Here is a 57,671-nt window from a genome sequence, read left to right as displayed (position 1 = left end):
GGCAGCTACTAACAGACCATAATTCAATAGCAGAAACAATAGCATTACAGATATATATACCGCTATGAACTTCCACTTCCAGCGCAAATTGTTGGAATATAGGCGGTTCATCCATGAACTGATGCGAAGAGTACAATAACCCAATATATTGAAAGTGGCAACGACAAAGAAGAATGCACCCGGTGTGTGGATTGTATTCGTAACTTGCGGAGTAAGATTTGTATAATTAGCCAGAAGCAGGAATGAGAAAACTCCCAATCCTGAAAAGAGTAGGCTGTATAAAAGAGTGTTCCACTTCATAAGTACAAAGTTACGAATTTCCACTTATCATTTATATTGGTTCAATGCTTTTATTAATGCCGAATACTGTCCTTGTGCAGAAGCTTTGGCCTGTACATGGTTTATTTCAGCGTTTTGCCGGTAAGTCTGCGCTTCAATAACCTCTACAATGGATATTTCGCCTTCATTGTAGCGTTCCATGGCTTGGCGTTCGTTTTCGTGAGCTTTCTCCAGCGATTGCTGGCTTAGCTGTACCTGACTTAATGCCTGTGACAGAGAGAGACGGGCAGTTTGTATTTCCAGATCGACTTTATCCTGAATCTGATTCAGATTGTCTCTTGCCATACCTATCTTTTGGCTGGAAGCCCGTTTCTCATTCCGTCGCTTTCCCCATTCAAACAAAGGTACGCTGACTTTGGCATACACTGCATAGTTAGGGTCCAGATCGGCACGCAAGTCATAACCCGGAGAAGAATAACTGCCATCTACTCCTACATATAGTTGTGGTTTATATTTTGAATCGTTCAGCTTTCGTGAACTCTCCGCCATTTTAATCTGATCATGTGCTATCTTGATTTCGGGACGTGGAATAGCAAGTGCCAACCGCGAATTGTCCGAAGTATCCACTTGTGGAATAATTGTATCTATAGGAGTAGGTTCCTCCAGAGGTAACCCGATCAGGGAATTGAAAGCCATTAATCCGGTATCAAATTCTTTTTGTGCTTGAAGCAATTGAAACTCAGCATCGTTTAGTTTCACCTCAGCCATTAGCAGGTCCTGGGGATTAACCAGTGAGACTTCCACCCGTTCACGGATTGTTTGAGTCAGTGAGGCAATAGAGTTCCGATAGTCTGTAACAATGCCTACGATCTCCTGGCGGGCTACGGTATTCCAGTATTGAATATCCGTTTGAAAACAGACTTCCGATAAGAGCTGTTCCTTCTGGTGTGAGGCCAGAGAGTATTGATGCTGTGCCATGCGGATGCTCTCAAGTAAGCGCCCGCCTGTATATATAGGTTGCAGTAGGGTGAGGGAAGCACCATATTTGGTATCGCGCCCTTGTATATGGAGTGGGTTATCCATACCCGGCAGGTTCAGGTTGAGCTCCAACGGATTTCCGGTATATTGAAAATTGGCATCGCCTGATAGTTTCGGTTTCAGGTCTGCACGGGCAGATTTCTCCAGTTCAATGCTGGCTGCCAGATTTTTCTCCGCCGCTTTCAGGTCGTGGCTGTATTCAAGAGCCATCGACCTGTACTTCTCCAGCATCGCACTTTGCTGGCCAAAAGCGAACGGACCACACAACGATAGAATAAAAAGGATATATAATTTCTTCATAATCTATTTCTTCTTTACTTTATAAAACAATGAATAGAGCGCCGGAGTGACGAACAGAGTCAGCAACGTTGCAAACGTCAATCCGAAGATAATAGTAGCCGCCATACCACCGAAAGCCACGTCGAACAATAAGGGAACCATACCCAGGATCGTAGTAGTGGCCGCCATCAGTACAGGTCGGGTACGCGATACGGTAGATTCGATAATGGCAGTATAGACAGGTATTTCCGCGCGTCGTTGTACCTGTATCTCATCCAATAGCACAATCACATTTTTGATAATCATTCCCAGCAATCCCAGCCACCCGGCAATGGGGAAGAAGCCAAATTCAAACCCTGTCATCAGCATACCTACAGCAACACCGATCAGGGATAATGGTAGCACACACAGAATGATTAGCGGATCGCGGAAGTTACCGAACAAAGCAACAAGAATGACTACCAGTGCAAGGAATGCCAGCGGGAAGAATTTGGCTATGGCTTGCATGGCTTCGCGCTGGTCCTTGTATTGGGCGTCCCAGAAGAAAGTGTAGCCTTCGGGAAGCTGGATCGATTCTATTTCCTGACGAATTTCACCGTGTACTTCTGCCATGGTATGTCCGGCTTTTACCCCACACATAGCTGACATGGAGAGTTGCCGGTTATAGGTACGCATCTGCGGCCATTCCCAATCAGTTTCAATCTTTCCGGTGACTTGCGACAAAGGAGCAGAGTTTTGCCCGTTCCATACAGAAAAGTCTCCTAATCCCTGCGCATCGGTAATATCAGTACCTGCCGACTTAAGTTGTACGGGAACTTTCTTCTCATTGTCGCGGTAGATTCCTACAGTCAGCCCGTCATTGATAGATTTAACAGACTCCATCATGGCCGACTTTGTGATACCCAGTGCACCGGCTTTTACCGGATCATAGACAGGGCGGATAATAGGTGTCATATTGCCCCACTCATTACGGGCATCCGCTACTTTGGGGTTTCTGCGCATAATCTCGATAGCCATACCTGCCAGTGAATCGAGTATAGCAGGATCAGGTCCCAGGAAACGAGCTTCGATGACAGCTTCCGTCAGTGGACTCAGTTCGAATTTGTTCACCTTGATAAGTGGTCCCGGGAAAAGCGTACGAATGGAATCCTGCAATTTGTTACGCAATTCTTTTGTCTCTTTAGAGGAATGTGCCTTTACCAGCAATTGCGCATAGTTGGGTTGCGGACCAAAAGATACATTGGATAGATAGTATCTTGGTGGAGTGCGTCCCACGTAGGTTGAAACCATCTCTGTTTGTTCTTGATTGCGGATGTATTCAGCCATTTCCGAGGCCAAGCGATCGGTTTCCGTAATATCTGTTCCTTCGGGCAGCCATACGTCCAATGTGAAATAGGGTTTCTCCAGCGCAGGTACAAAGACTTTTGGGACGAACTTGAAACTCCAAGCGGAAACAACGAGCAATACAATCATCAGTCCCAGTGTGGCATAGCGGTGACGAATAACGAAATGCAGTGCTTTTCGGAAAGAATCGTATGCCCGACCTGAGAATAATTCGCTTTTTAATTCCGATGGTCGCGGACGACGTACAAATTCCTGAATAAAGAATGGCGTTTGTGTCAGTGCAAATACCCAACTGAACATGAGTGATACACCGATGACAATTACCAAAGAGGATAACAATTCACCTGTGATATGCGGTGAATAGTAAATAGGCAGGAATGTCAGGATAGCTATGACTGTAGCTGCCAACAAGGGTAGAGCGGTAGCAGAACATGCTTTCATGATGGAGGTTCGTTTTCGCATCCCCCGTTGCATATTCACCAGTGCAGAGTCGGAGACTACAATGGCATTATCTACCAGCATTCCCATAGCAATGATAATGGCTGCCAATGACATACGTTGCAGAGCAATCCCGCCCGCCAGCATCACTATTAATGTAGCAAAAATGGAGAATACCAATCCGCTGCCTACTAATAAACCATTCTTGAAACCGATGAAGAAGAGCAGGATGGCTACTACAGTAATTACAGATACTATCAGATTGATAATAAATCCTTGGTTGGCTACGGCGGACTCATGTCCCTGGTCATAGATAGCGGTGAGTCCGAAGCCTTCCGGCATATCTATTTTCAGTTCCTCGATACGTGCTTCGATGGCTTTTGCCATATCTACCACATTACCGGTAGGTACAGTAGAGATGGCAATGCCTACGGCCGGTTTCCCATCTATGCGCATCAGGTTGCTGGCAGGAGTTTGGTAACTTTCGTTGATGTCGGCAATATCTCCCAGACGGAAATGCTCTCCACTACGTGAAACAATGGTGAGCTGACGTATCTCGTCCAGCGAATAGAAATTACCTGTGGACTCAATACGGATACGCCCTGTTCCTGCCGTAATTCCGCCGGCATCCACCACCTTGTTCTGGGCATTGAATGCATTGACTATGTCCGCCGTAGTGATGCCGCTGCGAGACATCACTGCCGGACTGACTACTACATCTATCGTAGGTGTTTGCGTTCCGTAGATTTCGATACGGGCAACGTCCTTTACTTTTAGTAACTCATTCTTGATAAGCTTTGCCTGATCTTCCAGTTCACGATAGCTACGGCCTTCGCTTGTCAGTCCATAGAAAACGCCCAATACATCGCCGAAGTCATCATTCACAACTGATGGACCGGCACCGGCGGGGAGCTTGCTTTGTGCATCGCCTACTTTACGTCGCAGTTTATCCCAAAGCTGTTGCATCTCATCGGCACGTGTCTCTTTCTTTACATATACGGTGATTTTAGAAAGCCCCGCGCGGTTTTCCGTTTTCAGGTAATACAGTTCCCCTAAAGACTGGATGGCTTCTTCCAATACATCCGTCACCTGGCTTTGTACCTCTGAGGGAGAGGCGCCGGCATAAGGAGTCAGTACCAATGCCTGTTTGATGGTGAAAGGAGCATCCTCCAGTTTCCCCATCTTGATGTATGAAAAGAGTCCACCGGCAAGTACCAGTACCAACAGGAGAATGGTAACCGAGCGGCGTTGTAGGAAATATTTAATTAGTTTCATGATGCTTACTGTTTCATTGGATTTTTACTTTCATACCATCCGACAGGAAACGCAGGCTGCTTGTGGCTACTATTTCACCGGGTTGCAGTCCGGCGGTGATACCTGCATTGCCGTGTGGCAGTAAACTGCCGACGGTTACTTTGCGTTGGCTGACTATGCCGCTTTCTGGATGGACTGCCCACACATAACTGCCCGCTGTGGGACGGTTGCATAAGGCTGCTTGTGGAATACAAACCAACTGGGTGGCAGTACTATCTGATAATTCCGGAGAAGCTTTTTCAAAGCGTACCTTGCCTGACATACCGGCCAGTAACCGGGCTTCCTTATTGGGCAACAGTGCCGTCACCAGATAAGAAAGATTGTTCTGTGTCGTTCCTTTGGAAACTTCTGCAATCTGCGCTTCTAACTTCATGTCCGGTTGTACGTCCAGTGTCAGTTGTATGTTTTGCCTGGGTTGAACGCGGTAGGCAATATCTTGCGTCACGTAAGCTTCTATTTTAAGTTGGTCTATATCGATAAATGTTAATATGGGTTGACTGGCTTTAACCTCCTGGAATTTCTCTACATAGACTTCACCTACATATCCGTTGAAGGGGGCTATCAGTCGGGTATCTTCCAGTTCGTTGACCGCTGTATCAAAAGCTGCCTTGGCAGAAGTGTATTCCGCCCGTGCTTTCTCGTAAGCACTGGCAGAAAGATTATTTTTCTGGTAAAGCGCACTGATACGTTCGTACTCTGCCTTTGCCTGGCGGTAGACGGCTTCGGCGCGTTCACACCGGATGCGGTAATCCCGCGGGTCGATTTCTGCAATAATGTCTCCACGTCGGTAATAGTTTCCGGCATAGACATCCAGCCGGTCGATGGGCCCACTGACACGGAAAGAAAGTTCTGTGGTACGGAACGGTTGGGTGATGATGGGGAACTCTTTGACTGTTTCGTTACTGTAGGTGCTGGCAGTAGCAGTTTTCACAATTAAAGTCTCTTCCTGTGAAGAAGAGTTGTTGCTACAAGCACCCAACATGAGTCCGAGGCTAAGAATACTGATAAATGTTACGTTTCGGTTCATACTTTTTTCGTTTAATCCGAGAACGAAAGTAAACTGTTTCTGACAGATGTATCGGGACTTTTTTACCGAAGCCGGAAAACTAAAAGATGAAACCGGAAAAACGTTTCATTAAACAACCTGCCCCCTTTATCTGTTATTATTCTTATAAGCAACTAAAATAGGAGGAATATATGACGACATTAGGAGGGTGGATGAATAAAACCCTTGTAGGTTGGGGAGTAGATCCCAAATTTGCGAATACATTTGATGAAACTATCATCGCCATATTGATTATTGCTGTAGCTGTAGGATTAGACTATCTATTCCAAGCAATATTGGTGGGCGGTATGAAGCATTATACGAATCGTTCGCCCCACCGTTGGAATACCTTATTAATGAAGCGGAAGGTAGTTCCTCACCTGATACATACCTTGCCGGGCATTCTGATTTATTTCCTGTTGCCCCATACTTTTGTGCATGGAGTAGAGCTGTTGGGCTTGGCCCAGAAGGTGTGTGCCGTGTACATTGTAGCTGCATTAGCCTTTGCTCTGAACGGACTATTGCTGGTTTTTCTGGATTTTCATAATCAAAAAGACAATAGTAAGAATCACCCGATGAAAGGTTTTGTCCAGGTATTGCAGGTACTGCTGTTCTTTGTAGCAGCTATCATTGCCATATCTATTCTTATTGATAAATCTCCCGCAACCCTTTTTGCCGGATTGGGTGCTTCGGCAGCAGTATTGATGTTGGTATTTAAAGATAGTATTCTGGGATTTGTGGCCGGAGTGCAACTCTCTGCCAATGAAATGCTGCGTATTGGCGACTGGATTGCTTTACCCAACGGTTCTGCCAATGGTATTGTGAAAGAAATTACCCTCAACACCGTGAAGATACAGAACTGGGATAACACAATTTCTACCATTCCGCCTTATACCTTAGTGAACGGTTCCTTTCAGAATTGGCGCGGCATGCAGGAGAGTGGTGGCCGTCGTGTGGATAAGAATATTTATCTGGACATGACCACATTGAAGTTCTGTACTCCTGAGATGTTGGATACCATCCGCAAGGAAGTTCCTTTGATGGCGGACTATCAGCCGGCGGAAGGAGAGGTGCCTACCAATGCACAACTCTACCGCATTTACATCGAACGCTATCTTTGTAGCCTACCTGTTGTAAATCAGGATCTGGACTTGATTATCAGTCAGAAGGAAATGACAACTTACGGAGTTCCTATTCAGGTCTATTTCTTTTCCCGGAACAAGGTATGGAAAGAATATGAGCGCATTCAGTCCGATATATTCGATCATTTGCTGGTAATGGTACAGAAGTTTGATTTGAAATTGTATCAGTATTCGGATTAATAAATGAGCCGGAAATCTGCCCATGCAGGCAGGTGATCGCTGTAACCGTTCTGGTACTTCATCCCGTAGTAAGTGCGGAATGGCTGCACACCGCCATACTTTTTATCATCCGTCAACAGGAAAGAAGGACGAAAGATATCGGCTTTGCTTTCACTGGTGCAAAAGTCTGCATCCGGCTGGAGAAGCGTGCCGGAGACAATGATATGATCCAGTAATCCCCATTCACCCTGATATTTATAACTGCCGAAATCTTTTTGTGTAGCAGCCTTACGGGCAAGCAAGTGATAGAATCTTTGTGGTTGCAAACTACTTTTGTCTTGAGGAGGCGCTTTTGCTGAAACTATTTTGCTGACCGATGCATTATCGGGATAATCGTTAAAGTCTCCCATGATAAGAATTTGCGGATGATACCGATGAAGGTAGACGCTGTCTGCCGCAGCTTTCAACTGTCGGGCGGCATGTAGGCGGTAAGGCTCGCTTTCTTTGGCACCTCCTGAGCGGGACGGAAGATGAACTACAAAAACATCCAGTGTATCGTGGTTTAATAACATCCCGCAAACGTGTAGTATGTCCCGTGTAGGGCGAAATTTCGTTTTACCGGATATATGAGGTATGGAGATTCCCTGATAGGAAATCAGTTTGAAACGGTCCCGTTGGTAAAGCAATGCCACATCAATTCCCCGCTGGTCGGGTGAGTTGGTCATCACATAGCGGTATCCGGCTTCCCGAAGAACCGAGCGCCGGGTCAGGTCGCGTAATACACTGTCGTTTTCCACTTCACAGAGGGCAACAAGTGCAGGTGGAATCCAACCGCCTACGGCTGTGATGGTGCGGGCTATGTTATCCAGCTTCTTTTTATATTTCGTATAATTCCAGTGGCGTACTGCATCGGGTAGGAATTCATAGTCGTTTTTTAGCGTATCGTGGCGGCAGTCGAATAAGTTTTCAACGTTATAACTGACAACACGAAGAGAGAGGGTGTCCTTTTTCGTTTGTCCGCAAAGGAAGAAAAAAGGAGCGAACAGAAATGAAAAAGTAATATATAGTTTAATGTTCATTGAGAACCATTTTTAGTATGATGGCAAGATCATAGATTCATAACATCCTGCATCCGGTGCGGCATCCTGTAGGCGGGAATGTCCATTTCTGTCAATTGGGTAGGTGTTTGCATCTTCTTTTCTTCCCCAATTAATGGCTTTGGATTTTTCACCAAGATTAAAATTGTATTCCTGTGTATGGTTATCCATCAGCATGAAATTGTCATCCTTCTCCCAGATAACATTGACTATCTTGTCATTCTCTTCTTCTATCGAGTTGATGAGGCAGTGTGAGAAGTAATAATTGAAAGCTATATTCTCATTTTTAGAGCGTCCTCCGTTAATTTCGTCCGTGCCTGAACCCGCAATAATGCAATTACGGAAAATAGCCGATGAAAGTGGATATGCAGTATCATCCAGTTCATTCCGGACTTGCAATGCCGCCCCTTTCCGTACATTCCAACTAAAGTAATTTGCCAGTGTACAGTGGGTAAATGTATAATCTCCCCCTAACAGGCTGACGCAGTTTTCTCCCGCATTACTGATCTCACTGTTTCCTACCACTACCTGACACGACGTCAACTCCAATCCATTGCCCGATACTTGTCGTATGAGAGAGGATTCCAATGTCAACTTCCTGCGGTCCGTCATCGAAGAATCGCAACGAATGCCGAAACTACCACCATGAATATCCGCATAGACCAGATGATTCTCATAGCTGGTTTTGTAAAAACGTAAGCCTCCCCATTGTCCCGGTAACCGGTCATAAGGAAGATAGGGGAACATCCGGTCTGTACGATCCCCCCGGAAAACAACCGGAGCGGAAAGGGTACCTTCTACTGACAGGCGTCCGTGTACCTGCATTCCTGCCTTGCCGTGGAAATACAAACGGGTGCCTGCTGCGAGGGTTAAGTGTGCATCCGGAGCAATACTGATACTGTCATAAATCAGTATCGGACGTTGAGATGTAATCAGTGTATCTTTTTCAATTACTTTTCCCCGGAAAGTAAGAGCATCTTGTGCGTATGCTTGCAGCTTTACTTCTTGCCGGATGCCATTCAGTTGAAAAAGAATGGAGTCTTTTATTAACCTGATGTCGGTATTGTTTTGCTGAGGCAGGGTCGCTTCTACAAAAATATACAGGCTGTCTTCTCCTGCAATTTCTATATCGGAGAATTGATTTCCCTTTATGCCATCCACATTGATACGAAAACCGGATTTACCGGCATCGGCAAGAATTATGGAAGATATTAACAATGCTTTCTTATTCGGGTTGTATACTTTCAGTTGACGGGTGGAAGTAGGAATGCCGGTGAGAACGGTATCCATGCGTAGCGTATCCTGCGAGAAACAAAGTGTATGCTTCGGGTCGGACGAATAATCGTCCATGTCGTCACAAGCGTTGAAGGACAACAGGAAGAATATAGGGAATAGATATATGAGGCGCAGGGCTTTTGATTTCATGCCGTTATCGGGTTTTTACTAAATAACGGGGTTTGAGAGGTTTTATTATATGACTCAAGTTTCGCAAGCTCAACTTTCAAGTTTTTAAATCTTTTCACTACAGAAAGAATGTTATCTTATTTAATGCCATCAGGGAAGTTGCTATATTGATAAAAATCACCACGCTAACATTCTCCGCCTATAGGCTATAGACAACCAATATTGACGCTTTAATACATCGGACAAGAAAGAATGCTCAATCAGTACCTTTACCATCGGATTCTCTTTAGCGAATGTATCCAATTCCCGTTTTACCACTCGTTCCGGAAGTCCAATGCGGTTACCAAATTCTTCAAAATCGGCTCTATTCACTTGATGTGTATCTGAGAGCTTCATGCCTTCTCGGAACAAACCTTTGTCAAGGGCAAAAATACGTGGTTCAACTAAATGTAAGGAAGTGTTTATCAAATCATAAGCTGGAGAAAGACGATACTCTCCGTCTCTATCAATCAGCGAAAAATTCTTCAGATGAGCATCGTCATTAAGAGTGATAAAGTTGAACACCACCAAACGAAAGAAGCGGGCTACATCGATGGAAGCCGCCTTAACGTACTGACGAATCACTTCGGCACACTCTTCATAACTGGCATTGCAATATTTATAATCGCTTCCTCCATTTGCTTTGGTATATCCCATCAACGCGGCAAAATCCTCCTGCTGATACTTTCCGCCAAGATGCACGTCAAAACGACGAGTAATGTAAGCTGCTTCGTCATTCTTGAAAAAGCAGAGGCCATTGGCCGCTGTTTCGATGCCATATACTTGCGAAGCAATCTGCATAGTAAGATGTTCGTTGGCGGCACAATACTCCTTATTTAGAATATGATAACCGTTAGGACGAGGTTTCAATATATATGTTCCCCGTTCGTCTTCACGAGCATAGCGCAAATATGAGCTCTTAATATCTACCACCATAGCAAATTTGGGTTGCACACCCGACAAAGAAATGCGTCCCACATTGCGAATTGCCTCTTTGGCTTCAGCACTATCTTCCGATGGACTTGGTGCATCAACGTAATGTGACACCTCCTTGCCGTCGAACAAGATTTTTCGAGCAGCAGAAGAATAGGTTATGTAGCCTTCAGCTAAAGTAGAGGGACAAATGTGTATCTCTCTCATACGGCAATCGGTTTAATAGTGACAGCTCCTATGGTATCTGTTTGTGCGGTGGCAAGCAAAATGCCGAAATCATCATCCGCATCGATACGGAGCATTTGGGATTGGATTTGACGATTCTCCCCTTCAGAAAGCATGTTGAAGAAGAATGCAAACAAATACGGCGAATGATAAGGTTCACTACGTAAAGGCAGAGTAAGGCTGACAGGAGGATTTCCTTTACCCAACAAGTAAGCAGCATCGTAAATGAAGGTGTACTTCCGATTGTCATCTTCGGTAAGTATCCCGGCACGAATACCATGTATATAAACTTCGCATTGTCTCATAACTTTAATCTTTTAGCTTGATTTCAACCTGCAAGCCTAAGGTATCAAGGATAGCAAGTAATGTTTCCAACTTTGGATTCCCTTGTCCACGTTCAATGGCAACCAATGTATTGATGCCTACACCGGATAAATCAGCAAGCTCCTGTTGTCTCACCTTCAAATGTTGGCGCCGCTTCTTAATGATTATTCCTATTTCTTTTGTATTCACGATACAGTGTGATTTTGAGCAAAAATAAAGAATAAAACTGAAATATACAACTAAAATCACAATTAACTGTGATTTTAAGGAGGATTAGTTATACTATAGCTTTTATATATTCAAAAATCACAGCGTATTGTGATTTACTCAAGTTTCGCAAACTTAACTTTCGCAGTTGACAAGGTTTCAGTTGACAAGGGAATAAGGCAAGAATGTCAGGCTTTTCATGAAAGTTATATTTGAATATTTGCCAATTCTTATTTAAGAATGATATTGACTGAATGGAATGAACTGTTTTATATGTTGTAAGTGGTTGATTAGTAGTAGTTTTTGACTTGAAATGGAGGGTGAATAAAAAACGTTCGTTTAATGTGCACTATTTTGAACGCAAAAAACAGATACCAGAAACTATAAAAAGGAGAAGATATTAAATATATTTATTATCGAAGATATTTCTTTGATTATCAATGCAATATGCACAAGAATATATTCTTAAATAAATATTTTTATTAAACATCTTGTTCATCTCAAAAATACCCTTTATCTTTGTGCACATTAAACGAACGATTAAAAGACATTTTAGTTCCCTTAATCTCTTCGTTAATAGCTTTTTCACATAACTGTTTCACTGCTTTTTGACCGTGATGGCGGAACGCTTTGAAATAATATGAATGCAATATAACTTCTTAAAAATAACTGCATTACATAAATTAATCGGTAAGTATTTCACTACTCCGGTGTCCCCAAAGAATATTCTGACGTGAACATTACTTCACACTCTCCACATCTTCACTGGTTTGCAGTGCGAGTCACTTATAGCCGTGAGTTAGCTTTGAAAGCTTTTCTCGACGAGGAAAAGATTGAGAATTTCATACCCATGCGTCGCGATTATATCGTGAAAAAGGGGCGTCGCATTCGTAGGCTTGTTCCTGCTGTGCACAATCTTGTTTTCATCCGCTCTACCCGTAAACGTATTGATGCTTTAAAAGATAAAGCCGGTATGAATATCCCCATGCGCTATATTATGGATCGTGAGCAACATCTTCCTATTGTTATTCCCGACAGCCAGATGCGTAGTTTTATTCTTGTTGCCGGTACCTATGAGGAGTCGATTGTTTATGTGGAACCGGCCGAACTTCAACTGATAAAAGGTCAGAAAGTACGCGTTATAGGCGGTGTTTTCGAAGGAGCTGTGGGGGAGTTCGTTCGTATTCGTCGTGATCGTCGTGTAGTTGTGAATATTGAAGGGGTCATGGCTGTTGCCACAACCTTTATCCACTCTTCGCTGGTAGAGCCCATAACTGACTAACTTCAGTGTTATAAATCATAAATTATAAATCTTAATTAAATATATGAGTGATCAAGTTTCATCCTTATTTTCCCTGGCTCACAGTCTTCTCACTCTGGGGCAGGATGACCGTCCGATTTATGTCGATGATTTCACCCGTCTGAATCGTGATGTTTATGAATCGGCCCTGAACTCGTATGGAAAGCATGGTTCTACTCCTGAAGCTGAAGCCGAACTTTGTCTGGGGCTTTTAGTGGCTTTCAATGCCACTATGTACGATAATGGCCATAAACAGGAATATATTCAGAAGGTTCTGGACCGTAGTTTTGCAGTGCTTCCCACACTAAAGCCTTCGCTTCTGAAAGTTCGTCTGCTGACTTATTGTTATGGTGAAGTATATGAAGAAAAATTGGCTGAGGAAGCGCATGCTATAATTTCAAGTTGGGAGACTTCCCGATTGACATTGGAGCAAGTTGAGATTATTGAGGAATTGCAATATATTGAGGAGAATCCTTATCCTTTTGAGGAAGTTGATTTGTTGTAAAGAAATATTCTCTGGGGATAAAAGTCTATCTTTGTGTAAAATGAGTATTTAATTGTTATGAATCCGGTAAAGACTGACATCTTACACTCTATAAAATAATACGTTGCAGAACGTTCTTCCTTCAGGTGGACATGCTTTTTTGTATGGTTCACAGGCGCGAGGCGATGCATGTGTTGATTCGGATTGGGATATACTTATTCTTTGGGATAAGCCGAAGATTGAGACTAAAGATTACGATAATGTTTCTTATCCATTAGTTGAGCTGGGATGGTATTAAATGAATGTATAAGTCCGATACTATATACCATGCAAGACTGGTTGAAGTATCATTTTACACCATTTTTTCATAATGTAAAAGAAGAAGGGATACAATTGTTATGAGTTTTGGTTCGGAAGACATGCAAGCGGTTGTTGCCTATAGAAAAGAAAAAGCATAACAGGTGACTATAATGATTTCTTTGATTTTGCACGTGAAGATGTATTTCCTTTGTTAGAGCCGATACGTAAATTGTTGGTCACGCTTGACAGATTGATAACTCAGTTCTAATAATCTTTTTTTATTTTTGGTACTGCATCATTTTATCGCAGTTGATATGTGTGCCGGCTTACCTGAAGAGTGAGTTGGTCAGAATTTTATATTCCCATTCATATGATTGATGTTACAGATAAAACGCTGTAGTGCCTGTGTTGACGTGGGAGGGCATGATGCGATTATTTTCAAAATGATATTGAAAGTTTTGGTATTTGGAAATAGATAAGGATAGGTCTGTTATAATGGCAAAAAGTATATATAAGCAAGGCGCTATGTTGGATGACGCCAAAATAGAGCGCTAGCTAATCATTAAAAATTAATGCTGAATGTCCGTATCCGATAACGACAAGCGTATAGCAAAGAATACCTTTTTCCTTTACATCCGGCAATTGTTGGTAATGGCGGTAGGTTTGTATACGGTTCGTGTAATACTTGCTGCATTGGGCGAAGAGGATTATGGTATTTACAATGTGGTAGGTGGATTCGTGGCCATGTTTAGTATCTTATCCGGTGCCTTATCTGTAGCCATCAGTCGTTTTATAACTTATGAGATGGGGCAGCCGGATGTCACTACTTTCCGTTTGCAACGGATTTTCTCCTCTTCGCTTGTCATACAGGTTGTTATAGGGCTAATTATTTCTTTGTTGATAGCCACGTTTGGAGTATGGTTTGTTGAGAATAAGATGGTGATACCTTCCGAGCGCTTGGACGTTGCACTCTACGTGCTATTATTCTCCACGTTGAGTTTCTTTATCAATTTACTCAGTGTCCCTTACAATGCATTGATTATTGCCCGTGAGCAGATGAAGGCATTTGCCTATATCAGTATTCTGGAGATCGTTTTAAAGTTGTTAGTGGCTTATTTGCTCATGGTTACATCATCAGACAAATTAATGCTTTATGCTTTTTGTATGGTAGTGGTTTCTTTGATTGTTCGTAGCGTTTATACTATTTATTGCAAACGCAATTTTGAAGAGTGCCGTTTTGTCCGAGGATTCGATAAGAAACTGCTTTCCAAAATGTTTGCATTTTCCGGTTGGGCATTTCTAGGCAATGGTGTTGTCGTTTTGAAGGAACAAGGAAGTAGCGTGCTCTTGAATCTGTTCGGTGGTCCGATGGTGAATGCTGCGCAGGGAATTGCGATGCAAGTAAATGCCGCCGTGTATAGTTTCGTTTCCAATTTCATGATTGCATCTAACCCACAAATCACCAAGAACTGCGCTGCCGGAGATTTGAATTCTATGCACTCTCTTATAATCCGAAGTGAGAAGTTCGGTTTTTTCATCCTGTTGATAATCCTTCTTCCACTTTGTGCCGGCATTGATTATGTACTTGGGGTATGGCTCGTTGATGTCCCTGCTCACACGACGAACTTCATCGTGCTTATTCTTTTGTACTCGCTCATTGAATGTTTCGTAAGTCCACTTACTACGGGCGTTTTGGCACAGGGGAAAATAAAGTCTTTCGAAATAGTGCTGACCTTTATCTATTTGGGAAATTTCATCGCTTCGTATGTGTGCCTGAAGATTGGTATGGCTGTCGAATCAGTTTTCGTACTCAATATTATATTTAAGTTTTTCGTACTTGTGGCGCTGCTTTTGCACTCGCGTTCGAAATATTCCTTTCCCATCGCCCGCTTTTTTAGGGAGTGCTTATTGCCGTCATTGTTAGTATTCCTTGTTTCTGCACTTTTCGTTTATGTCTTGCCCGGGAAGGATACTCCGTTTATAGGTATTTTTGTCGTGAGAACTCTGGCGATAGCGACTTTTACTTGCGTGGCTGTATTCGTGATCGGTATGGCGAAGAGGGAGCGGCTTTATGTGAAAAAACTCCTGAAGGAAAAAGTTTGTAGTAAGATTTGATATCGTCATTTACGATAAAAAATAAAATATATTAGGAGAAACAGATTATGACTAAAACAATTGAAATTACGAAAATTGTCGCAGTGGATGACACTATCAAGTACGAGATACACGACCATACGGGATTACATCTCCTTAAAAATGAGAAGGTTGAGGCGTGGGTGAAATATTATAATGCGGAAAGCTTCGGTTTCTCTCCGGAAGGTCTTCCTGAATCAATACTGGCACTGCCCGTTACACTTTACCTGATACCTGTGACATGGTTTTATGGTGTGAAACTTGTCGTACCTTCAATAGACAAGACGCTTTACGATGACCTCTCTACAATTTATGCCGCTTATTCTAAAATTTATGGTCCTTTCAAAGAGGAATGGCGTGGCAAAGTGACGGCTAAAACCGTCGTAGAGAATAAAATGCCCGAAAGCCGTTTCGACAATATTGTCTTTTTTTCGGGAGGTGTTGATGCACTACATGCGGGGATAGACAATCTTGGAAAGAGAAGTGTTCTTGTGAGTGTGCCAAGTATAGAGAGCGTGGAAAAGACTAAAAAAGAAAACTCAGGGTGGGATTTTCTTAATGCCAAGTCACAGCTTATACGTGAGTTCTCCGCCATTTCAGAAAGTGATTGGCTTTTGATCACAAACAATTTTCTTGTGAATATTTTCGATGATGCGAGGATACAGTACGACTTGAAGAATTCCTTTATTCTTAACAGCGAGGCATTTCTTTTTGATGGATGGTTTGGCATAAAATACTTGAATAATATTCTTTCTGCTGCACCTTTCGCTTATGCCATGGGCATAAGTAACCTGATATTGGGTTCTGCATTTGAGCAGTTGGAGGATAATCTCGCTAGTAATTTGGATGGCGCGAATCCGGAATTGTCGGATTCCATTAGGTTCGCTGGTGTCTTTTTCGGGGAGCAGGATGGGCTTTATACGCGTCGTTCCCGAAAGGTGAAGAATATCTTGGAGTGGTGCATTGCACGTGGTGAAAAGACAAGGCTATGGACCTGCTTCGCTGACAGTACTGAGCAGTGCTGTGTATGTACCAAGTGCGTGAGGACGCAGCTTAATATACTGTGTGCGGGCGAAAACCCTGTGGATTGGGGGTTTGCAAACTTCAATGAAAAGAACTTTTCGCGCCTTGTACGTTCCTATCGCTATCATGATCGGAATTTGTGTTGGCTTTGGGACATTGTGGATTCAATCGATGATTCTACAATTTATCCGTGCTGTGATAAGTTACTGCACTGGCTCAAGAAGGTAGGGTATAAGAGATATTCCAAGAGGGCTCGGTTCGTTAGCAATGTGCCGAGAATTCTCAAACTTCACAGATATCCGCATTATGTGAAGATTGTGTTCCTGAAAATTACAGGGAAAGGGTACATGTGAAACTGTTCAATGAGTTTTGGGGGTACAGTTGTACAATAAATATTCTATATCCATAGACAATAAATATGGCAGTGAAGACTTTTCTGAAGAGAAACATTAGGCGAATGATGAACTTATTTGCTCCAATGACTGTGGCTAATATTACGGAATTAGCTCCGAACGAATTGTTGAGAGGACGCTTTGCATTGGTGACAGGGGGGACAAGCGGCATTGGTTTTGCCATTGCTGAAGCTTTCCTGAAGGCTGGTGCTTCAGTGGCCATAACGAGCCGTCGTGCTATGAGTGCCACTGAAGCCGTTACGAAGTTACGGCAGGTATGTGGTGTGGACGAGTGTCGAATCTTAGGCTTTGAGATGGACAATTCCAAGGTTACACAGTTGCATGAGAATTTGCGACGAATAACGCAGGCATTGGGTAAAATCGATATACTCGTGAATAATGCCGGAATACTCGGTGCCGACTCAGAGGAACAGTGCTATGACATTGTACTCGATACCAATCTTAAAGGTGTTTTCTACCTCAGTCGAGAAGTGGCACGCTACATGAAGGACAACAACATACGTGGCAATATATTGAACATAGCATCATCATCAAGTTTGCGACCAGCTACTTCGGCTTACGCCTTAAGCAAGTGGGGAGTACGAGGATTGACTCTTGGTTTAGCGAAGTCCCTCGCTCCATACGGGATAGTGGTCAATGGTATAGCTCCGGGGCCGACTGCTACGCCGATGCTGCTGGGCGATGATACGGATAATATCGCTCGTTCCCGAATTCCTTCCGGACGTTTCGTTATGCCGTGCGAAATAGCCAATATGGCAGTCGTGTTGGTGAGCGATATGGGACGTACTATTGTTGGTGACATCGTTTATATGACTGGTGGAGCAGGAGTCGTGACGTTCGATGACGTAGATTATTCATTTTAAAATCCAATGTAGTATATGGACGGAAAATATTATAGCAATGAACGCAGCATACAAATACTTATTTCTTTGCTGAAACAGCACGGTATAAAAAAATGTGTGCTTTCTCCGGGAGCAACAAACATAACGTTTGTTGCAAGTCTTCAGCAGGATAGTTATTTTGAACTTTATTCATCCGTAGATGAACGTAGTGCTGCATATATTGCCTGCGGCTTGGCAGCAGAATCGGGCGAACCAGTTGTGTTAAGTTGTACGGGTGCAACAGCTTCTCGTAACTATTTGCCGGGACTCACAGAGGCTTATTACCGCAAATTGCCTGTGTTAGCTGTGACCAGTACGCAAGATATCACCCGGATAGGTCATCACATCGCCCAAGTTATTGATCGCCGCCAAATGCAAAATGATGTAGCATTACTAAGTGAATATATTCCTGCTACTTGTAACGATAGGGATGAATGGAGTAATACGGTGAAAATAAATCGTGCTTTACTGGAACTTCACCACCGTGGAGGAGGACCTGTTCATTTAAATTTGGAAACAACTTATAGCTGTGATTATTCGGTGAGAGAATTACCAAAGGCACACATGATTAAGCGCATCTGTGCAAATGATGAATACCCTGAATTGTTCGAAGGTCGGATTGCCGTTTTCATTGGTTCTCACCAAAAGTTTACAGAGGCTGAAACAGTTGCACTTGATGCATTTTGCGGAACATACGATGCGGTGGTGTTCTGTGATCATACAAGTGGATATAAGGGCAAATATCGTGTACCTATTTCTATTCTTTCTTCTCAGGAAAAAGCTTATTGCAGTTTGATTGATATTGATTTGTTGGTACATATAGGTGAAATCTCCGGAGGATATATCGCTATGCGTCCCAAGGTTGTTTGGCGTGTCAATCCGGATGGAGAGTTACGGGATACTTATCATAAACTGACCTGTGTGTTCGAAATGAAAGAACAGACATTTTTCGAACATTATGTCAATAATCCGTCCACTTTACATCACACATATCTAGATACTTGCATGAATGAGTTGAAGGCTACATGGGCAAAAGTTCCTGATACACTTCCTTTTTCTAATGTTTGGATTGCTCAGCAGACAGCGTGTCGGATTCCGGAAAACAGTGTACTTTTTCTCGGCATTCTTAATACATTGCGTACATGGAATTATTTTGATATTCCTGATACGGTGTATGGCTATGCCAATACAGGAGGATTCGGCATTGACGGTTATATATCTTCGTTCATAGGGGCTTCATTGGCGCATCTCGATAAGTTGTATTTCTGTGTAGCAGGTGATCTTGCTTTCTTCTATGACATGAATGTGGTTGGTAACCGGCATGTAGGTCGAAATATTCGTATACTATTGGTGAATAATGGTAAAGGCACAGAATTTCGTAATTACATACATTCTGGCTCGGCTTTTGGAGAAGAAGCAGACAGATTTATAGCGGCAGGGGGGCACTATGGTAATAAGTCTCACTGTTTGGTAAAGCATTATGCCGAGGATTTGGGATATGAATATTTATCGGCTGATAGCAAGGAAGAGTATTTGAAGAATCTTGAGCGTTTCCTTACCCCTGATGTGACGGAACATCCGATGTTGTTTGAGGTGTTCACTGATAATGAGGATGAGAGTGAGGCTATAAGAATAATAAATAACCTGAATGTATCGGCCACAGGAGTGTTGAAGAATACGGTGAAAAGAATAGTGGGCGAAAGAGGAAAAGAAGTTATCAAGAAAATGCTAGGAAAGTGAAAGAACGGGTAGCATGGTTTGAGGTTTTACGTGGTGTAGTTATTCTTAATGTTTGCTCGTAAAATGTGCCTTTTGCTACTTATAAGTGATTTATGCATGATTATAACTAATAGTTCAATCTAAAAAAAGATGTTATTTAATTCTTTTGAATTCTTGTTCTTTTTACCGATAGTCTTCTTGTTCTATTGGTTTGTATTTAAACGATTGAAGTGGCAGAACCTTTTTCTGGTAATTGCCAGTTACGTGTTCTATGGTTGGTGGGATTGGCGTTTTTTGATACTTATCGCCCTTACCACGTTTTTTAGTTATATCAGTGGGCGGCTCATTGTTCAGTATGAAGGACGACGAAAGATTCAGAAAGCTGTCAGTGGTACTAACATCATACTAAATCTTTCTATTCTTGGTGTATTCAAATACTACAACTTTTTTGCGGAAAATTTTGCAGTTCTGTTCCGTAATATAGGTTGGCAAGTGGATTGGGTGACGTTAGATATTCTTTTACCCGTGGGTATCAGTTTCTATACTTTTCAGGCATTGAGCTACAGCATTGATGTTTATCAAAAGAAACTACCGGTTTGTAAAGATATTATTGCCTTTTTTGCTTATATCAGCTTCTTTCCGCAGTTGGTGGCTGGACCGATTGAACGTGCCACAAACCTGTTGCCACAGTTCTACAAGTCGCGCACATTCGACTATGCACAAGCCGTGGATGGCTGTCGGCAAATGCTTTGGGGATTCTTCAAGAAAATAGTAGTGGCGGACAACTGTGCCGAAGCCGCCAATGTGATTTGGGGAGACTATTCCAATCAATCCGGATTCACACTACTGTTGGGGGGATTCTTTTTTACATTTCAGATTTATGGTGACTTCTCCGGTTATTCGGATATTGCTATTGGTACGGCGCGTCTGTTTGGTATCAATCTGATGCGTAATTTCAATTTTCCTTATTTCTCACGTGACATTGCAGAGTTTTGGCGTCGTTGGCATATCTCACTGACTACCTGGTTTCGTGATTACATTTACATACCTCTTGGTGGTAGTCGTTGTGTACGTTGGAAAGTAATGAGAAATACACTAATTATTTTCCTTGTCAGTGGGTTTTGGCATGGTGCAAACTGGACGTTTATTACTTGGGGAGCTTATCATGCACTGCTTTTCTTCCCACTGATGCTTTGGGGAAAGAATCGGAAATATACAAACAGTGTAGCTGCCGGACGATTCTTACCTTCTGTGAAAGAGTTTGGTCAGATGCTTTTCACTTTCCTGCTTGCATTGATTGGTTGGATTATTTTTCGGGCAGAGAATATAGGTCAGGCATGGGATTATCTTGGTAGAATGTGTTCATCATCACTACTGGATATTTCCATACGATGGGGAAAGTCAGCCTTGCTTTATATAGTACTTCTTGTCATCGTAGAGTGGTTTCAACGTGACAAGCAACACGCATTGCAGATTACTGGGAAGGGAATATTACTTTATACTCCAGTGAGATGGATAATCTATTTTACGATTATACTATTTGTTCTCCTTTTTGCAGGTGGCCAAACTGATTTTATTTATTTTCAATTCTAACTAAATAATGAAGCAATTTATGAAGCGAGGGGCGCTGTTTGCGTTACTCCTCTTGTTAGTCTGTGCGGGGATAGAACTGTATTTATTGACTGTTCTGAATGAATACTCCTACAAAAAACAATATGTAGAACAACATAGCGAAGATATACAATTACTTATTTTAGGCCATTCTCATGTCGCAAACGGTATAAATCCTAAACTTTTAGATATTGGAGCCTTCAATATGTCAAATCAAGGCAGGACTACTTACTATGATGCGGTTTTGGCAGAACGTTACATTCCTCAACTAAAGAATCTTCAATACGTAATATGGCCTTTAGGATATAATTTTCAATATTCAAGCTATCGTTATCTATGCATTCATCGTAAAGATGTAGACTATGCATCTTCTTATAAATGTATGTATGAGAAGTATATGAATATCCCTTACGACATTTCGGGCATTTATTGGTCGGAACTGCTTCATTCAAAATTGAATTATGGGCGAAGGATTTTCTCTTCATCGAAAAACTTTTTTGCAAGTGGAATTTGCGATACATTAGGTTTTGAAGGTTTGGATATAGCAAAGCGCAATTTGACTTGGCAAACAGAAAAATTACCTTTTGAAGTTGATTATAAGAATTCGAATGCTGACCTTGCCTTAGCTGAGAATATATCGTGTATGAAAAGAATAGCTAAGGTTTGCAAAGATACTCATGTGACACTAATAGTGGTTTCTACTCCTTGTTATAAAACATATCTGGAGTTAACAACTCCCAAAGGATTAAAAGAAATGTCAGATTGCATAGATTCCATGAAATCAGTGAATCCAATGTTGGAATACTATAATTACATCAATGATGATCGTTTTGTGGAAGAGGATTTTTTTAATTCCTGCCACCTTTCTATTGTTGGAGCTAATAAATTCACGCGTATCATTGCTACAGAGTGTTTGCAGCGTTGATTACTATGTTAATAAGATTGGAAAATGATAGCTTAACTTAGTAAATAAATATAGGTAGGATTGCACTAAGACAGCCCTACCTATATAATGAAATATGCGGTTTTACGTTTTATAAATCACTGTATGTTGTTTTTGCATCAAAGCACGGACACGCTTTATGCACAGATTTACTGAGTTGATAATGTCCCAGTATTTTCGCCTGCGGATAATCCGTTTTTAACTGTCGTAGTAAATCAAGTAGCGAGCATTTCTGAGCATACGTCCTTGTATCAGCCGGTTGCCCACTTTCATTCAGTCCGCCCTCGTAGCAGATACCTATACTTTTATCATTCCACCCCGTTGCGTGGGCCCCGATTTGATGAACCGGACGGCAGATGTGTACTTCACCGTCACGTGTGATATAGAAATGATAACCGATGCTTGCAAAACCTCTTGCCAGATGACAACGGCGAAGAGCCTCTACGGAGAAATTCCTGTCACAGCGTGTTGCCGAACAATGAACTACCAGGAGGCGTACCTCCCGATAGTTCTGATAAAAACTGCCTGCTTTCATGCCTTTATGCCATGCAGGCATTAAGGCCGAGTACTCCTGCCAGAGCAGAAGCCACGGCAATTACAACTTTGATGATAACACTCCAGGTTGATTTTGATTTTTTTTCCATGTGAATTGTAATTTAGTTATTAGTTATAAGTAATTAGTGATAAGTGATTGGCAGCGCAGCCTTTCATTATTAATTCTTTCATTTTTAATTTCTGAAGGCTGCGTCTTTAGATCCTATCCCAACGGATCATCTTCAATACCTCCGTCACCGCCGGTGTCGCCACCGCCATCAGGTTTTCCGCCTGAGTTTGAGGAACCGGAAATATCTACGGTGGTTTGCCCTGCCTTCTGGGCTTTGAGCAATGCACGCGTTGCAGCACGTGTAGGTACGGGTGAGAAACTCATTCCGGCAAAGATGTCCTTCAGGTCCTCTCCGGGAACGAATTGGATGTTTACTCCGGTAATATTGGCAGCCGTGAATTTTTCGGCCGTGTCTGCCGCACGACTGTTGATTTGTAACCGGAATTTTCCCAAGTCTCCGAAGTCCACCTGTTTGCCGGCTCTCAGGCCTCCAATCATATTCTCCACAGTGGAGATGATTACGGCGGCTACGTCCGCTCTACTAACGGTGGTCTGGCTTGCTACCTGCTGTCCCAACTCTTTCAGAGTCAGTTCTCCGGTGATTTGTGACTTGGCATAAGCCTTGGGCTCTTCGTCCTGCTTTTGAGGATTTTTGAGCATTGCAATACTGTAATTCAGTGGCATAATTGATGAATTAAAAATTAATAATTAAAAATTAGACTTTTGTCGGAGAAGGACTTTTCTTCTTTCCGACAAGTCAAAGATACAACCTCTGAGAGGTGTGAAAATGAGTGACATTGAGCGGTGATAAACCTGCTTCAGGATGAGTGTTATCTGATGACTTTTTAGTACTTTTATAGCATATAAAGAATCTAAAAAGTTATCGGAAAATGAAGAAAAATGTGAGTGAACAGGAATCGGATGCTGCCATTGAAGAATGGCCGGTGCGCCCTTACTCCAAGAGTGAATTGGCGCGTGCTTATGCACCCGAAATCGGAGAGCGTTCCGCGCTTAACCGTTTGTCTCGCTGGATACGTTTTAATGAAGCGTTGTATTCCGCTTTGCAGGCAACCGGCTATAGACCGACCCAGCAGATTTTTACATCTAAGCAAGTCGGCCTGATTTTTGAATATTTGGGAAGACCTTGAAGAAGTGGAGAGTTGAGAATTGAGAGTTTTATACTTGCGGCTTCGTTGCCGTTCACTTGTGCAAGTGTTGGCTGACAGAGCCGCAAGCGTCTGCCTTTGCAGCCGCAAGTACAAATACCTTCACTCTCAATTCTCAACTTCTCCAACTTCTTCAAGCCAAGGATTCCGGTCTTTGGTCATGATTTTGCCTTGTGCTTCAGTCACGATCTGTTCTTCTGATTCACGTTCATCGTAGCGTCCGCAAGTCTGACGAACATACAGTACGCTTCCTGTCTGGCACTGGTCTTGGTCGCGAACTTTCAGCATATCGAGTCGGGTGTAACTCCGGTCCTGTTCCTTGATTCGGGAGATGGAAAAGATGAAATCGGCGAGATTGGCCCAGTTGGCACTTCCCGAAATGGTGTACATATCTATGTCTTCCAGTTCGTTTTTTCCGTTCTGCTTTTTCAGACTGCGTGGATGTGCCACGATGATTACCCAGATGTTGTTGTTGCGTCCCCATGCCTGCATTTGCGTTAGCATGGCCTTTATGGCTTGCGTTTCGGTGCTGTAGCGTCCCGTTTCCATTTCCATGAAGAGGTACGGGTCGATAATCAGATATTTCAGTGGAGCTGTTCGTCGTACCCTGTCTGCCCGTGCAATGATGTTGGTCGGGGTGGGAGAGACTTCATGCAGGTCGAGGTGCACCATGTGTGTGTTCAGGAAACTAACTATGGGTTGTAGCTGCTCGCGGGTGTAATTGGCTGTGTTTACTTTGCCCAACATCAACTGGATGAGGTGGGCGATATGCTTGTTCTTATCCGGCACTTCAAAAGATAGATAGCAGACGTAACGTCCGGTTTTTGCCATCAACCGGCAGGTGAGGTCATTCAGGAAATCGGTCTTTCCGCTGTTGGGCTTCCCGGTGGTGATTATCAGTCCGCCCTGATCGGTGGGATGAAAGATGTGATCCGTCAATGGGCCGTATCCCACGTCGTAGCCGTGGTCATATTCTCCATGCAGAGCATCCAGAATTTCATTAGTCCGTTCGCTTACAGTGATGATGTCTGAGGTGTGTTGCGGCTCTGCCGATTCGATGATTTCGCGCACCACATTGATGCCATAGGTAGCAAGTACATCGGATATGTCCTTGCAGTCGCCGGGCAGGATGGTGAGCAGACAACGGGCTCCGAAATAGTCGGTAAGATGTTTGATGAGTGTACGTCCGGGCAAGTCCCGGTCTCCGCATATCACGATGTCTCGTACTTGATCCAACCAGGGTTCAAAGGCTTCAAAGGTCTTGGCTAAATCGCTGGCAGCACCGTTGGGTACGCTGATAACATAGGGATAACCGGCTTCTTGCAGGGTAAGTACATCTTTTTCGCCCTCGGTGACAATCAGTTGCGGGATGTGGTCTTCGGATACTCGCAGCGGATTGATGCAGTCGATATTGTAAGGTGCGCAAGGGGTGGTTGGTGAGTCCTGACTCCAGAATTTAGTATAACAGACGGGATTTTCTGTGCCGGTTGCATTTTCATCGCTTGTAATTTTAATGGTTGACGGATCACACGAACGGTATTTGACATTTACTGGCTGTCCGTTCACATAGTTTACGTAAGCGATGCAGTGATACTGGGTTCCGGTGGACTTTTTCTCATCGTCCTTGCCATAGCAGCGGTGTGTGAGACATCCGATACGAGCTTTGATGGCTTTCTCTAACGAAATACCTTGGTCTGCGAGATATCGTCTGGCTGCCAATTGATCCTGATCATTCGTTTCCGGATCATTGGTCAAGGGTTTGATTTTGGAAAATACTTCGGGTGAGAGCTTTTTATAATCTTCGGGAATCATGGGTACTTCCGATGTGCTTTTTCCGCTACTTGTTGAATTATTGCCGCTGGCAGCGTCATTCCCTTTGCAGGAATAACGGGCAGTCTTGTTAGTTCCTGCATAGTTTCCGCCAGTATTGCCGGTAAACGATGAATCGCTGTACGGCCGTTCTTCCCAGAAGTCCTTCAGCTTTCCGTTGAAGTCACATCCGGCGTAGAAGCAATGAAAGGCTCCGGTCTTTTTAGAAATTGAAAGATGTTTTTTCCCGCATTTGGGACATTCGGCAACGAAATTCTGTCCCGCGTTCTTACGTTCGGGAAAGTCAGAAAGATAATAAAATGGTTTCATTATGATTTATGATTTATAAATTATGATTTATGTAGATTTTATAAGCAGAACTATCTCAATTCTCCTCCTTCCGGAAGGAGGAGTCCCCGCAGGGGGAGGTGGTAGGTAAAACCCATTCCTTGCTCAGCACATTCCAAACCGCATTTCCGAAAGGTCTTGCCTCCGCATCAGCAGGAATATTCACCGCCCCTTCATCCTTGTCGTCGTAGAATCTCATTCCCGTCTCCGGGTCTGTCCATTCAAACTCATTGACAGGATGATTTTCGCGTTGATTCTTCTTCGTTTCCAGGGCAACTTGTTCCCGTTTCTGCCTGCTGCCCCGTGCTGCATCATTCAGCAAATGCTGTCCGTGTGCCGACTTCAGCAGATTATTCAACCAGCAGAGCCGTCCGGTATGATTCGACTTCATAAACCGTGTCTGTCCTGCGAAATAGGGAATCAGTAATTCATTGACCAGATAGACCAGATTTTCGCACGCGTGTTTTCGGGTAAGTCCTTCATGCATCTGGAACCAGTTGATGAGTGGTGTTAGTATCTGCGCTTTCTGAGCTGAATTTCTGTTGATGAGATGGAAAAACTCTTTGGCGGCAGCCAAAGATTCTTCTGTAATAATATCTTTCTTCGAAGATTTATCTTCTAAAGTTGCTTCGCCTTCAGGCGAAACCTCTTCGTCAGAAGAGTTCCCTTTAGTATATATATTATATATATTATCCACCGCAAGAGTTTGCGCAAAAGCTTGTGGTAAATTTAGTGATGATTGGGGTGTTTTGTTATCCTCTTTTGTCTCTAATTTAGAATTTTCGTCGTGGCATAGCGGAGAATAAAAGGCTTTAATCTGTTTTTGATTCTCGTCCACAATGAATTTGAAAGACTGACTCGTCTTTACAGCTTCGATGAGTGATTGGGTAGTGGAAAATCTCAGTGACATCTTGATGTCGTAGAAGTTCTCTACCGGATAGATGTGCTTATCATTCATATAGGCAGTCAGTCCGAGGTACAGATCAAGCAGTTTGGGTATAGTGGAGTCTGTTATTTTTCGACTTCTCCATATCTTGATTGTTTTTTGCAGTTCTGTAATGGAAATGGTTGTTTTTAGTGCTTTCATTGCTTGTTGTTTTTAAATCTGCGGTGAAGTTATGTAGAAAGGGGAAAAGCATCGTACCAACATGTTGGTACGATTGATAATATAATTATCGAATTTTAACATTAAATTTTATAGAGAGCCATGCTTGAAGAAACAGAAGAATCATGTGACCATGAGAATTTAGGTGAGTATATCAATCAATTCCGTCTTAATTTAGGAGTAAGTATCAAACAGCTTTGTGAGGACTGTCATATCAGTCGTCGCACCTATTACGAGAGTTCGGGATGGTAAAGATATTAAGCTGAGTTTTTATGTTCGCATCTTCAGTGCTTTTCATGAGTATGCTACGGAAGAGGAGTTCGGGGAGATGTGGAAAGAAGTTGCTGCGTTGCTGTTTTGAACTGTAGGAGATAGGTAGAATCTTTTATTTTATATTTATGAAGATATTAATTCTTACACAACCTTTGCATACTAATTATGGTGGATTGCTTCAAGCTTACGCTTTACAGCAAATATTGAAGCGAATGGGACATGATGTTGTTACAGATCGACTTGGAGTTATACAAAAACTGCCATTGTGGAATAGAGTTTTACGTTTTTTATATCATGCAACTCAATTCTATATACTAAAGAATTATCGTTATTATCCATACCGTTATTTATTCTTTTCGTTTGATAAAGAAAGTAAGGCTAAAAGAAGCATTGCTGCTAATACAGAGCGTTTTGTCAATATCCATGTTGATACAATTGATTTATTTACAAGAAGTAATGAAGATGTAATCAATACAGTGAGACAGTTTGATGCAATAGTAGTAGGGAGTGATCAGGTTTGGAGGGCTATAATGAGTGATATACCTACTTATTTTTTATCTTTTACCAAAGCTATGAATGTGAAGCGTATAGCTTATGCTGCGTCATTTGGTACAGATGATTTGAGTGAATATTCAAAAATGGATATGAAAATAGCGTCTGAGTCTATTAAATTATTTGATGCGGTTTCTGTTAGGGAAAAGTCTGGTGTACATCTTTGCCGAGATTATTTTAAGATGGATGCGGTTCATGTTTTAGATCCGACAATGCTTTTAAGTAAGGATGATTATTTGAAATTGATAGAAGGAGAGGATAGTTCTTGTTCAGCGGATGTGCTTCTTACTTATATTTTAGATAGAGTACAAGAGAAAAATGAAATAATAAATAAAATAGGTAATGCTTTGCATCTAACTTCTTATGAGAATGGGCCTGTGAAATACTTTTCCAATATAATAGAAAACAATGTGTCAGAATGTATTTTTCCGTCTGTGTCCAAATGGTTGGCAGGATTTCGGGATGCTCAATTTGTTGTGACAGATTCCTTCCATGGAACTGTGTTCTCTATTATTTTTAATAAACCATTTGTAGCTATTTTGAATTCTGAAAGAGGAGCTTCAAGGTTTATCTCCCTATTGAGTGTTTTGGGCTTGGAAAACCGTTTGATCTCTACTGGTAGTGAAGTGTCAGAGGAACACTTAAGACCTATAGACTATACTGGGATAAATAAAATTTTGAATGATTGGAAACTTAAGTCTATTAACTATATAAGGAAATGGACATGATATCCAATAATATGTTAATCATATAATTATCTGTTTTATAACTGATTTTAAATGAAAACTCCTCAAATTTCAATTGTAGTTCCTGTATATAACGTAGAGAAATATTTGGAACGATGTATAGATAGTATTCTAGCACAAACCTTTACTGATTTTGAACTATTGTTGATAAATGATGGTAGCAAGGATACTTCTGGATTGATATGCGATAAGTATGCTGAAAAAGATTCACGTATTCGAGTATTTCATAAAGAAAATGAAGGAGTTAGTCGGACGAGAAATTTTGGAATTAGTAATGCAAGAGGGAGATGGCTTTGTTTTATTGATTCTGATGATTGGGTAGATAAAGAGTATCTTCATTGTTTTGGTGATGTGCTTAATTATCCGGATGATATCATTGTTATTCAGGGGATGGAAAGAATTGATGGAATACAAGGATGTACTTTATGGCAAATAAAATATCCCAATAAACGTCTTGAGAAAACAGATTTGGGCAATGGCATAGCACATTTCCGTTTATTACATTCTGGTTTTCCGGTTTTGAAACTTTTTAATCTATGTATAATTAGAAAGTATCGAATACTGTTTGATACGAAGATATCTTACCATGAAGATCATCTTTATGTTTTTAATTATTTGAAATATGTGACCCAAATTTATTTATCCGAGAGTATTTCTTATAAATACATGTATAATGGTGGTTGTTCTTCACTTTCTTCTAAGACTCATCATTATTTGGAAAGTGAATATGCATATCAATGTATATCTGCACTATTAAATGAATTATTGAAGTCTTTTAATGTAACAAATGAAATGTATATCAAACAGATATCTCATTTTGTATATCAGATAAGAATAGAAGGACTTTTTTTTTGCTATTTACAGGAATGTAGAAAAAAGCGGATAGATTATTTGCAAAAGTTGAAAGATGATACTGAGGGTATACAAAAGAAATATAATCCAGAATCTTTAGGGGGGAAATTTCTGAAACTGGTTCTTGAGACATTTCCTGTCTTTTTTTTGGATCGACTACTTCTTCTATATGTAAGTATTAAAAAGTAGAATTAATGAGCTTGAATATTTTGTTTTTGACCTATCATGAGGTAACTCCTCAGAAAGGTGGTATTGAACGGATGACTGATGTTGTTGTAAACGATTTATTGAATAGAGAAGGATTCTATTGTTATTCAGCTTATTATTATCCCAATGAATTGGAACATACGATCTTTTCAGACAAACTTTGTTTGGAATGGGGAAATGAGTATAAACAATTGGCACGTTTTGTCGCAGATAACAAAATAAATGTTCTTGTTAATCAACAAATATATACACTGAGTAACATTTTAACGAAATTGAATCAGTATTATTCCGTACGCTATATTTATTTTCAACATGATCGAACAGCTGTTGATTTGTTACCTGCCGTTTCATATTATTGGTATGCTGCTACACATGGTAATGATAAGCAAAAGAAATTCATTTTTCTTACGAGGTTTTTGATATCTCCACTTTATGTGTTAATGCGCAGATTTTATTATTGGTATTCATTTCGTAACATTTATCGTAATGCAGACACTATAATCTTGCTGTCGCGTTATTTTATTCCTGTTTTTTTGAAAAGTATTGGTTTTTCGACAGATAGAAAACAGTGTATAAGGATTATAAATAATAGTATAACACTACCTATTGTTTCTACACCTGAAAATATTGATAATAAGCATTATGAAGTTTTAATTGTCAGCCGTTTGACAGAAGATAGAAAACGAATTTCATTAGCTATTAAGATTTGGTGGCTATATCAGCAACGCTATGATGAAGCAAAGAAGTGGATACTGCGAATTGTTGGTGATGGTGAATATGCTCTTGATTATCGTAGATTAGTAAGGGAGAAAAATATTCCGAATATTATTTTTGAAGGACAGGTTGATGATACAGTACAATTTTACCATAAAGCTTCGGCTTTCATAATGACATCTGATGCAGAAGGATGGGGACTAACACTGATGGAAGCTCAGCAAATGGGAGTAGTGCCTATTGCATTTGATAGCTATGAATCTATTCATGAGATTATTCAAGATGGAGTGAATGGTTTATTAGTGAAGGAAGGTAATTGTGATGAGTTTGTTAGGAAACTACATGATTTATTGAGTAACGATGGAAAGCGGAGGAGGATGGCAGTCAGTGGTTTGGATGTAGTTAATCGTTTCTCAGTAGATAAGATGATGAAACAATGGATGAAGATCCTGAGGGCTAATTAAACATGAAATGATATAACCTTATGTATTCTTATCCTCCATTAGTGAATATTGGGTATTCATTGCCTTATATTGTTGTCTTTTGCATGTACTTATGTACTTATTTAATTTCTGAGTCTAAAACTTGGAAGCAATACTTCAATTATTCACATGCAGTTTTCTTTGTTTTATTAGTATATTTTATATTTGTTGGATTCCGAGGATATATTTGTACTGATTGGTATAATTATTATCCGATGTTCCAGGAAACCCCCTGCTTACTTGATTTTGATGAATTTGTGAGTTATTCAAACTCCGTTTTTACAGAAAAAGGTTATTTGTTCTATATATCACTATTTAAGGTACTTTGTAATGATTATGTTGTGTTTCAGGCTTTTTCGGTGCTTATAGATTTGGTTCTTATTCATTTATGTATAAAAAAATATTCTTCAAATTATCTATTTACATTTTTGATTTTAAGTGTGTTCTTTTATGTACAATCGGTAAATCTTAATAGAAATGTAAAATCTATACTTTTGTTTTTATATGCTTTACGGTATATTGAAGAAAGAAAATTTTGGAAATATAGCCTTTTTAATCTTATAGGTTTTTGCTTTCATTCGATCTCTTTGCTTTTTTTTGTATTGTATTTTTTTCTAAGACATCGATTTTCTGTACGTACATTATGGATTGTTTTTATATTTAGTAATATATATTATTTTTCTCAGATACAACTCTTTTCATTGATAGCAATGGCTATTGATGGAATGATAGGTGGAAAAGTTGGTCATGCTATTCATTTTTATTTAGCTAAAGAAAGTGCTGTTCAATTTTCTACTATATCTATTGGATCATTGGAGCGGCTCATGACATTCATAGTCTTGATATTAAACTATAATAAGGTGTGTGCAACCTTTAAATATGGTAGGTATTTCGCTAATATGATGTTGCTTTATCTGTTATGTTATCTAATTTTTAATGAATTGCCAATCTTGGTTACGCGATTCAGTCAGCAGTTCGGATTTGCTTATGGTATATTTTATTCTTATATAATTTCTTTGTATAGCAATAGCAAGAATATAGCTATTTATAAAACAGCTATATGTTGTTATTTATTGCTATGGACATTGTCCACTCACCGTCAACTAATGGATAAGTATGACAATTTTCTGTTTGGGCATCAATCGTTTGAAGAAAGAGTACGCGTGTATGACCATTATGGCTCTGCTTATCTAGGAATGGATTAATATTTCGAATTATTATAAGTCTCCCAATAAATATGAAACTTGAAGTTTTAATATCTTGTATGCGTCAGGATGACCTGTCAATAATACATCGTAGTAATGTATCGACTGATGTTTTAGTAATAAATCAAGGTGACAGAGAAGATATTATTGAAGATACGGTAGAGAATCATTGCTTTCGGATGATTTCTACTGTGGAAAGAGGGCTCTCGAAAAGTCGGAATATGGCTTTAAGAAATGCGACCGGAGATATATGTCTGATTTGTGATGATGATGAGATCTTATTTGATGATTATGAAGAAAGAATATTAAAAGCATATAAAGAACATCAGGATGCGGATATTATCGCATTTCAAATAGATAATGCCGGTAAAGACTATCCGAAGCATGAGCGCAAGCTAAATTATTTGTCATCACTAAAAATAGCAAGTTGGCAAATCTCATTTCGCAGAGAAAGTGTATTGAATACAAAAAATTGCTTTGATGAAACTTTAGGATCTGGAGTATCAAAAGCTGGAGGTGAAGAGGTGATGTTTTTATATGATTGTTTAAAAAGGGGGCTAAAACTTTATTATGTACCTGTGTCTATTGGTAGAATGATTGAAGGAGAGTCACAATGGTTTCATGGATTTAATCGGGAATATTTTTATGATCGAGGTATTTTTACTCGTAAGTTGATGGGGCGTTGTTGGGCTAGTCTTTATGCTATTTATTATATAGTGTTTAAGTACCAAAAGTATAAAATGGATATTACAGTGTGGGGGGCATTACGGAATATTTTTGCCGGAATATGGTAGTTATTATATTGTTTTTGAGTGAAGTATATTTAATTTGTAGTGTATGAATAAAAAAAGAATTCTTGTCATTAGCTCTAAATCTCCTTTTCCTGTTCAAAATGGAGCTGCTATACGTACTATGCAGATGTTGCGTATGTTGAGCGCTTTTTATGACATCGATTTAATTTATACTTATACAGGACAAGATTCTCGTTCTGATTTAGATAAATTGTGTAGAAATGTGTATGCGTTTCGGACATCCGCATTAGGAATGGTATCAAGGGGGATTTTGGGACTTTTTATTTCTAAACCATTACAATGTTCGTATTTTTACTCGTCAAAAGCAAATAGTTTTATCAAAAATAATATATATAAATATTATTTGGTGTTTTGTAATAATATTCGTACAGCTCAGTATGTAATTGATATGCCATGTTATAAGATTATAGACTATGTGGATGCTATTTCAATGAATTATTGGGGAGCTATCAAGAATGCTAATTTGTTCTGGAAATATCTTAATAAGATAGAATATAAGCGTTTAGTTTGCTATGAAAAGCGTGTACTAATGGCATTTGATAAACATATTATTATTTCAAGCGTTGATAAAAAATTTATAAAGAGTGGGATTGTTGAAAATTCCAAAGAAATATTTGTGATAAGTAATAGCGTTCCTTTTGATGAAGAACTTATTGTACAAAACGAAGATTCTAATTTAGTGTTTGTAGGTTCAATGTGCTATGCTCCTAATATTGTGGCTGTAAAGACATTTGTGAAATTTGTTTTCCCGTTGATATTGAACAGGATTCCTAATGCTAAATTTTATATTGTGGGTTCTCGTCCTGTTAAGAGTGTTTGTGATTTAGCCTCTGGGAACGTTATAGTAACAGGCTTTGTTAATGAGCCTAAAGACTATTTGAGAAAAGCGACAGTAGTAGTAGTGCCTATGTATTCTGGTGCTGGGGTGCAAAATAAGATATTAGAAGCTATGTCTATTGGATGTTGCGTGGTTACAACTAAAATTGGAAGTGAAGGTTTGGAATGTATTTCTGACGGACAAGAGTTGTTTATCAGATCAGGATATAATGAAATGGCTGATATAATTGTTGACCTGATTGATGATAAGCAACAAAGAGAGAGAGTTGGTAAAGCTGCTAAAAAATATATAAACAATTATTTAACCTTTAATATAATATTTGATAGGTTTAAAAGTGTATTATATTCTTGACAGATACTGGTATATGGCATTTTGATATTGAAAATAATCATTGAATATGTTGTTTATTGATTATGAAATAGTGTATTAAATGTCTAGAATTCTTTTATTTTACTCGCTTTTAATATAAAAGTGTTGTTGTACACAGTAATTATTTATTTTATGAAACTTCTATTTACAGGAGCCTCTGGGTTCTTGGGTAACAACGTATGTCCCTTTCTACAGAAAACATGTGATATCACAACCGTTGGGCTAACTTCGCAAGATAATTATACCATAAATATAGCAAAGGACATTCCGAAGTTATACGAACGTTATGATGTTGTATTACATGCCGCTGGAAAAGCACATTCTATTCCTAAAACGGACGCTGAACGACAGGCATTTTTCGATGTAAATCTACAAGGAACGAAAAACCTTTGTACAGCGTTAGAGAAAGTCGGAGTACCGAGAGCTTTTATTTTTATTTCCACAGTAGCAGTATATGGTTGCGATTATGGAGTGAATATCACGGAAGAGTATCCACTAAATGGAACCACTCCTTATGCTATGAGTAAACGTTTAGCAGAAGGATATTTGCAGAATTGGTGTCGGAAACACAATGTTGTGTTGGGGATAATTCGCCCTTCCTTGATAGCTGGCCCTAATCCTCCGGGCAATTTGGGAGCGATGATAACAGGGATTCGTAGAGGAAGGTATTTCAGTATTGCAGATGGTAGAGCTCGGAAAAGTGTACTGATGGTACAAGATATTGCGAATCTGATTCCATTGCTGGCTAGAAAAGGAGGTATCTATAATGTATGTGATAGTTATCAACCTACATTTAGGGAATTGGAAGCACTGATTTGTAATCAGATGAATAAGTCGCTGCCTTTATCAATTCCTTATTGGCTGGCAAAAGGTATGGCTTTGATAGGGGACTGCTTGGGTAAGAAAGCGCCATTAAACTCATTGAAACTTAATAAAATAACCAAGTCGCTAACCTTTAGTAATGAGAAAGCAATGCGTGAATTAGGGTGGAAGCCAACAAATGTATTAGAAAACTTCAAGATAGAATGAGGATATGCTTTTGGATTGTAATGGCTGTAGTAGGTATAGCAGCTTTTTTATTTGTCTGTTTTCAGGTATGGTTTCATTGGATTAATAAAAACGGATAATGTATTACGTAATTATATTGGTTCTGCTATTCCTGGCAGAACTTTTTTATTTTAAAGTAGCTGATAAGTGCAATATCATCGATAAGCCTAATGAGAGAAGTTCCCATACCCGGATTACTTTGCGTGGTGGTGGAATCATCTTCTATTTTGGAGCATTAGCTTATTTCTTGACTAACCATTGGGAATATCCATGGTTCATATTAGCTTTAACCTTGATAACGTTTATCAGTTTTGTGGATGATATTCGTTCTGTTTCCCAAGGCTTAAGATTGATGTTGCATTTTTCTGCTATGGCTTTGATGTTTTATCAATGGGGATTGTTTACTCTTCCCTGGTGGTGGATTATTGTAGCGTTAATTGTTTGTACGGGCATCATTAACGCTTATAATTTCATGGATGGTATCAATGGCATTACAGGTGGTTATTCGCTGGTTATCCTTGGTGCACTGGCTTATATCAATGCTGAAATAACGCAGTTTGTAGAACCTGCTCTAATCTATACGGTTCTCTGTTCTGTTTTGGTCTTTTGTTTCTTCAACTTTCGTAAGAAGGCGAAATGTTTTGCCGGTGATGTAGGTTCTGTAAGTATTGCTTTTATACTTCTTTTCCTGATAGGAAAGTTAATTCTCAAGACTGAGGATTTCAGCTGGATTATCCTTCTGGCTGTTTATGGTGTGGATAGTGTTTTGACTATCGTTCACCGACTGATGCTTCATGAAAACATAGGTTTGCCACATCGGAAACACATGTATCAGCTTATGGCGAATGAATTGAAAATACCTCATGTGGCGGTGTCACTGGTTTATATGTTTACGCAAGCTGTAATAGTAATAGGATATATATACTGTCGGAATTGGGGCTATTTGTATCTTTTATGCGCTATTTGGGTGCTTAGTCTCATCTATGTGTGGTTCATGAAGAAATACTTTAGACTTCATCTCTAAAATAAGCATAGAAAATAAGATTAGTATGCCTTTTCAGCTTGGGTTATTTGCAGTATCATTGTAGAATGAAAGGAGAGCTTTTAAATCGACTTCGTCCTCGTATAGAATACTTACTTTATAAAATATATCACTAATAATCATATCTCTGGTCAATATATATTATAGTCATAGAATTTTATAACTAATGAGTTCTTAAAAAAACTCCCGGCAGATAACTAACATTCTGCCGGGAGTTTTTTTGTTACTTCTTTACGGGAACATTAGCCAGAATATCCAGCAAGTGTTTCCAGAATTTATCTACTGTAGGAATCAGCATCCGTTCATCGGGAGAATGTACGCCTTGCAAAGTCGGACCAAAGGATATCATATCCAGTGAAGGATACTTATCAAGGAACAGACCGCATTCCAATCCGGCATGGATGGCTTTTACCTTCGCATCTACACCGAATAAACGTTTGTAAGATTCGACTGCGATTTCCAGTATCTCAGAGTGTGGATTAGGCTTCCAACCCGGATAGCCGTCACCAAAACTAACTTTGGCTCCACCCATATCGAATACGGTACGTACCATATTAGCAATGTCTTGTTTGGAAGAGGCGGTAGAACTGCGCTGGCTGGTTTCGATACGAATCACATTGCCCGGCTTCATCTTGACAGATGCAAGATTGGTAGAAGTTTCCACCAGTCCGGGGATGTCCTGACTCATGGCATAAACTCCGTGGGGACAAGCATAGAGGCTTTGCAACAAACGTTTCGTAGTATCTTTGTCGATAGCTTTCGCACAAGCGTTTTCCGATTCTAAAACGAGTTGCAACGTCGGATCGACTACGGCATACTCTGCCTGTACTTCGGCTGCAAATATATTCAGATCGGCACGCAGATCATGTTTATTGTCTTCCGGTATAGCGATAATGGCGTGCGCTTCGCGAGCAATGGCATTGCGAAGGTTACCACCATCGATTTCGCACAGGTACATATCATACTTCTGGAAAGTCTGGCTCAGGAAGCGGTTCAGTATCTTGTTGGCATTGCCAAGTCCCATGTGGATATCTCCACCGGAATGCCCGCCTTTTAAACCTTTCACTTGTACCTTGCAACAGAAATATCCGGCAGGTACATCCACCTCTTTATATGTAAACTCTGCAACGGAGTCTACTCCTCCTGCACAGCCGATAAAGAGTTCACCTTCATCTTCCGAGTCGAGGTTCAGCAAAATATCCCCGTTCATGAAACCTTCTTTCAGGGCAAAAGCACCGGTCAATCCGGTTTCCTCGTCCACTGTAAACAGGCATTCCAAAGGTCCGTGCTGAATGCTGTCATCGGCGAGGATAGCCAGTTCAGTGGCTACACCGATACCGTTGTCGGCTCCCAGCGTTGTACCTTTGGCTTTCATCCATTCACCTTCAATTACGGTCTCTATCGGGTCGGTGAGGAAATCATGCTGCACATCGTTGTTCTTTTCGCACACCATGTCGATGTGAGATTGCAGTACCACGTTTTTCCGATTCTCCATGCCCGGTGTAGCGGGCTTTTTGATGAGGACGTTGCCGGCTTCGTCCACCAGCGTTTCCAACTTATGTTTCTCACCGAATGCTTTCAGATAAGCAATCATTTTCTCTTCCTTCTTTGAAGGACGCGGCACTTGGCAGATTTCATCGAAATAATGAAAAACGCCTGCCGGTTTCAGTTCATTCTTTTCCATATTAATTCCTTTATGAATGTTCGTATTTAACCTCTTATTGCTAAATATAGTTAAATCAATTGGCTATTTTATAACCGCTTCTCTTTTTTTATGGTAAAAAAAGCGGGTTAGTCCATACAAAGCCCTATATTTGCACCCACAAAAATAGAGCAAATTGAATGCAAAAGAAAATTTTATTTTCATTTTGCTGAAATGCAGTCTGTTTTCGTATTACAAAAATAGTAGAAATGCTCGATACAGTATTGATAAGTTTGTTAATAGTTGCTATTTGCATTGCATTATTAGGTGTAAAAGTCTTTTTTGTGAAAGGCGGAAAGTTCCCTAACGGGCACGTCAGCGGTAATAAAGCAATGCGGGAGAGAGGTATTGGGTGTGCCCAATCGCAAGACAGGGAAGCACAGAAGAAGCCGCGTTTTTCTATTGATGAACTGGAAAAAGCCTTAAATGATAGTATGAATTAATAATTTTAAAACTATATTTTTTACAAGTTATGAAGAGATTGAACTACCTCGTAAACGGTTTGGCTGCCCTTGCACTTATCGTTTTATTTTCTCAGTGTACAGGTAAAGCTGAAAATCAAACGGCAACTACGTCAGGCCAAGCTTCAGGTGAACTTACTGGGATGAAGATTGCTTATGTTGAAATAGACACGCTTCTGGCACAATATAATTTCTGCATCGACCTGAATGAAGGTATGGTAAAGAAGAGTGAGAATGTTCGTTTGACGTTGAACCAGAAAGCTCGTGAATTGGATAAGCAGAAACAGGATTTCCAGACGAAGTATCAGAATAATGCATATCTTTCTCCGGAAAGAGCACAGCAGGAATATAACCGTATTGCTAAACTGGAACAGGATTTGCAGACTTTGAGTAACAAACTGCAATCAGAGTTGATGAGCGAAAATGAAAAGAATAGCCTGCAATTGCGCGATTCTATCAATGCTTTCCTGAAAGAGTATAATAAGACAAAAGGATACAGTATGATTATCAGCAATACAGGTTTCGACAATCTGTTGTACGCTGACAGCATCTATAACATTACGAAAGAAATCGTAGAAGGATTGAACGCAAGATATTCTTCTCCGGCTCCTAAGAAATAAATAATTTTGATTTAGAAAAGGGTCGTCCCCTTACGTTGTAATCACAATGTAAGGGGACGATTTTTTTATATCTGCACTCCAGGTTTATAAAAACGTACCATTCTTTTGAAGTATCTTCTCAAACTACTTCCAGAGGGAGGTTATCTATTTTCGTTCATGTTTTAATCACCTATATTTGCTCTGTGATTTTTTAATTCTAATTGGAAAAACATGATGAAAAAACTTTGTGTTCTTTTGCTCCTAACGGTGTCGCTCTTTGCCAGTGCCAAAGAGTATACATTCTCACCGGGAGATGTGGAGGCAATGAAGCAGTTGCTGGGGAGTGGAAACTTGCAGCCGGGAGATGCCGTCGTACTGAAAGACGGAACGTATCATAATCTGGAAGAAATACATTTCACCGGTAAGGGTGTTTCCGGTAAACCGATTGTCTGGCGGGCCGAGAATCCCGGGAAGGCTGTTATTGCCGGTAAGTTAAGGCTGAAGATATATGGAGAATATCTGCAACTGGAGGATTTGCTCTTTTATAAGGCATGGGCTATAGGGCATGATATGATTGATTTTCAAGGAGAAAAAGGTGTGTATGCTTCTTATTGCCGGATGACTCGTTGTGTGATTGATGAGTGCAATGATCCTCAGAAAGGTGAACGACCGAATGAAGGAGATGAATATTGGGTCGGATTACGGGGAACCAATAATCGGATAGACCATTGCTACTTTGCTAATAAAAGAGTAGGCGGACTGGTGTTACAGGTGTGGCTGAGTGCTGATAATCACTTGAATAATCATTTGATAGATCATAATTTCTTTGGTGAACGTCAGCCTTACGGTGGCAACGGGGCAGAAATTATTCGTATCGGACATTCCTGGTCTTCCCAATTGGAATCGCGTACGATTGTCGAGGATAATGTCTTTTTCAGATGTAGTGGAGAAAATGAGATTATTTCTGTGAAGTCTTGTCATAATGTGTTGCGCAGAAACTTGTTTTATGAATCTGCCGGTGGATTGGTTTGTCGTCATGGACATTACAATGTGATAGAGTCGAATACATTTATTGGGCATAATCTGCGTGGAACTGCCGGCATCCGTATCATTAACCAAGGACATACGGTTTACGATAATTATATTAAAGATGTAAGGTCATTCGGATTGTTGGTACGTGTGGGAGTCTACGAACGTCCTGCGGCGGAAACGGATGTGAAGCAAGAACCCTTAACTTCATACCATCGGGTAGAGAATGTGGATATCGCTTATAATACTTTTCTGAATAGTTCCTTGGAATTAGGTTCCGGTCGTGGAGAAAAGATGCCGCGCAATGTTCGTTTTGCCCATAACCTGTTTGCAGGGCAAACTCCTGAATTGAAAATAGTAAGGGCGGATGAAGTACTTCCCGGTTTCTTATTTCTGGATAATCAGTGGGCATTTTCAGATAAGAATTCCTTTTCGACTGTCTCTTATGAACAGGTGAGAGAAGGATTTGAGCCGATTGATATGCCTTCCGGTTTGGCACAAAAGGAAAAAGAACGGATAGATGCCTGTATCTTTACTGCCGGTCCGACATGGTATAAGGCGGTGAAAGAGAATGTTAACCATATCAATACGAATCGCTAATTTATGAGAAATACATTATTGGATATGAAGTCTATATTATCAAAATCTTTTCTTTTGTTCCTGTTGCTGGGAGTGGCGGGAGTAAGCATACAGGCAGGTGAATTGTATCCCTGGCAATTAACGAGTGACTCTTTATTGTTGTTTGAAGGTACTACTTATCGTTATACAGTGGATACTCCCGAGAATGAAGGGTTAAGTTCCACTTTGCCGTCAGTTGAAACTCTGAAGGAACAATTGATTCATTCCGGTTACGGTGTTTATCGTCTTTTCACTTCTGCCGGACAGGAGAAAACAGAAGGTTTTCCGGTTCATGGCGATTATTTGCAATCAACTTCTAAAAAGCGTTTGCCTGTAGGGGTACGTAAAGGGGCATTGCCGCCTGTAATAAAGTTGAACCGTACTGCATTCACGATAAAGACTGCGGGAAATCTGACACTTGATTTTTATGCCGGACAACGTAGCCCGATGACCACAGTTTCTATCCGTGTACCGGAAGGAATTGATGTAACATTGGACAATACAACGGTAAATGTAATAGGTCGTGGAGAAGTAATTCTACGTGATTTGCCCAAACAATCTATCGGAAGAACCGGAACCAACTATTCTTATAAAAAGGTTGGAGATGTGGAAATTCGTAAAGATGGGAAGAAAGGCACTCTGTTGATCTTTAAAAATTTGGATTTCCGTCCCTCTAACGGACCTGATATCCGTCTTTGTTTCCGTGGAGTGGCAATACCAAAGAAAGGTAATTATACATTCGAGGCTGATTATATAACCTCTCAACCTGAAGTTTTGCATAGTCCGGTTGCTGCTGCAACTTTCGAGGGTGTTACGACCGTCTCCGATTTTACCCGTACTCCCTTACATGCATTTACGTATAAAAAGGATTGGGATTTATCATTCACTTCTTTCTACTGGACAGCGCCCCGTAATGCGGAGTCTGTGACTTTATTATTGTCTGAGGATCGGGGTAAGACTTGGAAACCTGCAAGAACAGAGATATTGCCGGACGATGATTTTGCTGCTGCCGGTCGGTTGACCCCTAATCAATTATACGCTTTTAAACTATTAGTGAAAGGAGGAGATAATCAGGGAGAATCAAATATAGCCTGGTTCTATTCCGGTCTGCAGGATATCAAAACTACAGGAGTAAAAGGAGATGGAATAGCAGACGATACGGAAAACATTAACAAAGCTATTAGTGAAATGAATAAGTTGGGTGGGGGTATTCTGAGATTCACGGCAGGTACCTATAATGTGCGGACGGTTCATCTATTGAGCAATGTCTGGCTACATCTGGATGCAGATGCCATAATTCAGGGACTTCCGGGTGGCGATGCGCCGGAAACGACTTGGTTTAGTGACCGGGCTTACCGTTCGGGACTTTCGCCTACCGATCCGCGCCCTTATGCCGATCCGGAAAACTATCTGACGAAGCAGGATGTGGGACATACATTTTTCCGTAATGCAATGTTCTTTGGAGAACGTATTGATAATGTGAAAATTGTGGGTACAGGCCGTATCACGGGTAATGGTAATTTGGTTACTTCTGATAAAGTAATGAATAACGCTCCCGAGAAACGCTGCGACAAAATGTTCTCTTTGAAACTTTGTACCAATATTGAAATTGGAGGCTGGAATATAAATAAGGATATGTGGTATGATCCGCAAAAAGATGAGCCTTACTATATAGATGCGGATAACCGGAAGAATTATGACGTCAGCAATATGCTGCATATAGACCAGGGAGGGCATTTTGTTTTGCTGGCTACAGGTACCGATGGTATCCATGTGCACGATACTTACTTTGCCAAACATAATACCCGGAATGCCCGTGATATCTACGACTTTATGGCGTGCAATGACGTAACGGTGACGAACATTTACTCGCGCGTCAGTTCGGATGACATCGTGAAACCGGGGTCGGATTGTTCATTAGGCTTTACCCGTCCGGTATGTAACTATATGGTACGTAATATAGTTGGAGATACCAATTGTAACCTGTTCCAGATAGGTTCGGAAACAGCGGATGATATTCAGGATTTATACGTGGATAATATCTATGTGCTGGGAGCCAATAAAGCAGGTTTTTCTATATCTACTAATGATGGTGGTCATATAAAGAATGTCTATCTGAATAGCGGGAAAACCGGACCGATACATTCTCGCTCGATAATGCATCGCACCCGTGCTCCGTTCTTCATATCCATATCCAATAGAGGTCGTGTGTTGGGTGCCGATGTTGCTCCGTTTACTTTCACGGAAAATGGAAGCGTACGTAAGGAATTGCTGGTGACCAACTCTGATATCGGACAAGTGGAGAATATTGTGATTTGTGGAGTAGACATTGATGAGGTTTATGGTGGAAGTTCTTTCCGGGGAGATCGCTGGAAAGCATACGATGGTTCTCAAAATACGGCAACTCCTATCATCGCTGGTTTCAAACTGCCGGATACGGAAGTTGTAGAAGGAGGACTGACATTCCGTTTGCCGAATGGTCAGCATACGGGGTATATTAAGAATGTACAGTTCCATGATGTGAATTTGCTTGTGAAAGGTGGACATCCGGTAGAAGATGCAGAGGCGTATCCGCCTGAAATCGGGGTGGGACGTTATAATGTAGGTGATTTGAAAATACAACCTTCTTTTGGTTTCTGGGCGCGTCATGTGAAAGATTTCATATTGGATAATTGTAGGATTAATGCTGAGCAGAAAGATGGACGTTATGCAGTAGTATTGGATGATGTAATTGGTGCTGAGATTAAGAATCTACAGGTAAAAGCAAGCGTTACGGATAAAGAAAATGTGAAATCAATGCGTAGTAAAGAGATTATTATCAAGTAGTATGAAGCGTATCTATTTATATTTTAAAGAAAAGGTTGAGAAGAAGGAGTTTTCCTCCAGAGGGATGCGAGTTTTCCTCTTTTGGGGACTCGGTCTTTTTTCCACTATCTGGTTTCTGGTACGGGTTATTCCGAAACCTTCCCGTGCCAGTTATCCATGTATGCAGACAGCAGCACCATTAATGTCCGCTTTTGTCATGTATTTACTCTCGTTCACGGGAGTCTGGGTGAGCCTGCGTAAGTTGTGCGAGGCATTCCGTAATAGAAAAGCAGTGATAGGTTTTTGGGCTTTTGCAGGTCTTTGTTTTTTCGGGACTTTGATGTTGGTAGAAAACAGTACTGACCTGTTGGCACAAGCTTTTCTTCCGGCGAGAGAACCGCGTATGGCATGGGGAAAGAATAATCCGGTGGGGGAGGCGAAAGGTATTTATCCGGGTCGGGTGGTATGGGCCCATGCGCCGGGTGCCGCCACATGGGAGAAAGGAGACGGCTTTTGGTTTGAAGATCGCTGGAATAATCAGGCAGATGCCGACTGGCTTCTAAACCAGTCTCTCTTGTCTTTGACCGGAGAAAAGAAAGAAAAGGCGGCTTGGAAATCTCTTTTTCTTTATTTCAATCAGCAGCATGGCAAAGGGAAGCGTGGATATAAGAAAGGAGAAAGGATTGCTATCAAGATTAATCAGAATAATACTTTCTCCCATGAAGATTGTGAGCAGTTGAATGCTTCTCCGCATCTGACGCTTGCTTTGCTTCGTAGTTTGGTGAATGACGGCGGAGTGCCTCAAGAGCAAATCACAGTATTTGATGCCAGCCGTTTTATTACGAAAGCTCTTTATGATAAATGTCATGCCGAATTTCCCGGTGTTGTATATCTGGATAATGAAGGTGGAAATGGGCGTACCCGATCGACTTATACGGCAGATGCCATTCCATATTCAGCTGATAATGGCCGTTTAGCGAGAGGATTGGCAAACTGTGCACTTGAGGCTGATTATCTGATAAATATGGCATTACTGAAGGGACATGGCGGACAGGGGGTAACACTCTGTGCGAAAAACTGGTATGGAGTAACGGACATCAACCGGGACTTCCGTAAAAATCAGCATAATAATTTCAATCAGGACCGTGGTGGAAAACCGCGCTATATGACCTTTACCGATTATATGGCACATAAGGATCTGGGACAAAAGACAATGCTCTTTCTGATAGATGGCCTGTACGGTTCGGAAAAGGTGAATGGAGCGCCTTCCGGTAAATGGAAGATGTCACCGTTTAATGGAGACTGGCCTTGCTCACTGCTGGCTTCCCAGGATCCGGTAGCCATTGACGCGGTGGGTATTGATTTCCTGAGTGCAGAGTTTCCGCGTATGGCCGATGTGGATTATTGCGATATGTATCTGGTAGAAGCTGCTCTGGCAGACCGCCCGTTGTCCACTACTTTTTATGATCCGGAAAGAGATGGCACAGGAGTTGGCAGTCTCGGAGTCTTGGAACATTGGAATAATCCGGAAGAAAAGAAATATAGCCGCAATATGGGGAAAGACATTGGAATAGAGTTAGTCTATTTACATAAATAAGATACTGTCTGCTTGGTTGAGACGATTTTTCAAGTATTTGATGGAATACTGATAATCGTCTCTTTTTTATCTGCCTATTTTTGTAACCATGAAAGATAATCCTTATATATCTAATGAAATGAATACAAAAATAAAAAAATGGTTCTTTAAGACTTGTCCGAAGAGTGGACGGATTGTTGGAATCAACAAGAAAAATGTTGTTTTGAAGATTTGTTTTCCTCTGTTCGGATTAGCTGCTTTGATTTGGTTTCTGATACGTGTTGTGCCGAAACCTTCGAGGATAGAATATCCCTGTCAGCAAATCGCTGCTCCTATCGCTTTTTCTTTTGTAGCTTTTATCAGTAGCACATTGGTTGGATTTAGTACGTGGAAACGTTTCAAACTTTTGTGGCATTCCCGTAGGTTCTATATGGGCTTATCCGTATTGGCAGTTGGTATATTACTGTCGGGTACCTTATATATAATGTCTGTGGATAATTCTCTGATGGGGCAGGTTATTCGTAAGCAGATAGATAATGGTACTGATATGGGACGTTTTGTGCCTATTGACGCTCCCAACACTCCGATGGGAGTAGCCAGAGGAATTCATCCGGGGCGGGTGGCATGGGCACATGATCCGAAAGCTGCTGTCTGGGATGGAAAAAGAGGACTTTATTCGGATCCGGATAATAACAGTCAGACACGGGTCGATGATATGATGGAGGGAGTGATAATTGCACTGACCCGCCAGAATACGATTGATAAAGCATGGGATGAATTGTTCAGAACCTTTAATTATAAGAAGGGTAAAGGTGCAGTAAAGTATAAGAAAGGTGAGAAGATTGTTGTCAAAATCAATCTGAATGACAATGGTGGAACTAATATCATTGATGCTACTCCGCAGTCTGTGTATTCTTTGTTGCATCAATTGGTAGATATCATGAAGGTTCCTCAGAACTGTATTACGGTATATGATGCACAGCGTCGGGGCATTTCGGCTGTTTACGATTATGTACATCCGGTTTATCCAAATGTCAATTATCAGAATTGGGGGGGATTTGTTCCCGATGTAATTCGTTATTCCAGTGAGATTACCGATGCCGGTGCCCGAAGTTTGGCACGTGCGGCTTATGAAGCCGACTATATGATTAACATGGCATTGATGAAAAGGCACTCTGAACCGACCGATAAATGGCGGGACAGTGCCGGACAGACAGCTATAACTGCTACCGGTAAGAATCAGTTCGGTTCAATAGGCAATGTACCGCCCTTGCATCTTTCTATTCGTGATTGGTCTTCTTTCCGTGGTATGGGTACTTATAATAGCATTGTCGATCTGATGGCTCACGAACGTATAGGTGGAAATACCTTAGTATATCTGGTGGATGCTATGTACGTAAATCCCAAACATAACGGAAAAGCGGTACGTTTCCAACTTCCCCCGTTCAATAACGGTTGGACTTCCAGTTTCCTGGCTTCCAATGATCAGGTTGCTATTGAATCAGTGGTACTTGATTTTATTTATTCGGAACTTCCTTTGTGTGCCAATGCCGACAACTTTCTTCATGAAGCGGCGAATATAGGCAATCCTCCTTCGGGGATAGCTTATATCGGAAAAGAACAAGGTAGCCTGGGCGTACATGAACATTGGAATAACCCAACGCACCGGATGTACAGCCGTAATCTGGGCACAGGTAAAGGAATCGAATTATACAGAGTTCCATTGAATGAAAAGCGTCCGGCAATAGAATACTTCTACGCAGATGAAAATGCCTTGCATTATAAAACATCCCATGCAGAAGAAGTACGATTGAATGGAAAACGTTTGGAAGATGCAGAAGGTATCATCCCTTTATCTATCTCTAAAACGACTGCTTTTAATCTGGAGGTTTTGGTAAATAAAAAAGTAACATCTTCGCAACGTGTAGTGGTACGTCGTTTGGAGGATATAGGGATATGCCAGGCTAAAGATATGGAAAGGCAGGGTTCTGCATTCTTGAATGAGGATGGTTCGGTAGAATTCAAAGGTGAAAAAGGTAGCTCTGAAGGAAGTGTGAGTTGGAAAGTAAATATTCCACATAAAGGTGAATATTACTTAGTAGTATCTTATACGGGTGGCAATCCGGTTCCTTCTTACTTATATATTAATGGAGAGAAAATCAGTGAGAATATCGGCTATTTGGCTACATTGGGTGAGAAGCGCGGAGAGTTTGTTTTTCCTATAGTGTTGGCAAAAGGTACCAATGAACTGCGTTTGGAACATCCGGGACGGCGCAGTAATAAGATATATGCAGTGAATATAGCAAAGGAAATTAAATAGTTAATTTATAAATACTAACCATGAAAACGAAAAAGAATTTATTACTGTTGTTGATGTTATTTGTTCTGCCATTCACTTTGCAGGCTGAAACATTCAATGTGAAGAAGTACGGTGCACGGGGAAATGGTAGAAAGATGGATTCACCGGCCATTCAGAAGGCAATTGATGCTTGTTATAAAGCAGGTGGTGGAACGGTGCTTGTACCTGCCGGAACCTATTTGTCTGCTACCATCGTGCTAAAAGATAATGTAACTTTGCATTTGGAGAAAGATGCCCTTATTCTGGGCACTACCGATTATAAAGCTTACGATAACCTTGATCCTTTTACGGAAGGCCTGGGTATTGATGTCGGTTGGGCATTGCTGGTAGCGGTGGATGCTAAAAATGTGGCATTGGAGGGTGAAGGTGCTATCGATGGTCAAGGTTCGGCTTTGAAAGAGCGGCATATAAAAGTAGATACCCGCCCGGAAGGACAGCGTTGGGGATTGCGCCCTTTCCTGTTGCGCTGGGTTCGCTGTGAAGGGGTACGTGTGGAAGGGGTTACTTTAAAATATGCAGGTGCCTGGACTTCCCACTATTTTCAATGCCGTAATGTGAATATCCATAATGTGACGATCCGCAGCTTTGGAGTAGCCCATAATGACGGTATTAATATTGATGGTTGCCAGCATGTACGCATTAGTAATTGTGATATTGTCAGTGGTGACGATGCTCTTTGTTTTAAGACTACTGCCAGTAAAATGGGATGTGATGACATTATTGTTACAGATATGAAGTTGAAAAGTAATCAGGCAGGCATCAAGATGGGAACAGAATCTATGGCAGGATTTGAGAATATCAAGATTAGTAATTGCCATATTTATGATACCAAGAATGGAGGTATTAAGCTGTTCTCTGTAGATGGAGCCCATTTGCGCAATGTGGAAATCTCTGATATCACGATGGATGAAGTACGTACGCCGATGCTATTTCGTTTGGGTGCCCGCCTGAGTGTATTCCGTAAACAGGAAGATACCCAGCAGCCTATCGGCGTCTTTGAAAATGTAACAATACGTAATGTGAAAGCGGTGGCTGCCGATAAGGCTCAACTGACGCCTCCTTCCGGCATTCTGATTACAGGTATTCCAGGACATTACATCACAAACCTGACTTTGGAAAACATTCATATTCGTTTATTGGGTACAGGAACTCCTGAGGATGCCTTGTCTCAGGTACCTGAAGCTATCGATAAATACCCGGAGGTGAAGACTTTCGGTCCTAAGATTCCGGCATACGGAGTATGGGCACGCCATGTGAAAGGGTTGAAGCTGAAGAATGTTACGTTTGAGTTGAAGAACCCCGATGCTCGTCCTGAGATTATTTGTGAAGATGGGGATATGCAAATATATAAATGATGAATATGCGAAGAACTATTAGTGTAATGTTAGTTGGAATTTGTGTATTGGTTTCTGCCAATGCTCAGACACAGACACTGTTTCCTGTTACCAGTCCGAATGGTTCTGTTTCTTTATCATTGAAACTGAAGGAAAAGTCGCTTTATTATGAAGTAGAAAAGAATGGAGTAAATGTATTGGATGAGGCACCCATACGTTTTACTATCGATGGTTCAGAACTCTGTAATTCTGTGGATATATTATCTTCGGATAGTTATAAGACAGATAATACATATCCTATTCGGGGAAGCCATTCTCTCGCTGTGGACAAGAGTAATGGACGGACTTTCAAATTGCAGAATACGATTTTAAAGATAAATTTTACTATAGAGGCGAGAGTTTATAATGATGGTGTTGCTTTTCGGATAATACTTCCCGGGAAGCAAGGGGAGATGAGAGTTCCCGATGAGCACACTATATTTACATTGCCAAAGGGAAGTATCGTGTGGTATCATGATATGTACTGTCATTATGAAGGTATTCACCAGAAGAAAGAAATCTCTGAGATTATGCAGGGAGAATGGGCGGCTCCTCCCGTAACGGTCCAATTACCTGGAAAGACCGGATATCTTTGCATTACGGAATCCGCTTTAATGAATTATGCAGGGATGTCTTTGCAGGCAAATGGCAAGAATGGTTTTGAAACAAAATTAGGGCATGCACAACCAGCCGGATATCCTTTTGCTCATGATTATAGTTTGGCGGAGGCACGGCGATTGTCACAACCGGCTATTCTTGCTGGTACGATTACCACTCCTTGGCGTACCATTATAATAGCCGATGATTTGAATGAGTTGGTAAATTCGGATTTGATTACCAATTTAGCTCCTGCACCTGATGAACGATTATTTCCTAAAGGAGTACAGACAGACTGGATAAAACCGGGACGTTCCGTGTGGTGCTGGTTGGATGGTGGAGCGCGAACTGTGGAGGGAATGAAAGAATTTTCTAAATTTGCAGGAGAACTGGGATTTGAGTATAATACGGTAGATGCTTTCTGGTATCGTTGGACGGATGAGCAGCTAAAAGATTTAGTAGACTATTCATCTCAGTTCGGAGTGAAGATCTGGTTGTGGCGTCACGGACGTGATATGCGTGATCCGCAGAAGCGGAAAGAGTTGTTTGAGCGTTGTCATCGTCTGGGAGTTGTTGGCTTGAAGCTGGATGCTTTTTCACATGAATCCAAAGAGTTCATAGACCTATATCAGGCATGTTTGAAAGAAGCGGCAGAATATAAACTGATGCTTAATATTCATGGAAGCAATAAGCCGGCAGGAGAGGTGCGTACGTGGCCGAATGAAATGAGTCGTGAAGGTATCCGTGGTCTGGAATATGGTAAAAACCAGTATGAATGGAGTACACATAATACTACGTTGCCTTTTACGCGTTTGATAGCAGGAGCTGGAGATTATACGCCTGTTGTTTTTGGAGAACGCCGTTTGGAAACCTCGTGGGTACATCAAATTGCTACTGCCCTTGTTTTTAATTCTTCTGTCATATTCTTCGGTTCGCATCCGAAAACAATGCTGGATAATCCGGCAGTAAAATTACTGAAGCAGATACCCGCAACCTGGGACGAAACAGTAGTGTTACCGTCCAGCCGGATTGGTGAAACTGCTGCATTTGCGCGTAGAAGTGGTAAGACATGGTTTTTGGCAGTTCTGAATGGGCAAAATGAGCGTTCCTTACAATTCCCTTTGTCATTTTTGGGTGATGGTTGGTATGAAGGGATGGTGTTGAATGATCGTCCTGCTGATGCGGCTTCTATCAAGACGGAACGTGTGTTTTGTCGGAATACGGATGCTCTTACAGGGCATATGCGTGTGGGTGGAGGATATATTGTGATGTTTACCCCTCAGGAATAATTAGTGACTATACAAAAAATGAATACCATGAAAAAACTATTGAATACAGCATTATTGCTGTTTGCAGTATTAATGACGTCTTGTACAGCTCCTGATGCATGGGAGTTAGTATCTAAAGACAGCAACATCCGTTTTGTCTTGGAAAATAAACAAGAAAATCTTAGTTACTCTGTCTTTTATAAAGATGGAGTGGCGATGGAGAAATCTCTTTTAGGGCTGGTTATGGATAATTGTGAGTATGGAAAAAACGCACAATTTGTTTCCGCTTCTGCTGTGAAAGATATCTCTAATGCTTATCAGCTAAAATCCGGTAAGAAAATGAATACTACGGAAGAGTGTCGCGAACAGACTTTTACTTTCCGTACCAAAGAGGATAAACAGTTTAATTTGATTGTGAGAATATATAATGATGGAGTGGCTTTCCGTTATGAACTACCCGGAGAGGATGGACAAATGCACACTATCCAGGCCGAGCATACGGAATTTGCCGTACCCGTAAATGGAAAAGCTTGGATACATCCGTATGACTGGAACGATCGTCACAAACCGAGTTATGAACAATATTGCCAAAGTGAAATAGATATCCGTTCGGAATGTGGACATGGACGTGGTTGGGCATTCCCTATGTTATTCAACACCAACGGAGTCTGGATGATGATAACGGAAGCTCACCTGGATGGCTCATATCCTGCTACTCATATTGATAATGCCGGAACAGGTAAAGCCTATAAAATCCGCTTTCCGGAACCGGATGAACCAATTGTACCGGATGCAGTAGAACCGGTATCGGAATTACCGTGGTTCACTCCCTGGCGTGCCATTATCATAGGAGACAATCTGAATACCATATTCCAGACACAAATGATTTCACACCTGAATCCTGCATCTGTAGTGAATGATGAATCCTGGATAAAGGCAGGACGCGCTTCCTGGAGTTGGTGGTCTAATGGCGGTACTCCACGTGATTATAAAGCACAGCTGAAATATGTGGATCTTAGCGCTGAAATGGGTTGGGAATATATGCTGATTGATGCAGGCTGGCAACGCATGGGCAATGGTGGTACTATGGAAGATGTTGTGAAATACGCACAGCAAAAGGGAGTAGGTGTCTGGTTATGGTACCATTCCGGTGCAGGGCGTGACAGCGATTCTATACCGACGCACCGTCTGATGAGCGATCCGGAATTACGTCGTGCGGAAATGCAACGCATCAGTGAAATTGGCGTGAAAGGAATTAAGGTCGATTTCTTTGATACAGATAAACAACGCATCATCCAACTTTATCCGGCTTTATTGAAAGATGCGGCAGATAATCATTTGCTGGTAGATCTTCATGGTGCCACTTTACCCCGTGGTTTTGAACGTACGTATCCGAATATGCTGACCACGGAAGCTATCCGGGGTGCGGAAACTTTGGGGCGTCAGGAACGTTGCGACCAGGCAGCAAAACACAATGCTACTGTACCTTTCACACGCAATGTGGTCGGTTCTATGGACTATACCCCGGTGACTTTCTCTGATAAAGTACGCCAGGGGGTACCTGCTATACGTAAGACAACTATGGGGCATCAGTTAGCTCTTGCAGTAGTCTTTGAATCCGGTTTCCAATGTTTTGCTGATAAAGCGGAGTCTTATCTTTCCTTGCCGGAACAACCCAAACAATTCCTGAAAGATGTTCCTGCTGCCTGGGACGAAAGCATCTTGTTGGCTGGCTATCCGGCTGATTATGCTGTTGTGGCACGTCGTTCCGGTGATATTTGGTATATTGGCGGTATCAGTGGTAAGGAAGAAGAACGTGAAATAGAATTTACCTTGCCTGCCGGATGTGAAGGTAAATCATTCACTATGATTATAGATGGAAAAGATAAGGATAGTTTTGACTACATGCCTGTAGAAAATACAAATGGGACGGTAAAAGTGAAAGTTCTTCCGAACGGTGGCTTTGCCGGTATGATTCGATGATAATAACGCTATTGTAACAAAATGGAAAGAATGAAGAAAATTTTGATTGTAGGGGCGATGGCCCTGTTGATGCTATGTCCTGCCAAAGCACAGATTGCATGGCAGCAAGTGGAGCCTGGCGTCTGGAAAGGCGTGGTAGGCACTCCTGAAGAATATTCATTATTGGGTGTGGCCGGTGTCACGCCACAAAAGGAAGGTTTTGCCCGCTTGCCGGAGGTGACATTGCCTGAATTGGCGAACGAAATTGTAGGTTCCATACAAGATGGTAAAACAAGTCTCCGCATTCCTTTGCAACGCAAAGAACAGTTGTACGGCTTTGGACTGAACTTTCAGACGGTACACCAGCGTGGCAAGATCCTGAACTTGCATGTAGATCATTATGGTGGACGTGATAATGGGCGTACACATGCTCCTGTCCCTTTTTATATTTCCAGTTCCGGTTATGGAGTACTGATTAATTCGGCACGTTATCTGACAGTATATGCAGGTAGCGGCGCACGTAAGGACAGTCCGAATGCTCCGGTGGCTAAAGACCGTAATCTGGATAAGACCTGGACATCGGCTCCTTATTCGGATGCCGTTTCGATCTTGGTTCCTGCTCCGGGTGCTGAAATTTATCTGTTCGCCGGGCCTACTCCTATGGATGTTGTCCGTCGTTATAACCTGCTCTGTGGAGGAGGTACATTGCCTCCGCGTTGGGGGCTGGGTTTTACGCAACGTACAAAGAAGCTCTATACAGCCGAAGACGTGAAGAACGAAGCGGATGAATTTGAACAACGTGGTTTCCCGTTGGACTTCATCGGACTGGAACCGGGTTGGCAAAGCAAAGCGTATCCTTGTACCTTTGAGTGGGATGCTACCCGCTATCCGGATCCCGCCGGCTTTGTGAAAGATATGTTGGCTAAAGGAGTACGCATCAACTTATGGACAAACCCATACGTATCTCCCGATTCAAAGATATATAAGGATATGTATCCGGTAAGCGGCTCACACACTGTATGGTGTGGCATCGTGCCCGACTTGGCAGGTGAGAAAGCCCGTAAAATTTGGATGGATAAGCTGGAGCAAGAACACGTGAATATCGGTGTCAGCGGTTATAAAGTGGATGAAGTGGATGGATACGACCGTTATGTCTGGCCGGATGTGGCTACTTTCCCCAGTGGAATTGCTGCCGAACAGATGCGTCAGACTTATGGCTTGTGGGTGCAACGCACTACTGCGGAATTATACAAGAAGCGTAATCAACGTACCTTCGGATTGGTTCGTGCATCAAATGCCGGTGCTGCTTCCTTCCCTTATGTGATTTATAATGATTATTACAGTCATCAGGACTTCATTACCGCTCTGATTAACTCTGGATTTAGTGGTGTATTGTGGACTCCGGAAGTACGTAGTTCCAGTTCATCGGAAGACTGGTTACGCCGTTTCCAGTCTGTAGTATTTTCACCGATGGCAATGATTAATGCTTGGGCAAGCGGTACGAAGCCCTGGACATTCCCCGAAGTAGAGAATCAGATAAAAGAGTATGCAATGCTGCGTATGCAGATGATGCCATACTGGTATAGTGAATTTGCACGTTATCATTTCGATGGTATTCCTCCATTCCGTGCCATGAATCTGGAAGCGGGTTTCAATCCTGAACAAGGAACTACAGCGAAACTGTCGGATGCAAATCTGGAAGAGAATCCTTATCTGGAAGCGGTTTCCAAGGAAATTAAGGATCAGTATATGGCTGGTGAATATCTGTTGGTAGCTCCTATGTTCAAGGGCCAGAAAGAGCGTACAGTGGTATTGCCTAAGGGAGACTGGTACGATTTCTATACGGGGAAATATGTGGGTAATGGCGAGAAGATTACTGTTACACCGGGCTTGGACCGTATTCCGGTATATGTAAAGGATGGGGCTATCCTGCCATTTATGGAGGCTCGTCTGCATGCACCGAAAGCAGGCGAGAAGGTGAATCTGGAAATTCGTCATTATGGAAAAGCGGATGGTGCTTACCGGCTGTATGATGATGACGGTGAAACATTCGATTATGAGAATGGCGCCTATTCCTGGCGTGATATCATTGTGACACGAGATAAGAAAGGCAAGCTGAAAGGTGTTATATCAAAAGCTGAAAAAGGGAAACCGAACAGCATTGCCAATGTAACCTGGAAGTTTATGACAGAAGAATGATAAGATTATGAAGAATATATTGACGACCTGTTTATTTCTCTGCCTTCTCCTCACGGTGCATGCAGCAGATAATCCAAATGTGAAGAAACTCTTCACCGTTACATCCGGCGAACTGAAACTGACCTTTATGGTGGGTACGGACGATCGCCTTTATCAATTGGGCTTTGGAGATGCTGCCCGTGAAGTAGAGCCTCCTGCAAAGATACCCTCACGTGAGTGGGAATTTCTTCCTTCTTATGGAAACGGTGTCCTGACAGAACCGGCTATCCAGGCAACTCATGTAGATGGGAATACATCTACGGAACTTCACTACGCCGGACATCGTACTGAAGCGCTGGCCCCGGGTATCGAACAAACCGTTATTTCACTGAAAGACCCTGCCTATCCTTTCAGCGTGGATATCTATATCAAGTGCTATGCAGATAATAGTATGATGGAAATCTGGAATACCGTTACTCATAATGAGAAAGGCAAAGTCATCTTGCATCGTTTTGCTTCTGCTGCCCCGGTGGTAAAAGCAAAGGAATACTGGCTTACTCAATTCTCGGGTAACTATAAGCGCGAAGCGACCCTCAATGAAGAACGCCTTTCGGAAGGAGTCAAGATTCTGGATTCCAAGTTAGGCATCCGTGCGCATCAGATGCGTATTCCTTCTTTTATCCTCTCCCTGAACGGACCGGCTAAAGAGAATGAAGGTGAGGTACTGGCTGCTTCTTTGCGTTGGAGTGGCAGTTTCCAGTTTGCTTTCGATGTAGACTGGAACAAGAACCTGCGTTTGCTGACCGGTATGAATCCTTTGGGCTCGCAGTACAATCTGGAGCGTGGCGGTACATTTACTACACCCGCCATTCTCTACACGTACAGTAAGCAGGGTAAGGGAGAAGCCAGCCGTCGTTTCCATCGTTGGGCTATGGCAAATGCCATCCGCGATGCAGAAAAAGACCGCCCTGTATTGCTGAACAACTGGGAGGCTACGCACTGCGATTTTGATGAAGACCGCCTGAAGCAACTCTTTGACGGTGCCCGCCAGGTGGGTGCTGAACTTTTCTTATTAGATGATGGCTGGTTCGGAAACGGACCTTACTCCCGTGATGATGATAAGCATGGTTTGGGAGATTGGGACCCTTCTACCAAGAAGTTACCAAAGGGGCTGTCATATATTGCCAAAGAAGCATTGAAGCGTAAAGTTGGCTTCGGTATCTGGCTGGAACCCGAGATGGTGAATCCTCAAAGTGAACTTTATCAGAAACATCCCGATTGGATCATTACTCAATCCAAGCGTGAACCGATACTGGGTCGCCATCAGGAAATACTGGACCTTACCCGTCCCGAAGTACAGGCTTTTGAATGGGACATTATCGACAAAACCTTGCGGCCTAACCCGGATATCACTTATGTGAAGTGGGATTGTAACCGCTATATCACCCAGCCCGGCTCTTCTTATTTGCAGCCTGCCGATCAGAGTCATCTCTGGATAGACTATAACTGGGCGCTTTACCGTCTGATGGATCGTTTTGCCAAAGGCTTCCCCAATGTGATGGCCATGCTTTGTGCAGGCGGATCGGGACGTGTGGACTATGGCGCAATGCCCTATTTCCATTCCTTCTGGCCCAGTGACAACACAGATCCGTTGGGACGTATCAAGATACAATGGGGCTTCTCACATTTCTTCCCTGCAAATACGATCTCCGCTCATGTCACCCGTATGGGTAAACGTCATTTGAAGATGGCAATAGATGTGGCATTGAGCGGTGCATTCGGAATAGACTTGGCATTGGATAAGGCTACGGCTGAAGAACGCGCGCAGATTGCTGATGCTGTGAAATTGTATAAAGAGCGTATCCGTCCGTTGGTGATGCATGGTGAACTTTATCGCCTGGTTTCTCCCTATGAGTCGCCACTGGCTTCTTTGAGTTATGTTTCAACAGATAAGGAAAAGGCGGTTGTTTACTTCTACCAGACTAAAGATGGCAATGAACTCCGGGTAATGCTTGGTGGACTTGATGCCCATAAGAAATATCGTGTGGAGGAAGTAAGTCTGGCAAAGGGAGTGACTTCCCGTTTCCCTGCCAATGGCAAGGTATTTACGGGAGCGGAACTGATGGAAAAAGGTCTGGAGAATCCCTTGAATACCCAGTTTGAGAGTGCAGTATTGATATTAATAGCAAATAATTAAACACAATAACCTTATGAACTTGAGAAGAACCTTATTACTTTTCTCTTTCATCTTTGCCGGTTCGCTGGCCATTGCGCAGCCGAAAGATCGTTGGACTATTCAGGATGATGGAGCTATTCGCTGGGATATCAATGACAAAATCCCGCACAGTGATCATCTGGAGATGAGTGGGCAACAACTTTCCGTTGTCCTTCGTTACGGTGTGGATGCGCAGAAGCGTTTCCATCTGAACCGCAGTCTTGTTTTTCCTATGCTTCGTATGCATCCCAATAAGACACAGAACAATCTGAAGCAACGTTTCGATGTGAATATTCCCGCTTTAGTTACAGTGGATGATCAAACCCTGCTGAATGAAGAAGTACGCGACGTGACCTTCGATGGTATCATGCGCGTGGAAAGCAGTTTCGGCTATGTTCACCGGCGCAAAGAACTGAAAGATGCCGTGCAATTGACGCGTGTACTTTATCCTTCTACCAATGCTGCGCGCTATTGTGAGGAATATACTTTCAAGAATAGTAGTCCTAATCAGATCACATTGCGGGTGCCTGAGTGGCGAGTTGCCTATACTACTCCTAAAGAAGCCGGTGTATATGGTGCCTACCGCATTGAAGCGGGGCTTTCCAAAAGTGGTACATTTGTTTTGAAACCGGGCGAAACGCTTGAATTCTATGCCATCTTCTCGGGACGGAAGTTGGCGGACGC

The 57,671-nt window shown here is 41.8% G+C and carries 46 protein-coding genes and 1 pseudogene (2 of these 47 running past the window's edge); 32 read left to right on the top strand and 15 right to left on the bottom strand.

Features of this window, described 5'->3' with window-relative positions; all coding sequences use genetic code 11:
* The 4 genes in view from DW036_RS07445 to DW036_RS07430 are tightly spaced (at most 27 nt apart) and all read right to left on the bottom strand, a layout consistent with a single transcriptional unit that may run on beyond the window.
* Positions 1-300 carry the beginning of a sensor histidine kinase gene (locus tag DW036_RS07445; protein WP_118463184.1) on the bottom strand. Its footprint begins 726 nt before the window's first position, so only the first 300 of its 1,026 coding nucleotides appear in the window; the start codon lies at positions 298-300; its stop codon lies off the left edge, out of view.
* A gap of 27 nt (positions 301-327) precedes the next feature.
* Positions 328-1,617 (bottom strand): TolC family protein, encoded by a 1,290-nt coding sequence (locus tag DW036_RS07440; protein ID WP_118462544.1) that lies wholly within the window; start codon positions 1,615-1,617, stop codon positions 328-330.
* A 3-nt stretch (positions 1,618-1,620) separates the two neighbouring features.
* Positions 1,621-4,653, bottom strand: a complete 3,033-nt coding sequence (locus tag DW036_RS07435) for an efflux RND transporter permease subunit (protein ID WP_118462542.1) — start codon at positions 4,651-4,653, stop codon at positions 1,621-1,623.
* 13 nt (positions 4,654-4,666) lie between these two features.
* The gene (locus DW036_RS07430) at positions 4,667-5,719 is read right to left on the bottom strand and encodes an efflux RND transporter periplasmic adaptor subunit (protein ID WP_118462540.1); all 1,053 of its coding nucleotides are present in this window, start codon (positions 5,717-5,719) and stop codon (positions 4,667-4,669) included.
* 170 nt (positions 5,720-5,889) lie between these two features.
* On the opposite strand from DW036_RS07430, the gene DW036_RS07425 reads away from it, so the two are divergent.
* The gene (locus DW036_RS07425; RefSeq protein ID WP_118462538.1) at positions 5,890-7,059 is read left to right on the top strand and encodes a mechanosensitive ion channel family protein; all 1,170 of its coding nucleotides are present in this window, start codon (positions 5,890-5,892) and stop codon (positions 7,057-7,059) included.
* On the opposite strand, the gene DW036_RS07420 is transcribed toward DW036_RS07425, so the two are convergent.
* From DW036_RS07420 to DW036_RS07400, 5 genes are all read right to left on the bottom strand, one after another.
* The gene (locus DW036_RS07420) at positions 7,056-8,117 is read right to left on the bottom strand and encodes an endonuclease/exonuclease/phosphatase family protein (protein ID WP_118462536.1); all 1,062 of its coding nucleotides are present in this window, start codon (positions 8,115-8,117) and stop codon (positions 7,056-7,058) included. The two genes, DW036_RS07425 and DW036_RS07420, sit on opposite strands and share 4 nt — an antisense overlap.
* A 12-nt stretch (positions 8,118-8,129) precedes the next feature.
* The gene (locus DW036_RS07415; protein WP_118462534.1) at positions 8,130-9,560 is read right to left on the bottom strand and encodes a choice-of-anchor Q domain-containing protein; all 1,431 of its coding nucleotides are present in this window, start codon (positions 9,558-9,560) and stop codon (positions 8,130-8,132) included.
* A gap of 156 nt (positions 9,561-9,716) precedes the next feature.
* Positions 9,717-10,718: a HipA domain-containing protein gene (locus tag DW036_RS07410; RefSeq protein WP_118462532.1), complete on the bottom strand. Its 1,002-nt coding sequence runs from the start codon at positions 10,716-10,718 to the stop codon at positions 9,717-9,719.
* Positions 10,715-11,041 (bottom strand): HipA N-terminal domain-containing protein, encoded by a 327-nt coding sequence (locus DW036_RS07405; RefSeq protein ID WP_118462530.1) that lies wholly within the window; start codon positions 11,039-11,041, stop codon positions 10,715-10,717. Before DW036_RS07405 ends, DW036_RS07410 begins: the two co-directional genes overlap by 4 nt.
* A 4-nt stretch (positions 11,042-11,045) precedes the next feature.
* Positions 11,046-11,249, bottom strand: a complete 204-nt coding sequence (locus DW036_RS07400; protein ID WP_118462528.1) for a helix-turn-helix domain-containing protein — start codon at positions 11,247-11,249, stop codon at positions 11,046-11,048.
* A gap of 751 nt (positions 11,250-12,000) precedes the next feature.
* On the opposite strand from DW036_RS07400, the gene DW036_RS07395 reads away from it, so the two are divergent.
* From DW036_RS07395 to DW036_RS07355, 9 genes and pseudogenes are all read left to right on the top strand, one after another.
* Positions 12,001-12,549 carry a UpxY family transcription antiterminator gene (locus tag DW036_RS07395; RefSeq protein WP_022394074.1) on the top strand — a complete coding sequence of 183 codons (549 nt, stop codon included), beginning with the start codon at positions 12,001-12,003 and terminating at the stop codon, positions 12,547-12,549.
* A gap of 43 nt (positions 12,550-12,592) precedes the next feature.
* Positions 12,593-13,072 carry a UpxZ family transcription anti-terminator antagonist gene (locus tag DW036_RS07390; protein WP_118462526.1) on the top strand — a complete coding sequence of 160 codons (480 nt, stop codon included), beginning with the start codon at positions 12,593-12,595 and terminating at the stop codon, positions 13,070-13,072.
* Positions 13,073-13,129: 57 nt separating this feature from the next.
* A pseudogene (locus DW036_RS07385) lies at positions 13,130-13,453 on the top strand (nucleotidyltransferase domain-containing protein).
* 477 nt (positions 13,454-13,930) lie between these two features.
* Positions 13,931-15,466 (top strand): oligosaccharide flippase family protein, encoded by a 1,536-nt coding sequence (locus DW036_RS07380; RefSeq protein ID WP_118462525.1) that lies wholly within the window; start codon positions 13,931-13,933, stop codon positions 15,464-15,466.
* Between the two features lie 47 nt (positions 15,467-15,513).
* The gene (locus tag DW036_RS07375; RefSeq protein WP_118462523.1) at positions 15,514-16,860 is read left to right on the top strand and encodes a hypothetical protein; all 1,347 of its coding nucleotides are present in this window, start codon (positions 15,514-15,516) and stop codon (positions 16,858-16,860) included.
* Positions 16,861-16,925: 65 nt separating this feature from the next.
* Positions 16,926-17,783 carry an SDR family NAD(P)-dependent oxidoreductase gene (locus DW036_RS07370; RefSeq protein WP_118462521.1) on the top strand — a complete coding sequence of 286 codons (858 nt, stop codon included), beginning with the start codon at positions 16,926-16,928 and terminating at the stop codon, positions 17,781-17,783.
* 15 nt (positions 17,784-17,798) lie between these two features.
* Entirely contained in the window at positions 17,799-19,541 is a 1,743-nt protein-coding gene (locus tag DW036_RS07365) for a thiamine pyrophosphate-binding protein (RefSeq protein ID WP_118462519.1), read from the top strand.
* A gap of 129 nt (positions 19,542-19,670) precedes the next feature.
* Positions 19,671-21,113: an MBOAT family protein gene (locus DW036_RS07360; protein ID WP_118462518.1), complete on the top strand. Its 1,443-nt coding sequence runs from the start codon at positions 19,671-19,673 to the stop codon at positions 21,111-21,113.
* A 7-nt stretch (positions 21,114-21,120) separates the two neighbouring features.
* Positions 21,121-22,056 carry a hypothetical protein gene (locus DW036_RS07355; protein WP_147401440.1) on the top strand — a complete coding sequence of 312 codons (936 nt, stop codon included), beginning with the start codon at positions 21,121-21,123 and terminating at the stop codon, positions 22,054-22,056.
* Positions 22,057-22,165: 109 nt separating this feature from the next.
* Here DW036_RS07355 and DW036_RS07350 read toward each other — a convergent pair whose 3' ends face one another.
* The 3 genes from DW036_RS07350 to DW036_RS07345 form a co-directional block, all read right to left on the bottom strand.
* The gene (locus DW036_RS07350) at positions 22,166-22,609 is read right to left on the bottom strand and encodes an N-acetylmuramoyl-L-alanine amidase (RefSeq protein WP_118463181.1); all 444 of its coding nucleotides are present in this window, start codon (positions 22,607-22,609) and stop codon (positions 22,166-22,168) included.
* A gap of 4 nt (positions 22,610-22,613) precedes the next feature.
* Positions 22,614-22,718, bottom strand: a complete 105-nt coding sequence (locus tag DW036_RS25485; RefSeq protein ID WP_022394077.1) for a smalltalk protein — start codon at positions 22,716-22,718, stop codon at positions 22,614-22,616.
* A 113-nt stretch (positions 22,719-22,831) separates the two neighbouring features.
* A complete protein-coding gene (locus DW036_RS07345) occupies positions 22,832-23,362 on the bottom strand; it encodes an HU family DNA-binding protein (protein ID WP_118462514.1) in 531 nt (176 codons plus the stop codon).
* A 206-nt stretch (positions 23,363-23,568) separates the two neighbouring features.
* Between DW036_RS07345 and DW036_RS07340 the strand changes: the two genes are divergently transcribed.
* Positions 23,569-23,826 (top strand): DUF4248 domain-containing protein, encoded by a 258-nt coding sequence (locus DW036_RS07340; protein ID WP_118462512.1) that lies wholly within the window; start codon positions 23,569-23,571, stop codon positions 23,824-23,826.
* A gap of 126 nt (positions 23,827-23,952) precedes the next feature.
* On the opposite strand, the gene DW036_RS07335 is transcribed toward DW036_RS07340, so the two are convergent.
* Both DW036_RS07335 and DW036_RS07330 read right to left on the bottom strand, forming a co-directional pair.
* Entirely contained in the window at positions 23,953-25,983 is a 2,031-nt protein-coding gene (locus DW036_RS07335) for a bifunctional DNA primase/helicase (RefSeq protein WP_118462511.1), read from the bottom strand.
* Positions 25,984-26,038: 55 nt separating this feature from the next.
* Positions 26,039-27,088: a hypothetical protein gene (locus DW036_RS07330; protein ID WP_118462509.1), complete on the bottom strand. Its 1,050-nt coding sequence runs from the start codon at positions 27,086-27,088 to the stop codon at positions 26,039-26,041.
* 120 nt (positions 27,089-27,208) lie between these two features.
* Here DW036_RS07330 and DW036_RS07325 point away from each other — a divergent pair, with 120 nt between their 5' ends.
* The 9 genes from DW036_RS07325 (at position 27,209) to DW036_RS07285 (ending at position 36,227) form a co-directional block, all read left to right on the top strand.
* The gene (locus DW036_RS07325; protein ID WP_118462507.1) at positions 27,209-27,358 is read left to right on the top strand and encodes a helix-turn-helix transcriptional regulator; all 150 of its coding nucleotides are present in this window, start codon (positions 27,209-27,211) and stop codon (positions 27,356-27,358) included.
* A gap of 146 nt (positions 27,359-27,504) precedes the next feature.
* Positions 27,505-28,659: a polysaccharide pyruvyl transferase family protein gene (locus DW036_RS07320; RefSeq protein ID WP_118462505.1), complete on the top strand. Its 1,155-nt coding sequence runs from the start codon at positions 27,505-27,507 to the stop codon at positions 28,657-28,659.
* A 51-nt stretch (positions 28,660-28,710) separates the two neighbouring features.
* Positions 28,711-29,718, top strand: coding sequence for a glycosyltransferase (locus DW036_RS07315; protein ID WP_118462503.1), 1,008 nt, complete (start codon positions 28,711-28,713; stop codon positions 29,716-29,718).
* A gap of 5 nt (positions 29,719-29,723) precedes the next feature.
* The gene (locus DW036_RS07310) at positions 29,724-30,914 is read left to right on the top strand and encodes a glycosyltransferase (protein WP_118462501.1); all 1,191 of its coding nucleotides are present in this window, start codon (positions 29,724-29,726) and stop codon (positions 30,912-30,914) included.
* A gap of 20 nt (positions 30,915-30,934) precedes the next feature.
* The gene (locus tag DW036_RS07305; protein ID WP_118462499.1) at positions 30,935-32,137 is read left to right on the top strand and encodes an EpsG family protein; all 1,203 of its coding nucleotides are present in this window, start codon (positions 30,935-30,937) and stop codon (positions 32,135-32,137) included.
* A 32-nt stretch (positions 32,138-32,169) separates the two neighbouring features.
* Positions 32,170-32,931 carry a glycosyltransferase family A protein gene (locus DW036_RS07300; RefSeq protein ID WP_118462497.1) on the top strand — a complete coding sequence of 254 codons (762 nt, stop codon included), beginning with the start codon at positions 32,170-32,172 and terminating at the stop codon, positions 32,929-32,931.
* 43 nt (positions 32,932-32,974) lie between these two features.
* A complete protein-coding gene (locus DW036_RS07295) occupies positions 32,975-34,138 on the top strand; it encodes a glycosyltransferase (RefSeq protein ID WP_118462496.1) in 1,164 nt (387 codons plus the stop codon).
* A 150-nt stretch (positions 34,139-34,288) separates the two neighbouring features.
* A complete protein-coding gene (locus tag DW036_RS07290; protein WP_118462494.1) occupies positions 34,289-35,185 on the top strand; it encodes an NAD(P)-dependent oxidoreductase in 897 nt (298 codons plus the stop codon).
* 97 nt (positions 35,186-35,282) lie between these two features.
* The gene (locus DW036_RS07285) at positions 35,283-36,227 is read left to right on the top strand and encodes a glycosyltransferase family 4 protein (RefSeq protein WP_118462492.1); all 945 of its coding nucleotides are present in this window, start codon (positions 35,283-35,285) and stop codon (positions 36,225-36,227) included.
* 241 nt (positions 36,228-36,468) lie between these two features.
* On the opposite strand, the gene DW036_RS07280 is transcribed toward DW036_RS07285, so the two are convergent.
* On the bottom strand, positions 36,469-37,929 hold the full coding sequence (locus DW036_RS07280) for an aminoacyl-histidine dipeptidase (protein ID WP_118462490.1): 1,461 nt from the start codon (positions 37,927-37,929) through the stop codon (positions 36,469-36,471).
* Positions 37,930-38,156: 227 nt separating this feature from the next.
* On the opposite strand from DW036_RS07280, the gene DW036_RS07275 reads away from it, so the two are divergent.
* From DW036_RS07275 to DW036_RS07220, 12 genes are all read left to right on the top strand, one after another.
* Entirely contained in the window at positions 38,157-38,390 is a 234-nt protein-coding gene (locus DW036_RS07275; RefSeq protein ID WP_007214686.1) for a hypothetical protein, read from the top strand.
* A gap of 29 nt (positions 38,391-38,419) precedes the next feature.
* Entirely contained in the window at positions 38,420-39,028 is a 609-nt protein-coding gene (locus DW036_RS07270) for an OmpH family outer membrane protein (RefSeq protein WP_118462488.1), read from the top strand.
* Positions 39,029-39,238: 210 nt separating this feature from the next.
* Positions 39,239-40,636 carry a polysaccharide lyase 6 family protein gene (locus DW036_RS07265; RefSeq protein WP_118462486.1) on the top strand — a complete coding sequence of 466 codons (1,398 nt, stop codon included), beginning with the start codon at positions 39,239-39,241 and terminating at the stop codon, positions 40,634-40,636.
* A gap of 3 nt (positions 40,637-40,639) precedes the next feature.
* Entirely contained in the window at positions 40,640-43,480 is a 2,841-nt protein-coding gene (locus DW036_RS07260) for an endopygalactorunase (protein WP_118462484.1), read from the top strand.
* Between the two features lies 1 nt (position 43,481).
* The gene (locus DW036_RS07255) at positions 43,482-45,056 is read left to right on the top strand and encodes a DUF362 domain-containing protein (protein ID WP_118462482.1); all 1,575 of its coding nucleotides are present in this window, start codon (positions 43,482-43,484) and stop codon (positions 45,054-45,056) included.
* A gap of 118 nt (positions 45,057-45,174) precedes the next feature.
* The gene (locus DW036_RS07250; protein ID WP_118463178.1) at positions 45,175-47,355 is read left to right on the top strand and encodes a DUF362 domain-containing protein; all 2,181 of its coding nucleotides are present in this window, start codon (positions 45,175-45,177) and stop codon (positions 47,353-47,355) included.
* A 20-nt stretch (positions 47,356-47,375) separates the two neighbouring features.
* The gene (locus DW036_RS07245; protein WP_118462480.1) at positions 47,376-48,749 is read left to right on the top strand and encodes a glycoside hydrolase family 28 protein; all 1,374 of its coding nucleotides are present in this window, start codon (positions 47,376-47,378) and stop codon (positions 48,747-48,749) included.
* Positions 48,750-48,754: 5 nt separating this feature from the next.
* Positions 48,755-50,653, top strand: coding sequence for a glycoside hydrolase family 97 protein (locus DW036_RS07240; protein ID WP_118463175.1), 1,899 nt, complete (start codon positions 48,755-48,757; stop codon positions 50,651-50,653).
* Positions 50,654-50,680: 27 nt separating this feature from the next.
* Positions 50,681-52,615, top strand: a complete 1,935-nt coding sequence (locus tag DW036_RS07235) for a glycoside hydrolase family 97 protein (protein ID WP_118463172.1) — start codon at positions 50,681-50,683, stop codon at positions 52,613-52,615.
* 30 nt (positions 52,616-52,645) lie between these two features.
* A complete protein-coding gene (locus DW036_RS07230; RefSeq protein ID WP_118463169.1) occupies positions 52,646-54,793 on the top strand; it encodes a TIM-barrel domain-containing protein in 2,148 nt (715 codons plus the stop codon).
* Between the two features lie 7 nt (positions 54,794-54,800).
* Positions 54,801-56,969: an alpha-galactosidase gene (locus tag DW036_RS07225; protein WP_118462478.1), complete on the top strand. Its 2,169-nt coding sequence runs from the start codon at positions 54,801-54,803 to the stop codon at positions 56,967-56,969.
* A 13-nt stretch (positions 56,970-56,982) separates the two neighbouring features.
* Positions 56,983-57,671: the start of a hypothetical protein gene (locus tag DW036_RS07220; protein WP_118462476.1), read on the top strand. Its footprint extends 1,354 nt past the window's final position; only the first 689 of its 2,043 coding nucleotides appear in the window; it begins with the start codon at positions 56,983-56,985; the stop codon falls past the right edge of the window.

This window comes from Bacteroides sp. AF39-11AC (genome assembly GCF_003474285.1).
GTDB lineage: Bacteria > Bacteroidota > Bacteroidia > Bacteroidales > Bacteroidaceae > Bacteroides.
Note: the sequence above shows the minus strand (reverse complement) of the source record. Positions and strands in the feature narration are given on the sequence as shown.

Excerpts from the sequence above, each read along its gene's own strand:
- DW036_RS07440 (WP_118462544.1), bottom strand. The coding sequence starts at position 1,617 with ATGAAGAAATTATATATCCTTTTTATTCTATCGTTGTGTGGTCCGTTC.
- DW036_RS07435 (WP_118462542.1), bottom strand. The coding sequence starts at position 4,653 with ATGAAACTAATTAAATATTTCCTACAACGCCGCTCGGTTACCATTCTC.
- DW036_RS07430 (WP_118462540.1), bottom strand. The coding sequence starts at position 5,719 with ATGAACCGAAACGTAACATTTATCAGTATTCTTAGCCTCGGACTCATG.
- DW036_RS07425 (WP_118462538.1), top strand. The coding sequence starts at position 5,890 with ATGACGACATTAGGAGGGTGGATGAATAAAACCCTTGTAGGTTGGGGA.
- DW036_RS07420 (WP_118462536.1), bottom strand. The coding sequence starts at position 8,117 with ATGAACATTAAACTATATATTACTTTTTCATTTCTGTTCGCTCCTTTT.
- DW036_RS07415 (WP_118462534.1), bottom strand. The coding sequence starts at position 9,560 with ATGAAATCAAAAGCCCTGCGCCTCATATATCTATTCCCTATATTCTTC.
- DW036_RS07410 (WP_118462532.1), bottom strand. The coding sequence starts at position 10,718 with ATGAGAGAGATACACATTTGTCCCTCTACTTTAGCTGAAGGCTACATA.
- DW036_RS07405 (WP_118462530.1), bottom strand. The coding sequence starts at position 11,041 with ATGAGACAATGCGAAGTTTATATACATGGTATTCGTGCCGGGATACTT.
- DW036_RS07390 (WP_118462526.1), top strand. The coding sequence starts at position 12,593 with ATGAGTGATCAAGTTTCATCCTTATTTTCCCTGGCTCACAGTCTTCTC.
- DW036_RS07380 (WP_118462525.1), top strand. The coding sequence starts at position 13,931 with ATGTCCGTATCCGATAACGACAAGCGTATAGCAAAGAATACCTTTTTC.
- DW036_RS07375 (WP_118462523.1), top strand. The coding sequence starts at position 15,514 with ATGACTAAAACAATTGAAATTACGAAAATTGTCGCAGTGGATGACACT.
- DW036_RS07370 (WP_118462521.1), top strand. The coding sequence starts at position 16,926 with ATGGCAGTGAAGACTTTTCTGAAGAGAAACATTAGGCGAATGATGAAC.
- DW036_RS07365 (WP_118462519.1), top strand. The coding sequence starts at position 17,799 with ATGGACGGAAAATATTATAGCAATGAACGCAGCATACAAATACTTATT.
- DW036_RS07360 (WP_118462518.1), top strand. The coding sequence starts at position 19,671 with ATGTTATTTAATTCTTTTGAATTCTTGTTCTTTTTACCGATAGTCTTC.
- DW036_RS07355 (WP_147401440.1), top strand. The coding sequence starts at position 21,121 with ATGAAGCAATTTATGAAGCGAGGGGCGCTGTTTGCGTTACTCCTCTTG.
- DW036_RS07350 (WP_118463181.1), bottom strand. The coding sequence starts at position 22,609 with ATGAAAGCAGGCAGTTTTTATCAGAACTATCGGGAGGTACGCCTCCTG.
- DW036_RS25485 (WP_022394077.1), bottom strand. The coding sequence starts at position 22,718 with ATGGAAAAAAAATCAAAATCAACCTGGAGTGTTATCATCAAAGTTGTA.
- DW036_RS07345 (WP_118462514.1), bottom strand. The coding sequence starts at position 23,362 with ATGCCACTGAATTACAGTATTGCAATGCTCAAAAATCCTCAAAAGCAG.
- DW036_RS07340 (WP_118462512.1), top strand. The coding sequence starts at position 23,569 with ATGAAGAAAAATGTGAGTGAACAGGAATCGGATGCTGCCATTGAAGAA.
- DW036_RS07335 (WP_118462511.1), bottom strand. The coding sequence starts at position 25,983 with ATGAAACCATTTTATTATCTTTCTGACTTTCCCGAACGTAAGAACGCG.
- DW036_RS07330 (WP_118462509.1), bottom strand. The coding sequence starts at position 27,088 with ATGAAAGCACTAAAAACAACCATTTCCATTACAGAACTGCAAAAAACA.
- DW036_RS07325 (WP_118462507.1), top strand. The coding sequence starts at position 27,209 with ATGCTTGAAGAAACAGAAGAATCATGTGACCATGAGAATTTAGGTGAG.
- DW036_RS07320 (WP_118462505.1), top strand. The coding sequence starts at position 27,505 with ATGAAGATATTAATTCTTACACAACCTTTGCATACTAATTATGGTGGA.
- DW036_RS07315 (WP_118462503.1), top strand. The coding sequence starts at position 28,711 with ATGAAAACTCCTCAAATTTCAATTGTAGTTCCTGTATATAACGTAGAG.
- DW036_RS07310 (WP_118462501.1), top strand. The coding sequence starts at position 29,724 with ATGAGCTTGAATATTTTGTTTTTGACCTATCATGAGGTAACTCCTCAG.
- DW036_RS07305 (WP_118462499.1), top strand. The coding sequence starts at position 30,935 with ATGTATTCTTATCCTCCATTAGTGAATATTGGGTATTCATTGCCTTAT.
- DW036_RS07300 (WP_118462497.1), top strand. The coding sequence starts at position 32,170 with ATGAAACTTGAAGTTTTAATATCTTGTATGCGTCAGGATGACCTGTCA.
- DW036_RS07295 (WP_118462496.1), top strand. The coding sequence starts at position 32,975 with ATGAATAAAAAAAGAATTCTTGTCATTAGCTCTAAATCTCCTTTTCCT.
- DW036_RS07290 (WP_118462494.1), top strand. The coding sequence starts at position 34,289 with ATGAAACTTCTATTTACAGGAGCCTCTGGGTTCTTGGGTAACAACGTA.
- DW036_RS07285 (WP_118462492.1), top strand. The coding sequence starts at position 35,283 with ATGTATTACGTAATTATATTGGTTCTGCTATTCCTGGCAGAACTTTTT.
- DW036_RS07280 (WP_118462490.1), bottom strand. The coding sequence starts at position 37,929 with ATGGAAAAGAATGAACTGAAACCGGCAGGCGTTTTTCATTATTTCGAT.
- DW036_RS07275 (WP_007214686.1), top strand. The coding sequence starts at position 38,157 with ATGCTCGATACAGTATTGATAAGTTTGTTAATAGTTGCTATTTGCATT.
- DW036_RS07270 (WP_118462488.1), top strand. The coding sequence starts at position 38,420 with ATGAAGAGATTGAACTACCTCGTAAACGGTTTGGCTGCCCTTGCACTT.
- DW036_RS07265 (WP_118462486.1), top strand. The coding sequence starts at position 39,239 with ATGATGAAAAAACTTTGTGTTCTTTTGCTCCTAACGGTGTCGCTCTTT.
- DW036_RS07260 (WP_118462484.1), top strand. The coding sequence starts at position 40,640 with ATGAGAAATACATTATTGGATATGAAGTCTATATTATCAAAATCTTTT.
- DW036_RS07255 (WP_118462482.1), top strand. The coding sequence starts at position 43,482 with ATGAAGCGTATCTATTTATATTTTAAAGAAAAGGTTGAGAAGAAGGAG.
- DW036_RS07250 (WP_118463178.1), top strand. The coding sequence starts at position 45,175 with ATGAATACAAAAATAAAAAAATGGTTCTTTAAGACTTGTCCGAAGAGT.
- DW036_RS07245 (WP_118462480.1), top strand. The coding sequence starts at position 47,376 with ATGAAAACGAAAAAGAATTTATTACTGTTGTTGATGTTATTTGTTCTG.
- DW036_RS07240 (WP_118463175.1), top strand. The coding sequence starts at position 48,755 with ATGCGAAGAACTATTAGTGTAATGTTAGTTGGAATTTGTGTATTGGTT.
- DW036_RS07235 (WP_118463172.1), top strand. The coding sequence starts at position 50,681 with ATGAAAAAACTATTGAATACAGCATTATTGCTGTTTGCAGTATTAATG.
- DW036_RS07230 (WP_118463169.1), top strand. The coding sequence starts at position 52,646 with ATGAAGAAAATTTTGATTGTAGGGGCGATGGCCCTGTTGATGCTATGT.
- DW036_RS07225 (WP_118462478.1), top strand. The coding sequence starts at position 54,801 with ATGAAGAATATATTGACGACCTGTTTATTTCTCTGCCTTCTCCTCACG.